Source organism: Nocardioides sp. GCM10027114 (assembly GCF_042659625.1).
GTDB lineage: Bacteria > Actinomycetota > Actinomycetes > Propionibacteriales > Nocardioidaceae > Nocardioides.
Window position 1 is genome coordinate 107,594 of the sequence record NZ_JBHSSS010000023.1, and the last position, 41,430, is coordinate 149,023.

At 73.4% G+C, this 41,430-nt stretch carries 41 protein-coding genes and 1 tRNA gene; 20 read left to right on the top strand and 22 right to left on the bottom strand.

Annotated elements, in window-relative coordinates; translation table 11 throughout:
* The coding region (locus tag ACFP2E_RS11780; protein ID WP_378539339.1) for an HNH endonuclease at positions 1–382 on the top strand (382 nt) is incomplete at its 5' end.
* Between the two features lie 6 nt (positions 383–388).
* On the opposite strand, the gene ACFP2E_RS11785 is transcribed toward ACFP2E_RS11780, so the two are convergent.
* The 4 genes from ACFP2E_RS11785 to ACFP2E_RS11800 are packed head-to-tail and all read right to left on the bottom strand — an operon-like array spanning position 389 to position 3,127.
* Positions 389–1,327, bottom strand: a complete 939-nt coding sequence (locus ACFP2E_RS11785) for an oxidoreductase (protein WP_378522830.1) — start codon at positions 1,325–1,327, stop codon at positions 389–391.
* Positions 1,324–2,139, bottom strand: coding sequence for a maleylpyruvate isomerase family mycothiol-dependent enzyme (locus ACFP2E_RS11790; RefSeq protein WP_378522829.1), 816 nt, complete (start codon positions 2,137–2,139; stop codon positions 1,324–1,326). Before ACFP2E_RS11790 ends, ACFP2E_RS11785 begins: the two co-directional genes overlap by 4 nt.
* 42 nt (positions 2,140–2,181) lie before the next feature.
* The gene (locus ACFP2E_RS11795; RefSeq protein ID WP_378522828.1) at positions 2,182–2,499 is read right to left on the bottom strand and encodes a hypothetical protein; all 318 of its coding nucleotides are present in this window, start codon (positions 2,497–2,499) and stop codon (positions 2,182–2,184) included.
* Positions 2,500–2,524: 25 nt separating this feature from the next.
* A complete protein-coding gene (locus ACFP2E_RS11800) occupies positions 2,525–3,127 on the bottom strand; it encodes a LysE/ArgO family amino acid transporter (protein WP_378522827.1) in 603 nt (200 codons plus the stop codon).
* Positions 3,128–3,197: 70 nt separating this feature from the next.
* Between ACFP2E_RS11800 and ACFP2E_RS11805 the strand changes: the two genes are divergently transcribed.
* Positions 3,198–4,076: a LysR family transcriptional regulator ArgP gene (locus tag ACFP2E_RS11805; protein WP_378522826.1), complete on the top strand. Its 879-nt coding sequence runs from the start codon at positions 3,198–3,200 to the stop codon at positions 4,074–4,076.
* 26 nt (positions 4,077–4,102) lie between these two features.
* On the opposite strand, the gene ACFP2E_RS11810 is transcribed toward ACFP2E_RS11805, so the two are convergent.
* Both ACFP2E_RS11810 and ACFP2E_RS11815 read right to left on the bottom strand, forming a co-directional pair.
* On the bottom strand, positions 4,103–4,297 hold the full coding sequence (locus ACFP2E_RS11810; RefSeq protein WP_378522825.1) for a DUF6458 family protein: 195 nt from the start codon (positions 4,295–4,297) through the stop codon (positions 4,103–4,105).
* Positions 4,298–4,472: 175 nt separating this feature from the next.
* Positions 4,473–6,347: an acyl-CoA dehydrogenase gene (locus ACFP2E_RS11815; RefSeq protein WP_378522824.1), complete on the bottom strand. Its 1,875-nt coding sequence runs from the start codon at positions 6,345–6,347 to the stop codon at positions 4,473–4,475.
* 270 nt (positions 6,348–6,617) lie between these two features.
* On the opposite strand from ACFP2E_RS11815, the gene ACFP2E_RS11820 reads away from it, so the two are divergent.
* Positions 6,618–7,514, top strand: a complete 897-nt coding sequence (locus ACFP2E_RS11820; RefSeq protein WP_378522823.1) for a sulfite exporter TauE/SafE family protein — start codon at positions 6,618–6,620, stop codon at positions 7,512–7,514.
* 111 nt (positions 7,515–7,625) lie between these two features.
* On the top strand, positions 7,626–8,084 hold the full coding sequence (locus ACFP2E_RS11825) for an RrF2 family transcriptional regulator (protein WP_378522822.1): 459 nt from the start codon (positions 7,626–7,628) through the stop codon (positions 8,082–8,084).
* Between the two features lie 30 nt (positions 8,085–8,114).
* Here the strand turns inward: ACFP2E_RS11825 and ACFP2E_RS11830 are convergent, their stop codons facing one another.
* From ACFP2E_RS11830 to ACFP2E_RS11840, 3 genes are read right to left on the bottom strand one after another with little or no spacing between them, the layout of a single operon-like run.
* Positions 8,115–8,747 carry a DUF2461 domain-containing protein gene (locus ACFP2E_RS11830; protein ID WP_378522821.1) on the bottom strand — a complete coding sequence of 211 codons (633 nt, stop codon included), beginning with the start codon at positions 8,745–8,747 and terminating at the stop codon, positions 8,115–8,117.
* 24 nt (positions 8,748–8,771) lie between these two features.
* Positions 8,772–9,827 (bottom strand): hypothetical protein, encoded by a 1,056-nt coding sequence (locus tag ACFP2E_RS11835; RefSeq protein WP_378522820.1) that lies wholly within the window; start codon positions 9,825–9,827, stop codon positions 8,772–8,774.
* Positions 9,828–11,015, bottom strand: a complete 1,188-nt coding sequence (locus ACFP2E_RS11840; protein WP_378522819.1) for a hypothetical protein — start codon at positions 11,013–11,015, stop codon at positions 9,828–9,830.
* A 112-nt stretch (positions 11,016–11,127) separates the two neighbouring features.
* On the opposite strand from ACFP2E_RS11840, the gene ACFP2E_RS11845 reads away from it, so the two are divergent.
* Complete coding sequence (locus tag ACFP2E_RS11845; RefSeq protein ID WP_378522818.1) at positions 11,128–11,436, top strand: hypothetical protein; 309 nt, start codon at positions 11,128–11,130, stop codon at positions 11,434–11,436.
* Between the two features lie 151 nt (positions 11,437–11,587).
* Here the strand turns inward: ACFP2E_RS11845 and ACFP2E_RS11850 are convergent.
* A tRNA-Gly gene (locus tag ACFP2E_RS11850) sits at positions 11,588–11,663 on the bottom strand.
* A 77-nt stretch (positions 11,664–11,740) separates the two neighbouring features.
* On the opposite strand from ACFP2E_RS11850, the gene dcd reads away from it, so the two are divergent.
* From dcd to ACFP2E_RS11880, 6 genes are all read left to right on the top strand, one after another.
* Complete coding sequence (dcd, locus tag ACFP2E_RS11855) at positions 11,741–12,310, top strand: dCTP deaminase (protein ID WP_378522932.1); 570 nt, start codon at positions 11,741–11,743, stop codon at positions 12,308–12,310.
* Between the two features lie 118 nt (positions 12,311–12,428).
* Positions 12,429–13,493, top strand: a complete 1,065-nt coding sequence (locus ACFP2E_RS11860; protein ID WP_378522817.1) for an iron-siderophore ABC transporter substrate-binding protein — start codon at positions 12,429–12,431, stop codon at positions 13,491–13,493.
* Positions 13,493–14,470, top strand: coding sequence for a FecCD family ABC transporter permease (locus ACFP2E_RS11865; protein WP_378522816.1), 978 nt, complete (start codon positions 13,493–13,495; stop codon positions 14,468–14,470). The genes ACFP2E_RS11860 and ACFP2E_RS11865 overlap by 1 nt, the downstream gene beginning before the upstream one ends.
* Entirely contained in the window at positions 14,467–15,504 is a 1,038-nt protein-coding gene (locus ACFP2E_RS11870; protein ID WP_378522815.1) for a FecCD family ABC transporter permease, read from the top strand. Before ACFP2E_RS11865 ends, ACFP2E_RS11870 begins: the two co-directional genes overlap by 4 nt.
* 11 nt (positions 15,505–15,515) lie before the next feature.
* A complete protein-coding gene (locus ACFP2E_RS11875) occupies positions 15,516–16,361 on the top strand; it encodes an ABC transporter ATP-binding protein (protein WP_378522814.1) in 846 nt (281 codons plus the stop codon).
* The gene (locus ACFP2E_RS11880) at positions 16,358–17,338 is read left to right on the top strand and encodes a siderophore-interacting protein (protein WP_378522813.1); all 981 of its coding nucleotides are present in this window, start codon (positions 16,358–16,360) and stop codon (positions 17,336–17,338) included. Before ACFP2E_RS11875 ends, ACFP2E_RS11880 begins: the two co-directional genes overlap by 4 nt.
* Before the next feature lie 15 nt (positions 17,339–17,353).
* Here the strand turns inward: ACFP2E_RS11880 and ACFP2E_RS11885 are convergent, their stop codons facing one another.
* The 3 genes from ACFP2E_RS11885 to ACFP2E_RS11895 form a co-directional block, all read right to left on the bottom strand.
* The gene (locus ACFP2E_RS11885; RefSeq protein ID WP_378522812.1) at positions 17,354–17,506 is read right to left on the bottom strand and encodes a hypothetical protein; all 153 of its coding nucleotides are present in this window, start codon (positions 17,504–17,506) and stop codon (positions 17,354–17,356) included.
* A gap of 41 nt (positions 17,507–17,547) precedes the next feature.
* The gene (locus ACFP2E_RS11890) at positions 17,548–18,381 is read right to left on the bottom strand and encodes a DUF4097 domain-containing protein (protein ID WP_378522811.1); all 834 of its coding nucleotides are present in this window, start codon (positions 18,379–18,381) and stop codon (positions 17,548–17,550) included.
* A 115-nt stretch (positions 18,382–18,496) separates the two neighbouring features.
* A complete protein-coding gene (locus ACFP2E_RS11895) occupies positions 18,497–19,045 on the bottom strand; it encodes a pilus assembly protein HicB (protein ID WP_378522810.1) in 549 nt (182 codons plus the stop codon).
* 183 nt (positions 19,046–19,228) lie between these two features.
* On the opposite strand from ACFP2E_RS11895, the gene ACFP2E_RS11900 reads away from it, so the two are divergent.
* Both ACFP2E_RS11900 and ACFP2E_RS11905 read left to right on the top strand, forming a co-directional pair.
* Positions 19,229–20,947 carry a sodium:solute symporter family protein gene (locus tag ACFP2E_RS11900; RefSeq protein WP_378522809.1) on the top strand — a complete coding sequence of 573 codons (1,719 nt, stop codon included), beginning with the start codon at positions 19,229–19,231 and terminating at the stop codon, positions 20,945–20,947.
* A gap of 10 nt (positions 20,948–20,957) precedes the next feature.
* The gene (locus ACFP2E_RS11905; RefSeq protein WP_378522808.1) at positions 20,958–21,227 is read left to right on the top strand and encodes a hypothetical protein; all 270 of its coding nucleotides are present in this window, start codon (positions 20,958–20,960) and stop codon (positions 21,225–21,227) included.
* A 16-nt stretch (positions 21,228–21,243) separates the two neighbouring features.
* Here the strand turns inward: ACFP2E_RS11905 and ACFP2E_RS11910 are convergent, their stop codons facing one another.
* From ACFP2E_RS11910 to ACFP2E_RS11925, 4 genes are all read right to left on the bottom strand, one after another.
* Positions 21,244–22,491, bottom strand: coding sequence for a PASTA domain-containing protein (locus ACFP2E_RS11910; RefSeq protein ID WP_378522807.1), 1,248 nt, complete (start codon positions 22,489–22,491; stop codon positions 21,244–21,246).
* A gap of 106 nt (positions 22,492–22,597) precedes the next feature.
* Positions 22,598–25,963 (bottom strand): heterodisulfide reductase-related iron-sulfur binding cluster, encoded by a 3,366-nt coding sequence (locus ACFP2E_RS11915; protein WP_378522806.1) that lies wholly within the window; start codon positions 25,961–25,963, stop codon positions 22,598–22,600.
* A gap of 137 nt (positions 25,964–26,100) precedes the next feature.
* Positions 26,101–26,400 (bottom strand): hypothetical protein, encoded by a 300-nt coding sequence (locus ACFP2E_RS11920; RefSeq protein WP_378522805.1) that lies wholly within the window; start codon positions 26,398–26,400, stop codon positions 26,101–26,103.
* Positions 26,397–26,723 carry a WXG100 family type VII secretion target gene (locus ACFP2E_RS11925; protein ID WP_378522804.1) on the bottom strand — a complete coding sequence of 109 codons (327 nt, stop codon included), beginning with the start codon at positions 26,721–26,723 and terminating at the stop codon, positions 26,397–26,399. The genes ACFP2E_RS11920 and ACFP2E_RS11925 overlap by 4 nt, the downstream gene beginning before the upstream one ends.
* Positions 26,724–26,842: 119 nt before the next feature.
* Between ACFP2E_RS11925 and ACFP2E_RS11930 the strand changes: the two genes are divergently transcribed.
* Genes ACFP2E_RS11930 through ACFP2E_RS11945 form a run of 4 tightly spaced genes read left to right on the top strand, consistent with a single transcriptional unit; the run spans position 26,843 to position 30,041 of the window.
* Positions 26,843–27,172, top strand: coding sequence for a WXG100 family type VII secretion target (locus ACFP2E_RS11930; RefSeq protein ID WP_378522803.1), 330 nt, complete (start codon positions 26,843–26,845; stop codon positions 27,170–27,172).
* Positions 27,173–27,175: 3 nt separating this feature from the next.
* Complete coding sequence (locus ACFP2E_RS11935) at positions 27,176–28,837, top strand: putative T7SS-secreted protein (protein WP_378522802.1); 1,662 nt, start codon at positions 27,176–27,178, stop codon at positions 28,835–28,837.
* Entirely contained in the window at positions 28,819–29,214 is a 396-nt protein-coding gene (locus ACFP2E_RS11940; RefSeq protein ID WP_378539340.1) for a hypothetical protein, read from the top strand. Before ACFP2E_RS11935 ends, ACFP2E_RS11940 begins: the two co-directional genes overlap by 19 nt.
* Positions 29,211–30,041 carry a hypothetical protein gene (locus ACFP2E_RS11945; RefSeq protein WP_378522800.1) on the top strand — a complete coding sequence of 277 codons (831 nt, stop codon included), beginning with the start codon at positions 29,211–29,213 and terminating at the stop codon, positions 30,039–30,041. Before ACFP2E_RS11940 ends, ACFP2E_RS11945 begins: the two co-directional genes overlap by 4 nt.
* Before the next feature lie 12 nt (positions 30,042–30,053).
* On the opposite strand, the gene ACFP2E_RS11950 is transcribed toward ACFP2E_RS11945, so the two are convergent.
* The 4 genes from ACFP2E_RS11950 to ACFP2E_RS11965 form a co-directional block, all read right to left on the bottom strand.
* Positions 30,054–32,663 carry a hypothetical protein gene (locus tag ACFP2E_RS11950; protein ID WP_378522799.1) on the bottom strand — a complete coding sequence of 870 codons (2,610 nt, stop codon included), beginning with the start codon at positions 32,661–32,663 and terminating at the stop codon, positions 30,054–30,056.
* Between the two features lie 72 nt (positions 32,664–32,735).
* Positions 32,736–33,509: an IclR family transcriptional regulator gene (locus tag ACFP2E_RS11955; protein WP_378522798.1), complete on the bottom strand. Its 774-nt coding sequence runs from the start codon at positions 33,507–33,509 to the stop codon at positions 32,736–32,738.
* Positions 33,506–34,402 carry a GNAT family N-acetyltransferase gene (locus tag ACFP2E_RS11960; protein ID WP_378522797.1) on the bottom strand — a complete coding sequence of 299 codons (897 nt, stop codon included), beginning with the start codon at positions 34,400–34,402 and terminating at the stop codon, positions 33,506–33,508. Before ACFP2E_RS11960 ends, ACFP2E_RS11955 begins: the two co-directional genes overlap by 4 nt.
* A gap of 131 nt (positions 34,403–34,533) precedes the next feature.
* Positions 34,534–35,787, bottom strand: coding sequence for a choice-of-anchor P family protein (locus tag ACFP2E_RS11965; protein ID WP_378522796.1), 1,254 nt, complete (start codon positions 35,785–35,787; stop codon positions 34,534–34,536).
* A gap of 190 nt (positions 35,788–35,977) precedes the next feature.
* Between ACFP2E_RS11965 and hutH the strand changes: the two genes are divergently transcribed.
* From hutH to ACFP2E_RS11980, 3 genes are read left to right on the top strand one after another with little or no spacing between them, the layout of a single operon-like run.
* Entirely contained in the window at positions 35,978–37,558 is a 1,581-nt protein-coding gene (gene hutH / locus ACFP2E_RS11970) for a histidine ammonia-lyase (protein WP_378522795.1), read from the top strand.
* A complete protein-coding gene (gene hutU / locus ACFP2E_RS11975) occupies positions 37,555–39,264 on the top strand; it encodes a urocanate hydratase (RefSeq protein WP_378522794.1) in 1,710 nt (569 codons plus the stop codon). Before hutH ends, hutU begins: the two co-directional genes overlap by 4 nt.
* Before the next feature lie 23 nt (positions 39,265–39,287).
* Entirely contained in the window at positions 39,288–40,547 is a 1,260-nt protein-coding gene (locus ACFP2E_RS11980) for an MFS transporter (protein ID WP_378522793.1), read from the top strand.
* Between the two features lie 30 nt (positions 40,548–40,577).
* Here ACFP2E_RS11980 and ACFP2E_RS11985 read toward each other — a convergent pair whose 3' ends face one another.
* A complete protein-coding gene (locus tag ACFP2E_RS11985; protein WP_378522792.1) occupies positions 40,578–41,183 on the bottom strand; it encodes a LuxR C-terminal-related transcriptional regulator in 606 nt (201 codons plus the stop codon).
* Positions 41,184–41,430: the final 247 nt, after the last annotated feature.

Sequence of the window (41,430 nt, forward strand, 5' to 3'; positions counted from 1 at the left end):
GGACTCACGCCAACGTCGCGTCCCCGCGGGGCTTGCGCAGCTGGTGAGGCTCCGCGACGGCGGCACCTGCCGCACCCCCTGGTGCGACGCCCCCATCCGGCACACCGACCACACCACCCCGGTCCACGCCGACGGCCCCACGACCGAGACCAACCTCACCGGCCGATGCGAGGCCTGCAACCACGCCAAGGAAGCCCCCGGCTGGCGCGCCCGACCACGATCAAGACCAGGCCAGCGGCACCGGATCGAGGTCACCACCCCCACCGGCCACCAGCACCAGTCACATGCGCCACCGCTGCCCGGTCGCGACACGCTCCGCCACTCGACCACCGATGGATGCCGGGTCGATGTGGGCTGGGCCGACCTGACCCTCGCCGCCTGACGGCGATCAGGGGAAGCGCACCCCGGTCGTCTCCTCGCTGAGCTCCCACAGCCTCCGCTGCGCCTGCTCGTCGCGGGCGAGCCGCGTGCAGCCGACCACCTGCGGCAGGCCGCGCTGCTCGTGGAAGCCGCTCGGCCCGCAGTACGTCGACCCGGGCAGGTCGGCGGTCGCCGCCATGAGCGTGGGGAGGGCGCCGGAGTGGGCGGACTGGGCGACCGCCTTGATCGCGGCGTCGAGGATGCTCGCCCGCGCACCCGCCAGGCCGCCGTACCGCCCGTTGGCCGCCAGGTGCGTGCCGGCGAGCCCGGGGTGGGCGGCCAGCGCCTTCACCGGCTTCCCGGCGACCCGGCAGCGCCGGTCCAGCTCGAAGGTGAACAGGAGGTTGGCCAGCTTGGTCTGCGAGTAGACCTGCCACCGCCAGTAGCGGCCCTCCTGCACGTGGGGATCGCCGAGCGGCGCCGTCCGGGCCATCCGGTGCATCTGCGACGAGACGGTGACGACGCGCGCGGCGTTGCTCGCCACCAGCTGCGGCATCAGGAGCACCGTCAGCAGGAACGGTCCGAAGTGGTTGGTCGCCATCTGCAGCTCGAGGTCGTCCGGTGTGCGTGAGTACGGCGGCGCCATCACGCCCGCGTTGTTGACCAGCACGTCGACAGGGCCGAAAGAACCGGCCTCCGCGGCCGCCCGCCGCACCGAGTCGAGGTCGGAGAGGTCGACCAGCAGCCGCTCCAGCTCGGCCGCCGGCACTTGGGCGCGGATCGCGGACTCGGCCTCGGCCACCGTCTCCTCGCGCCGTCCGGCCAGGACGACCCGGCCGCCGCGGCGCGCCATCTCGAGCGCCGTGTGGAAGCCGATGCCGCCGCGGGTGCAGCCGGTGACGAGGATCGTCCGCCCGGCCTGGTCGGGCATGTCGGTGAGGGACCAGACGTCCGTCGCGACGTTCACGGCGTCACCGCCAGCAGCTCGAGCAGCCTCCGCCCGAGCTCCTCGTCGCCCCCGACCTTGACCGCGCCGGGCCCGGGGGCGCGGCGGCCCCCGGCCAGCAGCACGAAGGTCTCGCGGTCGGTCGCGAGGTGGACCGTGGGGTCGGCCGGCACCTCGTCGAGCCGGACGCCGCGACGGGCCTCGGAGACGGCGAACGCCACCGGCTCGCTGCCCTCGACCTCCAGCACCACGGTCGTGCCCGGCTCGGCGGCGGCCCGCTTGGCGAGAACCATGCCGAGGCTCTCGGCGAGGTACTCGGCGGTGTGCTTCGCGGCGCGGCTCTCGAGGTTCCCGGTCCGTCCGGTCGCGCGGCGGACGTCCTGCTCGTGCATCCACACGTCGAGCGGACGGTTGCGCAGCAATGTGCTCCAGTCCCAGCCGATGCCGCCGAAGACCGTCTCGGGCTTCGCGGTGCCGTCGGTGGGCGGGTCAGCGAGCAGCGCGGTGTGGCGCGCGGTCGTGGCCGCGCGGATCTCGTTGATCAGCGCGTCGGGGGAGCGGTCGCGGCGGGCGACGACGCCCTGCTCGGTGTAGAGGCCCATCAGGCCCCGGACGTGGGCGGGCTCGCCGATCTCGACCGTCTCCTCGGGCGAGCCGGCGAGCACCGACTCGAGATGGGCGATGTGGGCGGCCACGGCGTGGACGTCCCACCCGGGCAGGTCGGTGGGCGCCTTCCAGTCCTCGGGGGACAGCTCCTCGAGCAGTCCGGTGAAGCGGTCGACCGCCTCCCACCAGACGTCGACGTAGCCGGACAGGCGTTCCCGATCGGTCATGGGCGGCAGCCTACGGTTCGGCAACAGCAGCGACGTCGCGGGTCATCTGCCGACCAGCACCCCCACGGTGTACGTCGCGGCGGCCGCGACCAACCACCACGCCCGCCCGGTGGCTTCCTCGACGAGGTCGATCACCGCGGCGCCTGCCAGCAAGGGCATCGCGGTCATGAACGTGCCCAGGAAGAGCGGGTTGAGGATGGCGGCGTTGATCTCCTGCATCGACGTCACGTGGACCCGGTCCGGCACCCGACGCAGGCCCGGGACGGCCGAGACCGACCAGCAGAGGAACAGGCCGGCCATCAGTCCGGTGGCGACGACGCCGGCGAAGGCCAGGACGTCGCCGAGGGTGGCGAGGTCCACGCCTCCACGCTGGCCGAGCGCGGCCTCAGCCCTGCGCGAGCGAGACCGCGATACCCAGCATGGTGAGCCCGATGAGCACGTCGAGCACACGCCACGCCCGCTCGGTCGCCAGCAGTCCGTGGGCACGGTGCGCCCCGAACCCCAGCACTCCGAACCACAGCGCGCTCGCCACCATCGCGCCCGCCCCGAACCACCAGCGGCCGTCCGCCCCGTGGGTGTTGGCGATCGAGCCGAGCAGGATCACCGTGTCCAGGTAGACGTGGGGGTTGAGCCAGGTGAGCGCGAGCGCCTTCACCGCCACGGAGGTACGCCGTCCCGCGGTGCCGCCGTTCGTGCGCAGCGACCCGCCCCGACGCGCGCGCAGCAGCGACGAGACGCCGTACCAGGTCAGGAAGGCGACGCCGAGCCAGCGGATCAGGACCAGCGCCCAACCCGCCTGCTCGACCAGCACGCCGATCCCGGCGACCCCGGCGGCGATCAGCACGACGTCCGAGACCGTGCAGATCACGACGACGGTGCCGACGTGGTCCCGGGCGAGGCCCTGCCGCAGGACGTAGGCGTTCTGGGCGCCGATCGCGACGATCAGCGCGAGACCGGCCAGCATGCCGGTGGCGAGAAGGGTGAGCACGGGACGACGCTAGGTGGCGGACCGCGGTTCAGACCAGCGAATGTTTCTGCAGATGCCTTAGCGTTGCTTCATGACCTACGCGCCCGGCCAGCTGGCGGCGCTGCTCGCAATCGCCGAGCACGGCACCTTCGAGGCGGCGGCCCGGCACCTCCACGTGACGCCGTCCGCGATCAGCCAGCGGGTCCGTGCGCTCGAGTCCGCGAGTGGCCAGGTGCTGGTGCGGCGCGGCACCCCGTGCACGCCGACGGCCGCCGGCCGGGTCCTGCTGCGACTGGCCCGGCAGGTGCGCCTTCTCGAGGACGAGATCCGCGCCGAGCTCGCCGAGGAGCGCGAGGCGCGCGTCGACCTGCCGGTGGCCGTCAACGCCGACTCGCTGGCGACCTGGTTCCGCGACGTGGTCGCCGACGTCGCCGGGTGGGACGGGACGGTCCTGCGGCTGCACGTCGAGGACCAGGCGTGGTCCGCCGACCTGCTGCGGAACGGCGACGTCCTCGGCGCCGTCACGTCCGACCCGACCGCGGTGCAGGGCTGCACGGTCACGCGGCTGGGTTCGCTGCGCTACTGGCCGGCGGCCACGCCGGAGCTGGTCGAGCGCTGGCGCCGCGGCCGGTGGCCGGACCTGACACGGATGCCTGTCGTGGTGTTCAACGACAAGGACACGCTGCAGGACCAGCTGGCGCAGGCGCGCGGCCAGCGGATCGGCGGCCCGCGCCACCGCGTCCCGACGTCGGCCGACTTCGTCGAGGCGGTCCGGCTGGGCCTCGGGTGGGCGGCCGTCCCGGAGCCGCAGCTCGCCCCCGAGCTGGAGGTCGGCCGGCTGGTGCGCCTCGGGGCACGCTGGCACGCCGACGTCGACCTCCACTGGCAGTGCTGGCGGCTCGACTCGCCGGCACTGGCGCGGCTCACGCAGTCGGTACGCCGCGCCGCCGCGGCACGGCTGCGGGCCTGAGGCCAGGCGCCCGAGGTCAGGCGAGGTCAGGCGGTCGGCGTCCCCGAGCGTCGGCCGGCGGTCATCGCGACGACGAGGCCCAGGATGCCCACGACCAGGCAGATCCAGCCGACGGTGCTCACGTCGACGACGTCCTGCACGGCGGCGGGGAACTCCTCGATCGCGCCCAGCAGCAGGATGAGGCCGATGACCAGCAGGATGACGCTGATGCCGATGCCCATGACGACTCCTCGGGGGTCGGGGACCGGTGGGCCGGGGGAGCCCGTGGTCCGCTGACCGGAGCCTCCCCGTCCGGGCCGGTGGTGAAACCAGGACCGCGGTTCGCGCCGGAATGCGAACGGCCCGCCGGACCCGGAGGTCCGACGGGCCGCGCGTGGCGGACCGGTCAGCTGACCGTCAGAAGGCGGCCTCGTCGAGGTCCATCAGCGAAAGGTCGGTGGCCTCGGCGATCTTCCGCTCGGCGCGGAGCTTCGGCAGGTTGTACTGCGCGAAGAACTGCGCCGCGGCGACCTTGCCCTCGTAGAAGGCCTTGTCCTTGCCCGGGTCGTTGTCGAGCTTGTCGAGCGCGACCTCGGCCTGGCGCAGCAGGAGCCAGGCGCAGACCAGGTCGCCCAGCGCCATCAGGAGGCGGGTGGTGTTGAGACCCACCTTGTAGATGTTGCGCGCGTCGCCGCCCTCGGCGGAGCCGTCGGACGACATCAGGTCGTTGATCATGTGGCCGACCATCGCGTTGGCGTCCTCGAGCGCCCGGCCGAGCAGCTCGCGCTCGTTCTTGAGGCGGCCGTTGCCGGCCTCGGAGGCGACGAAGCCCTCGATCTCCTTGGCGAGGTGGCCCAGCGCCCGGCCCTGGTCCTTGACGATCTTCCGGAAGAAGAAGTCCTGGCCCTGGATCGCGGTGGTGCCCTCGTAGAGGGTGTCGATCTTGGCGTCGCGGACGTACTGCTCGAGCGGGTACTCCTGCAGGAAGCCGGAGCCGCCGAAGGTCTGCAGCGACTCGGTGCCGAGGAGCACCCACGACCGCTCCGAGCCGTAGCCCTTGACGATCGGCAGCAGCAGGTCGTTGACGGCGTGGGCCAGCTCGTCGTGCTCACCGTTGTGCTCGGCGACCTGAATGCGGTCCTGCCAGGTGGCGGTGTAGAGCACCAGCGCGCGCATCGCCTCGGCGAAGGACTTCTGCACCATCAGCGAACGACGCACGTCGGGGTGGTGCGTGATCGTCACCCGCGGCGCGGTCTTGTCGGCGGCCTGGGTCAGGTCGGCACCCTGCACGCGGCTCTTGGCGAACTCCAGCGCGTTGAGGTAGCCGGTGGACAGCGTCGCGATGGCCTTGGTGCCGACCATCATGCGGGCGTTCTCAATGACCTGGAACATCTGCGCGATGCCGTTGTGGACCTCGCCGAGCAGCCAGCCCTTCGCGGGCTCGCCGCCGCCGACACCCGGGTCGCCGAAGGTGACCTCGCAGGTGTTGGACACCTTGAGGCCCATCTTGTGCTCGACGTTGGTGACGTAGGCGCCGTTGCGCTCACCGGTGAGCTCGCCGGTCTCGTGGTCGAAGTGGATCTTCGGCACGATGAACAGCGAGAGGCCCTTGGTGCCGGGGCCGCCGGCGCCCTCGACGCCGACCGGGCGGGCCAGCACGAGGTGGATGATGTTCTCGCTCATGTCGTGCTCGGCCGAGGTGATGAAGCGCTTGACGCCCTCGATGTTCCAGGAGCCGTCCTCGTTGGGCGTGGCCTTCGAGCGGCCGGCGCCGACGTCGGAGCCCGCGTCGGGCTCGGTCAGCACCATCGTCGCGCCCCACTGCCGCTCGCACATGATCTGGGCGATGCGCTTGTCGCGGTCGTTGCCGTTGCGCTCGACGACGCCGGCGAACGCCGGGCCGGCGGCGTACATCCACACGGGGGCGTTGGAGCCGAGCACCATCTCGCCCATCGACCAGACGAGGCTGGAGGGGGCCGGGGTGCCGCCGAGGGACTCGGGGATCTGCAGTCGCCAGTACTCGGCGTCCATCCAGGCCTGGTAGCTCTTTGCGAACGACTCGGCGATGGGTGCCGTGTGGGTCTTCGGGTCGAAGACCGGCGGGTTGCGGTCGCTCTCCTCGTAGGAGGCGGCGAGGTCCTCGCGGGCGAGTCGGTCGACCTCGGCGAGGATCGAGCGCGCGGTCTCGGCGTCCACGTCCGCGAAGGGACCCTGGCCGAGGACCTCGTCCCGGCCGAGCACCTCGAAGAGGTTGAACTCGATGTCGCGCAGGTTGCTCTTGTAGTGGCTCACTGCTCCACCTTTTCGTCTCGGGGCCCGGCGCGCTACTCGCCGGTAACTTTGATTCTAGGAGCGGGCCCCGGGCCACGCAAGGAGTCGCCGGTCGCTTCACCCCGTCGGGGGAGGGTGATGCGTGCGACACGCCGGACGGCTGCGCTGGATTGACAGTCCGTTGGTCGTCAATGTCTACTTAGATAGTCAAGTTAGTGACTTGATCGACTTTAGTTTTCTGATCGACCTCTCGGCGGCGCGGCCGCCGGGCGACCGAAAGGGCTTCCCCCCATGCGCAAGCTCCTCGTGCTCGGCTTCGTGGGCCTGCTGGCCCAGCTCATCGACGGCTCCCTGGGCATGGCCTACGGCGTGACCTCGTCGACGCTGCTGCTGGCCGCCGGCATCGCTCCTGCTGCGGCGTCCGCCGCCGTCCACTTCTCCGAGATCGGGACCTCGCTGGCCTCCGGCATCTCCCACCACAAGCTCGGCAACGTGGACTGGAAGACCGTCTCGATCCTGGCCGGGCCGGGCTTCGTCGGCGCCTTCGTCGGGGCCACCTTCCTCGCCTCGCTCGACGGTGACGCCGCCAAGCCGTGGGTCGCCGGCATCCTGCTGGCCCTGGGCGTGTACGTCGTGTGGCGCTTCCTGGTGCTCGGTGGCCGTCGCCCCACGTTCCGCAGCCGCCCCGGCGCGAAGATGCTCGTCCCCATGGGGCTCGCCGGCGGCACCCTCGACGCCATCGGTGGCGGCGGCTGGGGTCCGGTCGGCACCACCACGCTGCTCTCGTCCGGCCGGCTCGAGCCCCGCAAGGTCGTCGGCTCCATCGACACCTCCGAGTTCGTGGTCGCCGTCGGCGGCTCGCTCGGCTTCCTGCTCGCCCTCGGCTCGCAGGGCATCCTCTGGTCCTACGCCGCCGTCCTGCTCGCCGGTGGCGTCATCGCAGCCCCGATCGCGGCCTGGCTGGTCAAGAAGCTCGCCGCGCGCGTCCTGGGTGTGGCGGCCGGCGGCCTGATCATCCTGGTCAACTCCAAGACCATCGCCGAGGCGTTCGGCCTGCCGGGCTCCGGCGTCGCGACCCTGGCGGCGTTCGTCGCGGTCCTCTGGATCGCGGGCATCACCTGGGCGGTCAAGCAGGAGCGCAAGTCCCGCGAGATCGAGCAGCTCGAGAAGCAGCTCGCGGCCGTCTGACCCGGGCGGGCCTCGAGCGCACGACGCGGCCGGCGGGCCCCACCCCCGCCGGCCGCGTCATCCTCTGCCTAGGTCCAGTGTGTCGATAGACCTGTCTGACACACTGGACCTATGCGTGTCTCCGCCAAGTCCGACTACGCCCTGCGGGCGCTGATCGAGATGGCGAGCTCCGACGGCGCCGCCGCGGTGAGTGCCGAGGAGCTCGGCCGGCGCCAGGAGATCCCCCACGGCTTCCTCCAGGCGATCCTCGCCGACCTGCGCCGGGCGGGAATCGTCCTCTCCCAGCGCGGCCAGTCCGGCGGGTGGCGGATGGCCCGGCCGGCCGAGGACGTCCGGGTCGCCGACGTCATCCGCGCCGTCGACGGCCCGCTGGTCTCGGTCTACGGCCTGCGGCCCGAGGCGGTCAGCTACAACGAGTCCGCCGAGGTCCTCCAGCACGTCTGGATCGCGGCGCGACGGTCGCTGCGCGACGTCTTCGAGCAGGTCTCGATCGCTCAGCTCGCGTCGCGCGACCTGCCCGACGCCGTGACGTCGCGGACCGCCGACGAGGACGCCTGGCAGCCGCACTGAGCCGGCGTCGGTGGCCGGCGCCGCTGGCGGCTACTCGTCGGCGTGCGCGGCGACCCACTCGACGAGCGGGCGCAGCGCACGCCAGTCCTCGCGCACCCGGTCGAGCACCTCCGCCCGGTCCAGGCCATCGAAGCCATAGGGCCGGCCCACGAACAGCTGCTTGCGGCGCAGCAGTGCGATCCGCGGGTGGTCGGCCGGGTAGCCCCGCGGCGCGGTCTTGAGCTCGTCGCCGCCGATCTCCCAGCCGTCACCGTCGTACGACGCGAGGAGGCGCTCGAGCTCCGGGCCGGTCGTGTCGTCGGCCATCGCCTCGCGGATGGAGGCGAGCCGCGGGCCACTCGCCTCGTAGAAGCCGGCGCCGACGCGCATCCCGCGCGCCGAGATCTCGACGTACCAGCCGGTGGCGGGACCGGCGGCGACGAAGGCACCCTGGTGGGTCTTGTACGGCGTCTTGTCCTTGGCGAACCGCACGTCGCGGTAGGGACGGAACACCTTGGCCGGGCCGAACTCCGGCTCGAGGGCGGCGCACAGCGCGGTCATCGGCGCCTTCACGCTGTCGGCGTAGACCTGCTTGTGCTTCTCCCAGAACGACTTGGTGTTGTCGACCTCGAGGTCGTCGTAGAAGTCGAGCGCCGCGGTCGGGAAGCCGGTGAAGTCGTCCACTCTCCCCACCCTAGGGCGCCCCTGTCAGGGCAGGAGAGCGGTCACCTGGCGGTCGCCCGAGGCGGCCAGCACCGTCAGCGTCAGCGCGTCGCCGCCGCACCGCGGCTCGGCCAGGAAGGCCGGGCCGCCGCCGGGAGACTCGTAGACCACGCCGGCCTCATCGTCGCCGGGCGCCCACCGCAGCAGTGCCGCCGGCTGCCCGTCGCGCTGCGGGTCGCGCACGAAGTACGCCGCCTCCCCGCACCGCACGAGCGTGCCCGACGTGCCGGGACCCAGGTCGACGACAGCGCCGTCGCCTGTCCGGGCCCGGAGGACCGCCTGCTCGACACGCGTCGGTCTCGGGGTCTCCGACCAGACGACGGCTCCCGGCAGGGCCACGGCGTCCCAGCCGAGGCAGGGCTCGACGCCCCCGATCGGGTCGACGTCGTCGCCGTCGAGCCGGACCGGGGTGCGGCAGGAGGGGCGCTGGTCGTCGAAGGTCAGCATGGTGGTGCCGTCGGGGGTGACCGACACCCCGTTGAAGCCGGTGCGGGGCGGGGCGCACCAGCGGCGCTGCGACGTACGGCTCGCGAGGTCGACCGTGGCCACGCACCAGCCGCCGTCGGGGGACACGGTGGCGTGCGACGCCGTGCCGTCCCCGAGCGCCCACGACCCGCCCGTCGTCGTGGGCACGTCCGAGTCGCCGTCGAGGGTGAACTGCTCGCCGGAGTCGAGATCGACCACCGTCGCGACCATCGGCCGCTCCTCCAGGCGGTCCTGGACGGTGACGAGGGCCCAGCCGTCGTCGAGCAGCGCGTCGGCGACGCGGAACCGGTCGGGCGCGGTGACGGTGACCGGGTCGGCACCGTCGAGCGTGGCCCGCGTGCCGGACGGGTCGACGGTGAGCGTCCAGCCACCGCCGGTGGTGACCGTCGCGTCGACAGGGCCCCGCACCCGGCTCCACTGCAGGGACGTCGCGTCGCCGTCGGGCTGTCCCGAGCCCGCCGTGCCGACGGGGCCCGGCGACCCGGTGCAGCCGGCCGCTGCCAGGACGGCCACGACGGGCAGGGCGAGGCGGCCCTGCAGTCCGCGCCCCCGCACTCAGACTCCGATGTTCTGCTGCGGGTGGGCGAGGTTCGCGCGGTAGCTGCGGTAGGCGCTGCGCCACTGGACCCGGGCGATGTACGGCTCCGAGGGGTCGAAGCGCTGCTGGTTCCACGGCTCGAAGTAGCCGACGTGCGCCGGCTTGTCGCCCCGCTTGTCGTAGCCGCGGCCCACCTGGAAGTGGCCGGAGGCGTCGTCGTCGAGGTAGGGGAAGAACCGCTTGTGCAGCATCGGGTGGAGCACCAGCGGCGCCCGGTAGTCGGCGATGTGGCGCATGTTCAGCAGCAGCCACTGCCGGTAGGTCCAGTCGGATATGTCGAGGACGACGTAGTCGCCGGCGTAGGCGTCGCGGTCGTAGCCGGTGGCGGCGTTGATGACGCGGACCATGTCCCACACGGAGGAGCCGTTGGTGGTGGTGCCGAGCTTGCGCGACCAGTGGCGCTGCGGCTTGGGCCGGTCCTGCCAGCCCCACGCGATCATCTGCATCGTCGCCGGGCCGCACCAGTAGGAGCGCACCTGCTCCCGCACCCGCTTGGGGCGCAGCACCGTCGAGCGGCGGGGGTAGTCGCGGAACCGCTTCGTCCGTGCGGCCCGCGCGGTCGAGGCTGTCGAAGCATCCGCGCCGACCGCCTGCCGCAGCTCCGCGACCTTGCCGACGGCGCGGGCGGCGGCGAGCAGCTCGCGCCGCTCGCGGTCCGCGCGCTCGGCCGGGTCGAGGCCGGCGGTACGCCGCAGTGCGGCGAGGGTGGTCAGCTCGCCGGTGCTCTCCTGGGCCGCCGGCCTGGCGGCCTCGACCCGGGCGGTCGCGGCGACCCGGTCCTGCGCGACCGTCTCGGTGGCGGTGGTGAAGCCGGTGTGCAGGCAGTAGCGCTCGGGCCCGAGGTCGGCACAGCGCACCAGCCGCTCGGCCAGCGCGTCCACGGTCGGCCGGGCGGGCAGCCGGCCCGCCGCCAGGCCGTCGCCGACGACGGCCTCGATCTCGGCGCGCATCTCGGGGGTGACGGTGCCCGGTGCCGCGGGCGCGGCGCGGTCGCCGGACGGGACGATCGCGGGCTCGGGGCCGCCGCGGGGGAGCAGTGGCGCGGCCGCGAGCGTGACGGCCAGGGCGCCGACGGCGATCAGGCGGGCCCGGGAGCGTGACCTGCCCCGGGGCAGGTCAGAGGGTGGGCTCTGGGGCTGAGGCATGGTCAGCACCTCGCAGGTGGGGAAGACTCAGGCTCCCCACTGTGCGCAGCAGTCCCAGCAGACGTCAAGAGTCACTGGAGTCACAGGCCTCGGGGCACGCCATGATTCGCTCGTGGATCTGGATCTCGGGACGTGGCAGCAGGCTGCCCGGAAGGTGCGTCGGGCCGCGGCCCTGGCGCGTGTGCTCTGGCTGGCCGGCATGCTGGCTCCGCCGGTCCTGGCGCTGGTGGCGTTCCCCGGCTGGCTGCTGGAGTCGCTGGTCGTCAGCATCGTGTCGCTGGTGCTCGTGCGCCGGGTCGCCGGCCGCACGGTGGCCTCGTGGCACGAGCGGATCACCGCGGACGGCCCGGACCTCTCCCGGTTCCAGGTCGCCCTGCTGCTGCACGACGGCATGGTCCAGGGCGACGGCTGCGTCGGATGACGACGCACGCAGACGACCGGTTCCGGCTGGTCGCGGAGGGGCGGGAGCCCGGCGTGCGGGCCCGCTCGTCCTCGCCGTGGCTGTGGGCCATGGGCGGCAGCGGGGTCTGAGCCCTGCGTGGAAGAGGCGTCAAGCGGCTCCGAGGACAAACTGGAGCGGATGACGAGACTCGAACTCGCGACATCGACCTTGGGAAGGTCGCGCTCTACCAACTGAGCTACATCCGCAGGCCGCGGCTCCTGCGAGCCGCGGCGGTGGTGATGCTACCCCAGACTTCGGCGGGGGTAGGTTACGACCCGTGCTGATGAGTGACCGCGACATCCTGGCCGAGATCGAGAGCGGCAGGATCGCCCTCGACCCCTTCGACCCGGCGATGATGCAGCCGTCCTCGATCGACGTGCGGCTCGACCGGTTCTTCCGAGTCTTCGAGAACCACCGCTACCCCCACATCGACCCGGCGGTCGACCAATCCGACCTCACCCGCATGGTCGAGCCGGAGGGCGACGAGGCGTTCATCCTGCACCCGGGCGAGTTCGTGCTCGGCTCGACGTACGAGGTGGTCTCGCTGCCCGACGACGTCGCGGCCCGCGTCGAGGGCAAGTCGTCGCTGGGCCGGCTCGGCCTGCTGACCCACGCCACGGCCGGCTTCGTCGACCCGGGCTTCTCGGGCCACGTGACGCTCGAGCTGGCCAACGTCGCGACCCTGCCGATCAAGCTCTACCCCGGCATGAAGATCGGCCAGTTCTGCTTCTTCCGGCTGTCGTCGGCCTCCGACCACCCCTACGGCTCGGAGAAGTACGGCTCGCGCTACCAGGGCCAGCGAGGCCCGACGCCGTCGCGTTCCTACCAGAACTTCCACCGCACCTCGATCTGAGGCTCTTAGCGCACCGTTGACCTGGCTGGGTTCCGGCTGTCGGGACCCCGCGCTCGCCCGCGTTCCAACTGAGGTTAGGCTCGCCTTACTTAGGTAGACCTTCCTTCAGGAGAACGCCATGCGCCCCGTCCGCACCCCCCGTTCCGCCCTCGGCCCGGTGATCGGCGCCCTCGCCCTCGGCGCCGGACTGCTGTCGGCCTGCAGCACCGGCCCGTCCTCGACGGGGGAGACCCCCGGCGGCGCGAGCACGTCGCAGGCCGAGGCCGGCGCCTTCCCGGTGACGATCGAGCACGCCTTCGGTGAGACCACGGTCGAGGAGGAGCCGACGCGCGTCGCGACCCTCGGCTGGTCCGACCAGGACGCGGTCCTCTCGCTCGGCGTCGTGCCGGTCGGCGCGACGAAGCTGACCTGGGGCGGCAACGGGGGCGGGTCCTCGGACTGGTTCGACGCCGGGGTCGCCGAGGTCGCCGACGGGACGGGCGCCGAGGCGCCGGTCCGGTACGACGACGCGGACGGCGCTCCGGTCGAGGAGATCGCCGAGCTCGCCCCCGACCTGATCCTCGCCACCAACTCGGGCATCACGGAGAAGGAGTACGAGCGGCTCAGCAGGATCGCACCGGTCGTGGCCTACCCGGACGCCCCGTGGGTGACCCCGTGGCAGACCTCCCTCGACATGGTCGGCCAGGCGCTCGGCCGCAACGACCTCGCCGACGAGGTCGAGGCGGAGACCGAGGGGGCGATCGAGGCCGCCCGCGAGGAGTACCCGCAGCTCGAGGGCGCGTCGTTCGTCTTCGCCTACCTGACCACGACCGACCTCTCCTCGGTCGGCGTCTACGCACCGGCGGACCCGCGGGTCTCGGTCATGAACGACTTCGGCCTCGTCAACGCGCCGATGGTCGAGGAGGTCGTCGAGGACGGCCAGTTCTACGGCACCCTCTCCGCCGAGCGCGCCGACGGCCTCGAGTCCGACGTCCTGCTGACCTACGCCGAGGGCGAGGACGACCTGGCGACGTACGCCGACGACCCGCTGCTGGGCCGGATCCCCGCCATCGCGGAGGGCCACGCGTACGCCGAGCCCGACAAGCACGTCGGCCTGGCGGTCACCAACCCGACCCCGCTGTCGGTGCCCTACATCGTCGAGCACTTCCTGCCGGAGGTCGCGCGCGCGGTCGACGGCGCCTGATGTCCGGCCGGGTCGCAGGAGGGCTGGCAGCAGTGGTGGCGGGGGTGCTCGGCGTCTCCGTGCTCTCGGTCCTCGTCGGGTCGCGGCCGATCGCGCCGACCGCGCTTCTCGACGCCACCGACCCCGACCACGCGGTCGCGCTCACCCGGTGGGCGCGGACCTGCCTGGGACTCGCTGTCGGCGCCGCGCTCGGCCTCGCCGGCGCCTGCATGCAGGGCCTGACCCGCAACCCGCTCGCCGACCCGGGGATCCTCGGCGTCAACGCCGGCGCCGCCTTCGCGATGGTGCTGGCGATCTCCGCGCTCGGTGTCTCCGACCTGGCGTCGTACGTCTGGTTCGCGCTCGCCGGTGCCGCGGCGGCCATGGTCCTCGTGCACGGCGTGGCAGCCCTCGGTCGCGGTGGTGCCACCCCGGTGAAGCTCGCCGTCGCCGGCGCCGCGGTCACCGCGGCACTGACCTCGTGGACCTCGGGCGTGCTGCTGACCGACCGGGCCACGATGGAGACCTTCCGCTTCTGGCAGGTCGGCACGGTCGGCGGCCGGGGCTTCGACGTGCTGCTCACCGGGCTGCCCTTCCTCGCCGCTGGGGCCGCCTTGGCGCTGGCCGGGACCCGGCTGCTGGACACCCTGGCCCTCGGCGACGACCTGGCGCGCGGGCTCGGCCGGCGCGTGGCCCGGGACCGGCTCGTGGTCGGCCTGGCCTGCGTGCTGCTGGCCGGGGGAGCGACCGCCCTCGCCGGCCCGGTCGGCTTCGTCGGCCTGGTCGTGCCGCACGCGGTGCGCGCCCTCGTGGGGAGCGCGCACGCGCGGGTGCTGCCGCTCTCGCTCGGCGTCGGCGCGGTGCTGGTCGTGCTCGCCGACACCGTGGGCCGGGTGGTGCTGCCGCCCACCGAGGTGCAGGTCGGGATCATGACGGCCGTCGTCGGCGGCCCGGTCTTCATGCTGCTCGTCCGCCGCGGCCGGCTGGCGGCGCTGTGAGCGCGCCGACCGTGGCGATCGCCGTCCGCGAGGCCCGCCGCGGACCCGCGCGCCGCCGGCGGCTTGTCGTCGGCGGCCTCGCCGCCGCGCTGCTCGGCGTGGTGGCGGTGCGGGTGCTGCTGGGGGACTACACGTTCACCGTGCCGGACGCGGTCCGGATCGTCCTCGGCGCCGAGATCCCGGGCGCCAGCTTCATCCTGATGGAGAGCAAGCTCCCGCGCGCCGTGCTCGGCGTCCTGGTCGGATCGGCATTCGGGGTGGCCGGCGCGATCTTCCAGACCACGCTGCGCAACCCGCTGGCGAGCCCCGACGTCATCGGGGTCAGCCTCGGCGCGAGCGCCGCCGCCGTCCTCGCCATCGTGGTGCTCGGGCAGACCGGCACCGCGGTCTCGGTGGCCGCGATCCTCGGCGCCGTCGGCATCGCCGGCCTGGTCCGGGCGGTGGCCGGCCCCGCCGCCGGCGGCGGCTACCGGCTGGTGCTGGTGGGCGTCGCCGTGGCCGCCGCGCTCGGCTCCGTGGTGCAGTACCTCTTCACGCGGGCCGACGAGTGGGACGCCCACCTGGTCCTGCGCTGGCTGACCGGCAGCGTCGGCGCCGCGGACTGGCCGACGATCCGGCTGCTGGCGATCTTCTGGGTCGCGCTGCTGCCGCTGCTGGTGTGGACGGCCCGCTCGCTGCGGGTCACCGAGTTCGGCGACGACGTCGCCACCGGGCTCGGCGTGTCGAGGCGTCGCAGCGACGCGCTGCTGCTGCTCGCCGTGGTCCTCACGGCCGTCGCGGTGGCCGCGGCCGGCCCGGTGTCGTTCGTCGCGTTCCTCGCGGGCCCGACCGCCCGGGCGCTCAACCGGGGCCGGACGACGCTCGCCGGGGCAGGCCTGGCCGGCGCGATCCTCGTCGTGGCCGCCGACCACGTCGCCGCCTACCTCGTGCCCGACGTCAACCTCCCCGTGGGCGTGGTGACCGGCGCCTTCGGGGCGCCGTTCCTGCTGTGGCTGCTCGTCCGCGGCCAGGCCGGCCCGACAGCCCGGAGATGAAGGAGACCCGCATGACCACGCTCGACGTCCCGCCCGCCCGGACGGTTGCCCCCGCCCGTCTCGTCGCGGACCGGGTCAGCCTCGGCTACGGCGACCGGGCCGTGGTCCAGGACCTGGCCGTCCGCGTTCCCCACGGCCGGGTCACCGTCGTCGTCGGTCCGAACGCGTGCGGCAAGTCGACCCTGCTGCGGGGGATGGCGCGGCTGCTGCGGCCCACCGGCGGCAGCGTGCTGCTCGACGGCGAGGCGGTGCACCGGCTCCCGACGAGGACCGTCGCGCGGACCCTCGGCCTGCTGCCGCAGACGCCGGTCGCCCCCGAGGGGGTGACCGTGGTCGACCTGGTCGGGCGTGGCCGGCACCCGCACCAGGGGACGTTCCGCCGCTGGTCGACCACGGACGAGCGCGCGGTCGCGGAGGCGCTGGAGCTGACCGGAACCGCGGCCCTGGCCGAACGGGTCGTGGACGAGCTGTCCGGCGGGCAGCGGCAGCGGGTCTGGATCGCGATGGCGCTGGCGCAGGACACCGATCTGCTCCTCCTCGACGAGCCCACGACGTACCTCGACGTCGCGCACCAGGTCGACATGCTCGACCTGCTCCTGGAGCTCAACCACGGCCGCGGCACCACCGTCGTGATGGTGCTCCACGACCTCAACCTGGCCGCGCGCTACGCCGACCACCTGGTCGCGATGCGGGCCGGTCGCGTGGTCGCGGAGGGCGCGCCCGCAGACGTCGTCACCGAGGAGACGGTGCACGCCGTCTTCGGCCTCGACAACCGGGTGATCACCGACCCGGTGTCCGACACCCCCCTCGTCGTCCCCGTGGGACGGCACCACTCGCCCGGACGGAGCCCCCTATGACCGAGACCGCCACCCGGCCCCTGCCGATGCTGCTCGCCGAGGTCGAGGCGACCGCCGTCGAGCGGCTCTCCCCGAGCTACGTCCGGGTCGAGCTCGGCGGGCCCGCGCTCGCCGACTTCGGCGTGGACGGCCCGCTCTACGACCAGCGGATCAAGCTGCTGCTGCCGAACGACGCCGGCCGGCTGCCGGCGTTCCGGCCCGAGGTCGAGGAGGAGGGGTGGTACGCCGCCTGGCAGGCGCTGCCCGAGGCCGAGCGCGGGCACCTGCGCACCTACAGCGTCCGCGCCGTGCGGGGGACGGGTACCGGCACCCGGCTCGTCGTCGACTTCGTGCTCCACCTCCAGCCGGGTGCCACAGGGCCCGGCTCCACCTGGGCGTCGCGGGCGCAGGTCGGCGACCGCCTGGTCGTCGTGGCTCCCCGGCGCGGCGTTCCCTTCGGCGGCATCGAGTTCGCGCCCGGCGACGCGCGGGTGCTGCTGGCCGCCGCCGACGAGACGGCCGTCCCGGCGGTCTGCCGCATCCTCGAGGACCTCCCCGCCGACGCCTGCGGCAGCGCCTTCCTCGAGGTGCCGCTCGGGGCCGACATCCAGGAGGTACGCGGCCCCGCCGGGGTGGAGGTCGTCTGGCTGGCCCGCGGCGGCCGGCCTCTCGGCGAGCCGCTCACCGCCGCGGTCCGCGCCCACCTCGGTTCGGGGCCGGCCGCCGGGCCCGGTGCGCCCCAGGTCGTGGTCGAGGAGGTGGACCCGGACCTGTGGGAGACACCGACGTACTCCTCGTCGGGCGCGGACCTCACCGGCTCCGCCCGGCCCGGCGGCCCCGGCGCCGGCAGTCCGCTCGACGGCCTCTACGCCTGGATCGCCGGTGAGGCGGGCGTGGTCACGGCGCTGCGGCGCCACCTCGTCAAGGACCTGGGCATGGACCGGCGTCAGGTCGCGTTCATGGGCTACTGGCGCCGGGGCGTGGCGATGCGGTACTGACCGGGAGGGACAGGGTCAGAGGTCGATCCGGTCGGCGGCCCGGCGCAGCTGCTCGGCCAGCCGGTGCCGGGCCGGGACGTGCGGCAGGCGCGGCGCCGCGGCGCGGGTGACCCGCTCCTGGATCTGGTGGCGTGCCTGCGCCTCGAGGGCGTCGTGGTTGTCGTGCATGGTCGGCTCCTGTCCGGGATGCGAGGTGCGTGGGGGAAGGCTCAGACCTGCTGGAGGACGACGTCTCCGCTGACGGTCTTGGCACGCAGCTCGAGGTGGTCGGCGCCCTCGGCGGGCTCCCCGGCGGGCTGGAGTGCGGAGCGGATGGCGCCGGACACGGTCGAGATGTCGGTCCAGACGGGCAGGCCGGCGGGGACTCCGACGTGGACGTCGCCCGAGGCGCCCTTGGCGGTCAGCCGGCCGCGGCTCGCCCGGCCGACGACGAGGTCGCCGCTCCCGGTGGCCATCGACAGGTCCGTTCGCGCCTCGACGACGCGCAGGTCGCCGGATCCGGTCTTCACCACGGCCGGGCCGTTGGTCGTCCCGAGCTCGACGTCCCCGGAGCCCGTGGAGACCGCGATCGCCGAGCCGGCCTCGCGCACGGCGATGTCGCCCGACCCGCTCTTGATGCGCAGCTCGGCCTGGGCGGCGCCGACGGAGACGGCGCCGGACCCCGACACGATGCTGGCGGGGCCGGACAGTGCCTCCAGCCGCACGTCGCCCGAGCCGGTCCGCACCTCGGCCGTGGCGACCGTGCCGTCGGCGGTGACCTCCGCGGAGGCGGTGCGGATCGCCAGGTCGCTCTGGTGGGGGAGCGTGACGGTGACGTCCAGCGACGTGTCGTGGCCCGGGAACCCGGCGCGCTGGCGCGGCCCGATGACGCTGACGGTCTCGCCCTCCTGCGCGACGGCGACCTGCTCGGCGTCGTGGCCGCTCACCCGGACCTCCACCTGCATGGTGTCGGCCGTGGTCACGTGGACGTGGCCCTTGTCGATCTCGACGTGGAGGGTCGCCGGGCCCTGGGTCGGGAAGGTCTCGGTGCGGTGCGTGGACATGGGTTCTCCTGGGTGTGTTCGTCCACCGGGCCGGCCCGTGCCGGTCCGTGTGGTGGGCGGTGCCGCCCCGTGTGCTGCTGTGTGCTGCTCGCCGACGTGGTCGCGCGGTGGGAGGTCAGACCCAGCCGGTCATGCGGCGGCCCCGCTGGCCGCCCCGACCGAAGGGATCGGCTGCGCCGGGGAACGGGATGCTCGAGACGTCGATGTCGACGTTGACCGCGCCGGCGTCCGTGTCGCGCGTGGCGGCCCGGACCACGTTGACCAGCCACGTGTTCAGCGAGTGGCCCGACCGGGCGGCCATCTCCTCCGCCCGGCCCTTCACCGACTCGGGGATGCGCAGCGTGACTCGGGCCATCCCGCCCTCCTCGGCCTCCTCGGGCGACTGGGGTGCGGGCGGTGGGGGTGGCGCCTGTGCAGCCGTGGTCGGGGTCTGCACCATGAAGTCGAGCTCCCGCCCGACCAGCCTGACGTCCACGCCGCCGGCCGGCATCTCGGCGGTGATCTCGGCAGCCGCCTGGGAGATCGCCTCCATGAGTGTCAGGCGGGCGGCGGCGTCGAGCGCCAGGCTGAGCCGCTCGGCCGCCTCGCGCACCTCCGGCCCGCCGGCCTCGGCGGCGGCGAGGAGGTCGCGGCGCAGCCCCTCGACGTAGGGCGTGATGTCCATGTGCACCACAATGACGCCAGTATGACGTCACGTCAAGGGCATGGTGATGTCACATTCCTGTCGTGAGGTGGGCCACCGAAGGGTTGGGTGGCCGAGGGGTCGGGGTACTCCCCGCACACCGCTGCGTCTACGGTCTCGGGGCGCGATTCCGCGTTCCGACGCCTCGGCAGAAAGAGAGCACGAATGCCGCCCCAGCTGACGAGCCAGGCAGCAACACTGATCGACGCCGACGCGGTCGACTACCTGATCCTCGCGTCGTACTTCGCGTTCGTGCTGGGCATCGGGTTCATGGCCCGCCGGCACGTCTCGGACTCGGTCGACTTCTTCCTGTCCGGCCGGTCGCTGCCGGCCTGGGTGACCGGGCTGGCGTTCATCTCCGCCAACCTCGGCGCCGTCGAGATCATGGGGATGTCCGCCTCGGGCGCGGAGTTCGGGCTGCCGACCGTGCACTACTTCTGGGTGGGCGCGATCCCGGCGATGCTCTTCCTCGGCGTCGTGATGATGCCGTTCTACTACGGCTCCAAGGTGCGCTCGGTGCCCGAGTTCATGCTGCGCCGCTTCGGCCCCGGGGCCCACCTGGTCAACTCGATCTCGTTCGCGGTGGCCCAGCTCCTCATCGCCGGCGTCAACCTCTTCCTGCTCGGCACCATCGTGACCGCCCTGCTCGGCTGGCCCATGTGGGTCGCGCTGCTCGTCGCCGCCGCCGTCGTGCTGTCCTACATCACCCTCGGCGGGCTGTCGGCCGCGATCTACAACGAGGTCCTGCAGTTCTTCGTCATCGTGGCCGCGCTGCTGCCGCTGACCGTGCTCGGCCTCATCGAGGTCGGCGGCTGGGACGGCCTCACCGCCAAGATCACCGCCGCGGCCTCCGAGGGCGCCGGCCCGGCCGCCGAGCGGCAGCTCGAGTCCTGGCCCGGCCAGGCGCTGTCGGGCTTCGACTCGCCGATCCTCTCCGTCATCGGCATCGTCTTCGGCCTCGGCTTCGTGCTCTCCTTCGGCTACTGGACCACCAACTTCGTCGAGGTCCAGCGCGCGATGGCCTCGGACTCGATCTCCGCCGCGCGACGTACCCCGATCATCGGCGCCTTCCCCAAGATGTTCATCCCGTTCATCACGATCGTGCCGGGCATGATCGCGGCGGTGCTGGTGACCGAGATGATCCAGCTCAAGGCCGGCGACTCCCCGGAGGGCGGCGCCACCGGGCAGGTGCAGTACAACGACGCGCTGCTCTACCTGATGCGAGACCTGCTGCCCAACGGCCTGCTCGGCCTCGCGATCACCGGCCTCCTTGCGGCGTTCATGGCCGGCATGGCCGCCAACGTCTCGGCCTTCAACACCGTCTTCAGCTACGACCTGTGGCAGGACTACGTCGTCAAGGGTCGCGACGACAGCTACTACCTGCGGGTGGGCCGGATCGCCACCGTCGGCGCGACCCTGGTCGCGGTCGGCACGGCGTACATCGCCCAGAACTTCTCCAACGTCATGGAGTACCTCCAGACCCTGTTCGGCTTCTTCAACGCGCCGCTGTTCGCGACCTTCATCCTCGGCATGTTCTGGAAGCGGATGACGCCGGCCGCCGGCTGGATGGGCCTGGTGGCAGGCACCCTGTCGGCGGTCGCGGTGTGGGCCACCAACGAGTGGGGCCCGCTCGACCTGCCCGGCCAGGGCGCGGCGTTCCTGGCGGCGGCCACGGCGTTCGTCGTCGACATCGCGGTCAGCGTCGTCGTCACGCTCGTCACCCGGCCGAAGCCGGCCGAGCAGCTCGTCGGGCTGGTCTACTCGGTGACGCCCGTCGAGCAGCGCACCGACCCGCTCGAGGCGTCGTACCCGTGGTACCGCCGCACCGTCCCGCTGGCCGGGCTCGCGCTCGGCGGCGTCGTCGTCCTGAACGCGTTCTTCTGAGGAGACCGTCATGAGTGAGCACAAGACCGCGGGGGCGTTCGACGTCCGCAACATCATCGGCGCGCTGATGGGGCTCTACGGCGTGATCCTCACGCTGATGGGGCTGTTCGGCGACAACGGCGACGTCCGCACCGCCGACATCAACTCCAACCTGTGGGCCGGCCTCGCACTGCTGGTCGTCGGCGCGATCTTCATCGCGTGGTGGCGGCTGCGGCCGATCGCCGTGCCCGAGGAGCCGGCCGAGCGGGAGGCCGAGCCGGCCGCGCAGTCGGGCCAGTAGGGCCGGCCCGGGCTGGTCAGTCGCCGGCGGTATAGAGCGCGACCGTGTCGATGGCCTCGCCGGTCTGGTAGAGGTCTACCGTCAGCGGGCACGGCGGCCGCCGGCCACCGAGGGCGAGCGTGACCGCGAGCGCCTCGCGGCCCGCCAGCGCGGCGGGGACCGGGATGCCGCAGCGAGCGGTGGGCACCTCGCGCACGGCGAGCATCGAGGGCGTGCGGTAGAGGCCCGTGCCCGGCACCCGCGCCACCCGGCGCAGCGCCTCGTCGAGCTCCGTCAGCACGGAGGGGTCGCCCCAGCGGCCGGGGTCCCCGGCCTCGTCGGCCGTCAGCGTGACCGGCCCGGAGCCGTCGACCCGCACGTCCACCTCGCCGGCGAAGGGCGGAGGCGGCTCGCGACCCGCAGCGAAGCCGAGGAACTCCCAGGCGTCGAACCGGTCGGCGTACCGCGTCATGCAGGTGTAGTCGGCCGGTGACGCCGTGAGCAGGGTGACCGTGTCGCCCTCGGCCACCTCCGCACCGGTCGGCGGGTCGGTGCCGACGACCGTGCCGAGCGGGTCGCACGAGGGGGAGCGGCGCTCATCGACCTCGAGCCCCCGGTCGCGGAGGACCAGGCCGGCGCCGCCCACGTCGTACCCGTAGAGCGACGGGACCTGGTCGTCGGCGAGGACCGCCCCGTCGGGGACGTCGCCACCCACCGCGAGTGCCGCCATCCCGGCAACGGCCAGCGCCGCGGCCGCGAGGACGAGGACGCGGCGCCGTCCGGAGGTGGCGGGCTCCGCCAGCGGTGGCAGCCACGGGACCGTGACCGCGGCGCACGCGGCGAGCACCAGCTCACGGGCCTCGTCGTCGTCCCGGGCGGCGAGCGCCTCGAGCGCCGCCTGCTCGTGGGTCCGCACCTCCTCGAGGGGGAGGGCGAGGCCGTCGGCGACCACGGCCGGTGGCAGGTGGCCGAGGTGGGCGAGGACCGCCACCCGGCGCGGGTCCGGCGGCAGCAGCGCGAGCGCCCGTCGCGCCTCGGCCTCCCGGCCACGGCCCTCCGGGGCCCCTGCCTGATGGGGGATCGGAAGCATGGCCAGCGCGACGAGCACCACCGGGTCCGGGTCGGCCGAGCGCCGGATCCGGCGCGTCTGCGCCACGAGCACCCGGTCCGCGGCGGCGACCGCCTCCGCCTCGCGCAGCCCCAGCAGGACGGCCGCGCGCACCAGGGTGGGCCGTCGTGCCGCGACGTAGTCGTCGAAGTCCCTGCTCCCGGGGTCCCCGCCCACGGTACGGCGGGGGGTGGAGCGGCGCGGGTCGGCTGCCGGCCGGCAACGGGAACGGGGAGCACCCGACGCTGTGCGCCGGATGCTCCCCGCTGCGGAGCTCTCCCTGTCAGAGGTCGAAGAGCGACTCCGACTCCGAGATCTTCACGTCGGTCTTCGGCTGGTGGGCCGGACCGCTGGCCGGGGCTGGTGCGGGCTTCTCGGCCTCCGGGGTCGCCGCCTCGTCGGGCTCCGATGCCGGCTCCGCCTCGGGCTCAGGCTCGGCCGCGCCCTCGCGGTCCCGCTCGTCCCGCGCCGCCTCGGTGGCCGCCTGGGAGACGGCGGCGCCGTCGGGGGCGGCCTGGGTCTCGACGGGCTCGACCTCCGTGGGCTCGGGCTGAGCCTTCGGTGCTGCCGGCTCGGGGGCGGCGATGTCGAACAGCGAGCCGCTGGGGATCTCCTGGGCCGGCGCTGCGGGCTCGGGCTTGCTCTCGGCCTTCGGGGTCTCGACGGGCTCGACCGGCGTGGGCTCTGCCTTGGGCTCCGCCTTGGGCTCTGCCTTGGCCTCCGGCTCCGGGGCGGCGATGTCGAACAGCGAGCCGCTCGGGATCTCCTGGGCGGGCTCGGCCGCCGCGTCGGCCTTGGTCTCGACGGGCTCGACCTCCGTGGCTGCGGGGGTCTCGACGGGCTCGACCTCCGTGGGCTCGGGCTGGGCCTTGGTCTGCGGCTCCGGGGTGGCGATGTCGAACAGCGAGCCGGACGGGATCTCCTGGGCGGGCTCGGCCTTGGTCTCGACGGGCTCGACCGGCGTGGGCTCGGGCTTGCTCTCGGCCTTCGGGGCCTCGGGCTTGCTCTCGGCCTTCGGGGCCTCGGGCTCGGGGGCCGCGAGGTCGAAGAGCGAGCCGCCCGCAGCGGGCTCGGCCGGCGTGGGGGCCGACTCCGCCTTCGGAGCGGGCTCGTCGCCGCCGAGGTCGAACAGCGAGCCGCCGGACGCGGGCGCCTGCGTGGTCTCGACTGCCTCGGCCGGCGTGGGCTCTGCCTTGGCCGGCTCGGCCTCGGTGGTGCCGCCGAGGTCGAAGAGCGAGGAGCCGCCCGACGCCTTGGCCGCGGGCCCGACGTCCTCGGTCGCGGTGACGGTGTCCTCGGTCTGGGTGACGTCGCCGGCCTCGGGCTCGGCCTTCGTCTCCACCTCGGTGGCGGTCGCGGTGGCGGTCGCCGTACCGCCCGCGGCAGCCGCAGCAGCAGGCGCGGCGGCAGGGGCCGCGGCCGGCGCGGCCTTGGTGGCCGACTCGCCCTTCACCGACGCCAGCAGCATCTGCGCGACGTCGAGGACCTCGACCTCCTCGCGGGCCTCGCCCTTGGCCTGCTGGGCGGTGAGGCCGTCGGAGAGCATCACGCGGCAGAACGGGCAGCCGACGGCGATCTGGTCGGCGCCGGTCTCGACCGCCTCCTTGGTGCGGTTGAGGTTGATCCGCTCGCCGGTGTTCTCCTCCATCCACATCCGGGCGCCGCCGGCGCCGCAGCAGAAGGAGCGCTCGGAGTTGCGCGGCATCTCGGCGTACTCGGCGCCGGGCAGGATCTGCAGCAGCTCGCGCGGCGGCGAGTAGACCTGGTTGTGGCGGCCGAGGTAGCACGGGTCGTGGTAGGTGATCGAGCGCTTCGTGGCGCCCGCGCCGTTCGCCACCGGGGTCAGCTTGCCCTCGCGGACGAGCCGGTTGAGCAGCTGGGTGTGGTGGACGACCTCGAGCTCGATGCCGAAGTCCTTGTACTCGTTCTTGAGCGTGTTGAAGCAGTGGGCGCAGGTCGAGACGACCTTCTTGACCTTGTACTCCTTGAAGGTCTCGACGTTCTGCTGCGCGAGGCCCTGGAACACGAACTCGTTGCCGGCCCGGCGGGCGGGGTCACCGGTGCAGGTCTCGCCGTTGCCGAGGACGCCGAAGCTGACGCCGGCCATGTCGAGCAGCTCCGCGACCGCGCGGGTGGTCTTCTTGGCGCGGTCCTCGTAGGCGCCGGCGCAGCCGACCCAGAACAGCCAGTCGACCTCGTCGAGCGACTCGATGCCTCCGTGCTCAGGGTCGGCGCCGACGACCTTGACCTCGAAGTCGAGGCCCTTGGCCCAGTCGAGGCGCGCCGAGGGCGACATGTTCCACGGGTTGCCCTTGTTCTCCATGCCCTTGAAGAGCTGGTTGAGCTCGGCGGGGAAGTTGGACTCCACGAGGATCTGGTAGCGCCGCATGTCGACGATGTGGTCGACGTGCTCGATGTCGACGGGGCACTGCTGGACGCAGGCGCCGCACGAGGTGCAGGACCACAGCACCTCGGGGTCGATGACGCCGGCGCCGCTCTCGGGCATGTAGAACCAGTCGTCGCCGGTGTCGCCCACCAGCGGCCGCTCGGCCTCGCGGGTCAGCGTGTCGCTGCCCTCGAGCAGGGCGGCGCGGTCGCCCTCGGCGGCCTGGAGGTACGGCGCCTTGGCGTAGGCGTGGTCGCGCAGCGCGGTGATGAGCAGCTTCGGCGACAGCGGCTTCTCGGTGTTCCACGCCGGGCACTGCGACTGGCAGCGGCCGCACTCGGTGCAGGTGGTGAAGTCGAGGATGCCCTTCCAGCTGAACTCCTCGATGGCGCCGACGCCGAGCGTGGCGTCCTCGTCGAGGTCGTCGATGTCGTCCAGCGTGATCGCCTTGCCACCGGAGGTGAGCGGCTTCAGGGCACCGAGCGCCTGGCCGCCGCCGGACTCGCGCTTGAGGAAGATGTTGAAGAACGCCGAGAAGCGGTGCCACGCCACACCCATGGTGAGGTTGAGCGAGATCGTGATCATCCAGACGAACGAGATGACGATCTTGAGCATCGCCACGAGGTAGATCAGGTTGGCGATCGTGCCCGTCGACAGCCCGCCGAACAGCTCGCCGATCCAGGCGGTCATCGGGAAGTGGAAGACCGAGCCGTGGTCGTCGCCCTCCGCCGACAGCAGGGCGTACTCGAGGCCGCGCAGGGTGACGATGCACAGGCCGACGCCGAGGATGACCAGCTCGACGAAGTAGCCCTGCCACATGGTCGAGCCGAAGAACCGGCCGCGGGGGCCGCGCACCCGCTCCGAGGGGCGGTTCGCGCGGTAGGCGATGAAGCCGATGATCGCCGCGATCATCACCCAGGTGAAGAACTCGGTGACCCACTCGTAGAGGAAGAAGTCGCCGATCACCGGCAGGATGAAGTGGGCGTCGAAGAGCTGGCCGAACGCCGTCAGCAGGGTGAAGAACAGCAGCCCGAAGCCGATGAAGATGAACCAGTGGGCGGCGCCGACGACGGTCCACTGCAGCATGCGGGTGTGGCCGAGCGTCTCCTTGACCAGGGTGACCGCGCGGGCGCCGGGGTTGTCGGTGCGCGAGGCGGGCTGCCCGACCCGGACCACGCCGAGGATCTGGCTGATCGCCCTCACGAAGAGGGCGACCCCGACCACGGAGATCGCGAGCGAGACGACGATGGCGAGGGTCTGCATGGGGGGCGGCTCCCTGTCGGATGCGGTGCACTCAGGCGGCGAGCCGAGCCTAGGCGGATCTGTCGCTCCCAGGCAGGGCTGCACCGCGTGACAAGGATCCTACCCGCAGGTAACTTGCCGGGGCCGTCCGGTGGCACTCAGCCGACGATGGCGACGTTCTCCACCTCGGCGGCGCGAGCCTCCTCGCGGTGGGCGGCCACGGCCGCGCGCACCCCGTCCAGCGCCTCGGTCAGCCGGAGGACGCCCTCACGGATGCGGCGCTCGTGCTCGCGCTGCGCCTGGCGGGACGGTGTCTCCTCGGTCCAGGCGGCCGTCTGGGCGTTGACCTGGTCGAGGGTCGCGGAGACGCGGTCGGAGATCTCGGCCGTGGCCGATGCCAGCGCCTCCTCGATGGCCGTCAGGGCTCCCTGGTGGACGACGAGGCCGCGCGCGCTCACGAGACGCCTCCGCCGAGGCGCGAGGTCAGGCGGGCGTACGACGCCACCTGCCGCCCCTCGTTGGTCGCGTGCTCCGTTGCCGTCGTCGCCAGTGCCTGCGAGTAGCCCTCGAGGATCGGTCCGAGGGTGGCGGCCGCGTCGAACCAGGCGTCCAGTGCCTCGCCGAGACCTGTGGCTGCTTGGCCCCGGAAGCCGGTCGCCGCGACGGCGACGCCGTCGCTGAGCTCGGTGAGCACCCGGTTGAGCGGCTCGACCGCGGCCCGCACCGTGGCGGCGGCGTCGGCGAGCTCGCCGAGCTCGAGGCCGATGGAACCCTCGGACACGTGTCCCCCTCTCGTCGGCCTCCTCCTTCCCCGCCGGTGGGCCTCGGAAACGGGTTTGTCCGGCGGCGCCGCGGGGGAGAAGGACCGAGCCGGCTGCCGGATCGAAGGGGGACGCCGCCGTGCCGTCGTACGACTACGAGGTCGATCTGCAGAGCCTCGCCGCCGCCGCGTCCGGCCTCAACGACAGCGTGCAGCTCATGCGTGACCACGACGTCGAGGACCTCGTGCCGGGCGAGGCGGACCTGGGCAGCGCGGTCGTGTGGGCCGCGGTCGAGGAGTTCAGGAACCGCTGGGAGGAGGGGCTGAACAACCTCGTGCACGACGTCGAGGAGATGGCCGGGCGGCTGGGCCGGATCGCGATGAACTACCACGAGGCGGACCAGCGGGGCTACGAGTCGCTGCATGCGGTGGCGGGCCGGCTGGCCGACCTGCGCGTCATGGGGCCCTGACCGGTGCCCGACTTCACCATTCGCGGCAACCCCGCCGCGATCCGCAGCCGGGCAGCGAACACGCACGCCAAGGGCCGGCTCTTCTTCGAGACCGGCGCGGCGCTCGCGGCGATCTCGGTCGAGGGCTGGACCGGGCGGGCGGCCGACCACTTCCGGGAGGCCCACGACCTCGAGCCGGACCGCTGGACCGAGGCGGGCAACGGATTCGTCCGGGCCGGCACCGCGCTCGAGGTGTACGCCTCCGCCGTCGAGAACGCGCAGCGGGTCGCGGCGTGGGCGGAGGCCGAGTACGCCCGCGGCGAGCAGGTCACCCGCGACGCGCGGGCGGCGTACGACGTCGACGTCGCGGCTGCGCGGCAGCGGGTCGCCAACGCCGCGTCGCTCGGCCAGGTGATGACGCTGACCATCCTGCCGTTCGACGACCCGGGCGCTGCCGTGCGCGCGAACGCCGTCGCCGAGCTCGAGGCCGCCCGGTCCTCGCTCGAGACCGCGGCGCAGGCCTGCGCCGACGAGGTGCGCCGCGGCTGCGCCGCTGCCCCCGAGGAGCCGAACTGGCTCGAGTCCGGCCTGCGCTTCGTCGGCGGTGTTCTCGAGGGCGCCGGCGAGGCGCTGTGGGACCTGGCCACGCTGACGCCCTTCAGTGCCGTCAACATGGTGCGCGACCTGAGCTCGCTCGCCGCTGGCGACCTGACCGTCGAGGAGCTCCAGGCGAAGTACCGACTCTCGCTCGAGACCGCCCAGGGGATGGTGCAGGCGCTCCGGGACGACCCGGTCGCCTTCGGCAAGGAGCTCGGCAAGGGGCTGCTCGACTGGGACACCTGGGCCGACGACCCCGCACGCGCGATCGGCCACCTGGTCCCCGACGCGATCGCCGCGGCCGCCACCGCGGGCGCCGGCACGGTCGCGACCCGGGGCGCCGGCTCGATCGACGACCTCGCCGACGGCCTTCGGGCGGTCGACCGGGTGGCCGACGCGGGGGACCTGCGGCACCTCGACGACCTCGACGACCTCGACGGGCTCGACGGCACCCGGAGGCTCGACAACCTGCCCGACGACCTACGAGAGCTCGTCAACACGCCCGTCGACCAGCTCGACCCGGATCAGGTGGCGCGACTCGTCGCGGCCCGTGACGCGATCACGGTCGGCCCGGGGACGCCCATGCAGCGGGTCATCACTCCGGCCCAGGTCGAGGACTACCTCTCGGGATCGTCGGAGGATCCTTGGTTCCGGCCGAACGAGACGTTCGGATTCGCAGCACGCGCCGAGGACGTCGCGCACCTGCGCACGCCTCAGGAGCTCTTCGACGGGCTCGGCCTCGACTACGAGGGGACGCCGTACCGTGCCGACGGCGACCTATCCGGGCCGAACCAGGGCGGCACAGCGGTCACTGACATGCACGTGCTGAGATACGAGGCGACTCCCGGTGACGAGTTCATCGTCCCGCGCCACAGCTCCTTGGGAGGTGACGGCTCTCTCGACGCTCCTGCGGTGGATCCGGACAACCCCTTCACCGGGAACGGCTACACCAGTGGGGGCATCCCCGAGTTCCGCAACGACACACCGAGCAGGCTCGTGGAAGGATCTCAGATCTGGCGCATCGAGGCATCCGGGCGTCAGCAATTGGTGGCGGTCCTGAAGGACAACACGTGGGCGGCAGTGCCGTGAGGAGCAGCGACGTGCGGGAATCGGGGTTCTGGACCGTTCACAGCGGTCGCCGGCGGATGGTGGTGAGCCGCTTTGATGGTTCTACGGTCACCCTTCGCGACGAGGGCCGGGGGGCCGGTGAGTACGAGGTGCCCATAGAGGAAGTTGGAGCCATCGAGAAGGTCGTGACCACCGCCCGCTGGCGCGGCGGCTTGGTCACCATCGCCCGGGTGTTGGAGTCCGGACGTGTCGGGTTCTACTGCCACGACAGCGAGCTCGCACGCCGTGAGTCTCTGCGCGGGGACCAGTACTCGTCCTGGACAGGGACGGCACGCGCCGAAGAGCTGGAAGACGTGGAAGAGACAGTGACGGTCCTGCGTGAGGAGGGGGCCTCGTGACGGTTCTGGAGAAGCTGCTGGTGCCGGCGGCTGCGCAACGCATCGTCGACGGCGGCTTCGACGTGGTGGGAGGCCCGGTCGCACGGGCCGGGGACCTGCGCGGGCTCACCCCGGCGCAACGGGTCGCGGCGTACGGGCTCGAGGGGGCGCCTTTCCCGTTCGGCCCGGATCCCGACCACGTCGACGTGCTGCGCTTCGAGAGTGCGCCGCTGATGCTGCTGACGACCCCTGTCGACGGCGGTGAGCGACCCTGGCCGACCTACCCGTTGGGGTTCCTGCGGAACGCCGCTCCGGTCTGGGAGCTCGATCTCACGCGCCTGCCCGCCGGCGCGCAGTACGTGCGGGTCGGACGGGACGGCACCGAACGGGTCTTCTCCGAGTACGCCGGGGCGGCGCTCGGCTGGCGTGGCGGCAAGGGCTACCTCCCGCCGCTGTGGCTGGTCGGCCCGCGCGCCCGCTGGAACGGGCTCGACCTGCCCGCGTCGTACTCGGCGGACCTGACCGAGGCGGACCTGGTCTGGGTCGGCGACGAGGGGGTGCCCGACGGGTTCGAGCAGACCCGTCCGCGCATCCACGCACACCGCGTGGCCGTCGAGGACTGCGAGATGTTCGAGGTCGTGGTCGAGGCACGTTGGCGCGACGCGCCGGTGCGGGTCCTTCAGATGGCGGGCGACGAGGCGCTGCTGCTGCTGCTGCGCGACCCGGACCTCGACACGATCAACCGGCTCGGCGCCCAGGCAATCGAGCCGAGCCTCTTCCAGGCACTCGCCCCGCGCCACGAGGTCGAAGTCTTGGAGGGGATCGAGCGGACGGCGGCGCGGGGCTGACGGCTCTCCGCGTCAGACGGTCCGCACGCCGGTGACCCGGCCCCGCCGGTCGATGGCCACCTCGACGGTGGTCTCGGCGCCGCCGGAGGTCGCGCAGTAGGTGTAGGTCCCGCCGAGCCGGGTGAAGGGCTGGCCGATGGCGGTCAACAGCTGCCGGGTGGTCATGCCGGTCCGGACCCGGTCGCGCAGCTCCGCGGCGTCGAGCCGGAGGTCCGGGTTGCGGCACGGGTCGGGTGCGATGCCGTGGGCGCGCTCCCAGGTCTGGAGGTACGCCTCGGCGCCCCGGGCCATGTCCTCGACGATCGCGTCGCCGGCCACGGCGGGGTCGCCGTCGGCGGTGCTGTCGGCGAGGATCCGCAGGTCCTCGATCCAGTCCGGGTAGAGGCCGTACTGCGCGACGCCGTCGACGTTGATGTCGTAGACCCGCTCGCCGGCGCGCTGCCGGTGCACGGTGACGCCGCCGAGCCCCTCGAACGGATAGTTCACGGGGTTCGGCACGTCGGCGCCGCGCGGGTCTCCCTGTGCGCCCAGGCCGTTCATGTCGGCGCCGTACCCGAAGCCGAAGTAGAAGCGGTCGTCGGCCCAGCCGAGGTGCTTGCGCCACTTCTCGACGAAGCCGGCCGAGTCGCCGGCGTACGGCGCGACGTAGCCGCCGAGCTCGTAGATCCGCGGGTAGGCGTCCTCGGTGGCCCACGAGTGGCTGGACAGCACGCCGGAGTAGCCCATCGCCTCGAGCTGGTCGAGCGCCGCGTCGCGCGCCTTGACGCTCATGTGGTCGGGGTCGAAGAGCATGTGCCGCTGCGCGAGGCCGTCGATGACGTGCTGCCCCAGCGTGGTGAGGCCGCGCTGGTTGCAGTGGTCGGGCCGGCCGTAGACCGGCACGTCGGGCAGGTTGCCGGCCGCGAACAGTTGGGCGATCGCGCCGAAGAGCGCGTCCTGCTGGTCGGCGGAGATCTCCGGGGCGGCGTGCTGGTTGCGGTCGTGGGCGTCGGGGTGCTCCGGCTCGCAGTGCTCCATGTCCCAGTAGGAGCCGGTCTCGAGGAAGTTGGCGCTGTTGACGGCGACGCCGGTCTCGCCGGTGTCGCCGGCCACGCCGGACAGTGCGTTGTCGAACTTGTTGACCAGCTCCATCTGCCGCACGCCGAGGTCGTGCACCTCGTCGAGCTGCCGGTCGATGTCCTCGGTCGTGCAGGCCGGCACGTCGCCGCCGGGCAGGTTCTTGAAGGTGCAGCCGAAGGGGACGCTGGTCTCGATCCCCATGACGATCGCCATCTTGCCGGCGTTGATGACCCGGCGGGCCTCCCACGGGTTGCGCACGATGCGGTACCAGCCGCGGCCGGGGCCACCCCACTGCGCGTCGATGTAGTCCTGGAGCTCGTACATCCGCTGCGCCTGCAGCCGGATCGAGTCCATGTCGTCGCAGGAGTTGCGCTTGAGCGGGTAGAGCTCGCACAGCTTGTTGTTCTCGACGAGCAGGTTGACGAAGAGCCGCTGTCCGCCGCGCCACGACCGCTCCATCCAGCGGTAGTAGGTGCCCTCGTGGGTCAGCGAGTTGGGTGCGGGCCAGTCCTTGAAGGTCGGCCAGCCGACGGGGTCGTGGGTCGGCTCGCCGGACAGCACGGCCTCGAGCGCGGCGCCCTTGCCGTCGGTGAGGGTGTGGTCGTCGCAGTCGACCAGGGCGTACGGCGCGCCGTACTCGTGCCACGGCCGGCCGCAGTGGACCTCGCCCCCGAGGAACTCGAACGCCATGCCGTGGGTGTGGGCGTCGACGAAGCCGCGGACCTCCTGCGTCGGAGAGACGCCGGCGAACGGCGCGCCGGTGATGTCGACCTGCGACTCCGGGTAGTCCGTGCAGCCGTCGGTCCCGACGAAGCGGACCGGGTCCGGTCGCGGGCCGACCCGCAGCCCGCCGTCGGCGGCGCGAGCGAGGAAGCCGTCGTCGACCCGCAGCGCGAAGCCGCCGCGGAGCCGGCGCACGGTCCACTCCGTCGACCCGCCCGGCTCGGCGGCCAGGGAGACCGATGAGTCGCTGCCGGCGAGGAGATCGGTGGCCGTGCCGTGCAGCAGGTAGGTGCCGAGCGTCGTGGGCTTGAGGAAGAAGGGCTCGGCCGCGGACTGCCGGGCAGTGGAGCGAAGCCCGTCGTCGCCGCGGGCGACCCACGCGCCGTCGACCGCGACGGCGTAGCAGCCGTTGGCCATGGCGTAGCGGTTCCCCGGACGGGCGGGGGCGCGGTAGCCGGCGCTGGTCGTCGTCAGCTCCGGGTCGGGCGTGGCCCGGCCGGCCGCCACCGCGGCGGTGCTGGCGGCCCGCTCCTCGGGAGTGGTGGGGTCCTGCGCCGCGGGGGAGTCCTCGCCCGAGCGGGACAGGGCGTTCTTGGTCGCCGGGTCCCCGTGGTCATGCCCGTGCCCGTCGTGGTCGTGGCCGTCGGGGCCGTCGGGAGCGAGGTCCCCGCCGGGGACGGCGCCCAGGTCGCGGGAGGCCTCGAAGGAGCCGCGGGCCGAGCCGGTCCGGTCCCCGGAGGCGGGGAGCTGGAGCGCGGTGGCGACGACGGCGGTGGCGATCGCGCCGACGGCGGCTGCTCGAAGGGCGGCGGGGCGGACGGCGGCGGGGCGGTGGGGCACGACGGACCTCCGAGTGGTCCTGCGACGGGTGGTGGAGCCGGACGTGGGCTCAACGACGCGTCCCCGTCGAGGTCACTCGCCCGGCGGTGCCTGCATCCGGCCCCCGCCGATCCGCGCGGTGAGTGCCGCCGCGGCCCGGAGCACGGCCTCGGCCAGCGGCTCCGGCTCCCCGTCGCCGACGGGGTAGGTGACGGCGAGGCCCGCGACCGGGTGGCCGTTGTGGTCCAGCACCGGCGCCGCCACGCTCGCGAAGCCCGGCGTCACCTCGCCCTCCTCGGTCGCCCAGCCGCGGGCGCGGGTCTCCGAGAGCACCGCGCGCAGCTCGGTCAGCGAGCGCGGCCCGAGTCCGTGGCGGTCGACGAAGGCGGTCCGGTCGGGGTAGAGCGCCCGGACCTGCGCGGCCGGCAGCGCCGCCAGCACCGCCCGGCCGCTGGCGGTCAGGTGCGCCGGCAGCCGCACGCCGACGTCGGTGACCAGCGGCGGCCGGCCGGGAGCCCGCTCCTCGACCACGTAGAGCACGTCGCGCCCGTGCAGCACCGCCAGGTGGGCGCTCTGCCGGGTCCGGTCGACGAGCGAGGCGAGCAGTCGTCGCGAGATCCGCTGCAGCGGCTCCTGCCGCGAGTAGCCGCTGCCCACCTCGAAGGCCGCGACGCCGAGGCCGTAGCGGTGCTCCTCGGCGAGGTGCACCACGAAGCCCTCCTCGACCATCGTGCCGAGCAGGTGGTACGCCGTGCTGCGCGGCAGGTCGCAGGCCCGCATGATCCGGTCCAGCGGCACGGGGTCGGGCTGGCTGGCGAGGAAGCGCAGCACCCGCAGCGTGCGGGTGGCCGCCGGCACCCGGCTCATGCCGGTCCCCGACCCGTGGCGCGGAGGTCGCGCTCGGCCAGCGCCGGCTCGGCGACGAGCCGGTAGCCGAGTCGACGGTTCACCGCGACCATCGGGAGGTTCTCCTGGTCGTTGCCGGTGAACGCCGTCTCGATCCCCGCGGCTGCCGCGGCGCGGAGGGCGTGCTGCTTGAGCACCAGCGAGAGGCCGCGGCCCCGGTACGACGGCAGGGTGCCGGTCATGTCCGACCAGGCGCGGGTCCCGGCAGCCCCGAGCAGGGTGTAGGCGACGGGCTCGCCGTCGACGACCGCGACCCGGCCCAGGTCGGGGCGGGCGCGTGGGTCGTCCCAGCCGGCCCGCCACTCGTCGTACGGCTGGGGTCGGGTGAGGCCGGAGGGGTCGTCGGCGGCGACCTGCTGGTGCAGCGCCCAGATCGCGCGCGGCCCGACGTCCGCGACCGGACGCACCTCGACCCCTTCGGGGGTCGGGCCGGGTGCGGCGACGGTGCGAGGGTCGAGCGCGACCTTCTGGAGCCGTCGGGTGAGTCGGTAGCCCCGCCGCTGCGCGAAGGCCCCGCTGTCGTCGTCGTCCTCCACGACGGTGGTCGCCCGCGCTGTGCCCAGCCCGGCGAACCGGGACTCGAGGCGGCGCAGCAGCTCCCCCCCGACGCCCCGACGGCGGGTCGCCGGGTCGGTCCACACGTCGACGTCGGCCTGCTCGCCGTGCGGTCGCAGGGCGGCGACGCCCATCACCCGCCCGCCGACCTCGGCGACCAGCCGGGTGGTGCCCTCAGGGTCGTGGGCCATCTCGTGGCGCTCGGAGGCCGCGTCCACGACCAGGGTCGGCGACGCGGCCGCGACCACGGCGGCCCAGGCAGCGGCGTCGTCGAGCGTGGCGGGGCGGACCTGGATCACTGCGGCAGCGTAGACCGGGTGCGCGCCGACCCGGGGTCCGGGACGAACGCCGACGCCCCGCCCCCGACCGAGGTCGGGAGCGGGGCGTCGCGGGTGTCAGCCGGGTGGCGCCGGCCGGCGTCCCGGACCGGTCAGCCGGCCGGGCGGATCGCCAGGTCGGCGGAGCCGATGTTGAGGACCGCCTTCTGGGCGCCCAGCTGGTCGAGCAGGGTGATGCGCAGGGCGATGACCTCGGCGCCGTACTTCGTCTCGCGGACGATGGCGCGCTCCAGCTTGGCCACACCCGGGATCTCGAGGACGTTCTCCTCGGCCGGGAACTCGCGCTCCTCGCCGTTGACGACGACCGAGCCGACCTCGGTGGTGATGTCGCGGGTCAGCTTGCGGCCCTGGCGGCTCACCTTCACCTTCCCCAGGACGTCGCGGATGATGACCTCGGCGTCGTTGAGCTCGATGATGCCGACCTTGCCCAGCTCGAAGCCGGTGGCCCGACGGGCGAACTGGGTGCCCTTCTCGCGGCTGGTCAGGTTGCGCAGCGTGACGCGGTCGCCGAGGTTGACGTAGGCGAGGCTCTTGACGCGCTCCTGGCCGTCGGTGCCGGCGCAGGGCATCAGCACGAGCGGGTTGCGGCCCATCTGCAGGTTGCCGTCGAGGGCCTTGGAGTTGGCGGCGTAGGCGGTGCCGCTCAGCAGGCCGGACTCGACGCCGCGCTCGATGGTGGCGCGGGTGTGCGCGACCCGGACGGTGGTGCCGCTGGCAAGCTCGATCTTGACGCCGTCGGCGAAGGCCTTGGCGCCGTCGGCGCTCTTCGGGGTGGTGCCGGCGCCGACGGTGATCGTCGCGACGCCCGGGATCTCCAGCGGCTGGCCGGGCGTCGGGACCTCGAGCTGCTGCGGGTCGCCGGCGGCCGGGATGAGCGCCACGCTGCCGATGGTGGTCGTCACCGTCGAGTCGAAGCCGTCGGCGCCGTGGAAGGCCTTGGCCTTGGACGTGATGGCCTTGAGCTCGATCTTGCCGGGCTCGGCGCCGAGCACGAGCCGCTCGACGCTGGCCGTGGCGACGTTCGAGGTCACGCCCTTGCGCTGGGTGGTCCGCAGCTTGCTGACGACCTGCTCGGCGGAGCCGGTGTCGGGGAGCGTCGCGGCGGTGACGTTGTTGCCCTTGCGGATGCCGGCGTCGTTGGTGCAGCCCATGCCGACGAAGGCGGAGGTGTCGGAGTCGGCGGGCACCTCGCCGCCGGAGAGCTTGGTGCCGTAGGCGGAGCCCTTGAAGGCGAAGCTCGTCGGCTTGCGGTCCTTGGACTTGGCGGCGGCGGTGGTGGTCGTGGCCGGCACGGTGAGCGTGGCGGCGAGAGCGGCGACCATCAGGCCGCTGGCGAGCTTCTTCAAGTGTCCCCCCCGGGGCGATTGGGCTGGGCACCGAGCGACCACCCCCTAGGCGGCCGGTGCCCTGCTGTGTGCTACTGGCTGGTTACCCCGGAGGAACTTACCCAAACCTGGGGAAGTTACGTCTCATATCCGAGACGTAGGTCACACGAGCTCCGGTGTGTGGTCCAGTCCCCCGGGGTTGGATGGCGTCATGCAGCACTCAGCCTCCCCCGCCGGAACGAGCGCGACGGCCACCGTCCCGGTCGGTCCCGGACCCGTCTCGTTCGCCGACGTCGTCGCCGTGGCCCGTCACGGCGCGGCCGTCGAGCTCACCCCCGCCGCCGAGTCGGCCATCGCCCGGTCACGGGCCGTCGTCGACGAGCTCGCCGCCGCCGCAACGCCGGCGTACGGCATCTCGACCGGCTTCGGCGCCCTCGCCACCCGGCACATCCCCACCGACCTGCGCGCCCAGCTGCAGCGCTCGCTGGTGCGCTCGCACGCCGCCGGGTCCGGACCGGAGGTGGAGCGCGAGGTGGTCCGCGCCCTCATGCTGCTCCGCCTCTCGACCCTCGCGACCGGCCACACCGGTGTCCGCCCCGAGACGGCACGGCTCCTCACCGGGCTGCTCAGCCACGGCATCACGCCGGTGGTCCACGAGTACGGCTCGCTCGGCTGCTCGGGCGACCTGGCCCCGCTGTCGCACTGCGCCCTGGCGCTCATGGGCGAGGGCGAGGTCCGCGACGCCGACGGCGTACGACGGCCGGCTGCCGAGGCGCTGGCGGCGGCGGGCCTGGCCCCGGTCGAGCTGGCGGCGAAGGAGGGCCTCGCGCTCATCAACGGCACCGACGGCATGCTCGGCATGCTGGTGCTCGCCATCGAGGACCTGCGGCTGCTGCTCCGGACCGCCGACGTCGCGGCCGCCATGTCCGTCGAGGCCCAGCTCGGCACCGACCGGGTCTTCGCCCCCGAGCTGCAGGCGATCCGGCCCCACCCCGGGCAGGCGTTGTCGGCCGCCAACCTGGTCCGGCTCCTGGCCGACTCCGGCGTGGTCGCCTCCCACCGCGGCCCCGACTGCAACCGGGTGCAGGACGCCTACTCGCTGCGCTGCTCGCCGCAGGTGCACGGCGCCGCCCGCGACACCGTCGAGCACGCCGCGACCGTCGCGGGCCGCGAGCTCGCCTCCGCTGTGGACAACCCGGTCGTGCTGCCGGACGAGCGCCGGGTGGAGTCGAACGGCAACTTCCACGGCGCCCCGGTCGCCTACGTGCTCGACTTCCTCGCCATCGTCGCCGCCGACGTCGCCTCGATCAGCGAGCGGCGTACCGACCGCTTCCTCGACAAGGCCCGCAACCACGGCCTCCCGCCGTTCCTCGCCGACGACCCCGGCGTGGACAGCGGCCACATGATCGCCCAGTACACCCAGGCGGCGATCGTCTCGGAGCTCAAGCGGCTGGCGGTGCCCGCGTCCGTCGACTCGATCCCGTCCTCGGCGATGCAGGAGGACCACGTCTCGATGGGCTGGTCGGCCGCCCGCAAGCTGCGCCGCTCCGTCGACGGCCTCGCCCGCGTGGTCGCCGTCGAGGTGCTCACCGCCGCCCGGGCGCTCGACCTGCGGGCCCCGCTGGACCCGTCCCCGGCCACCGCCGCCGTGGTCCGGCTGCTCCGCGAGGCCGGCGTCGCCGGCCCCGGCCCCGACCGCCACCTCGCGCCCGAGATCGAGTCCGCCGTCCGGCTGGTCGGCTCGGGCGCCGTCCTCCACGCCGTCCAGTCCGTGATCGGAGACCTCGCATGACCCAGCCGAACCAGTCCTCGGGCCAGTCCTCGAACCCCCGCCTGCCCATCCACGCGCCGCACGGGAGCGAGCTGTCGGCGAAGTCCTGGCAGACCGAGGCGCCGCTGCGGATGCTCATGAACAACCTCGACCCGGAGAACGCCGAGCGGCCGGAGGACCTGGTCGTCTACGGCGGCACCGGCAAGGCGGCGCGCAGCTGGGAGGCGTACGACGCCCTCGTGCGGACGCTGCGCGACCTCGAGCCGGACGAGACGCTGCTCGTCCAGTCCGGCAAGCCGGTCGGCGTGATGCGCACCCATGAGTGGGCGCCGCGCGTCCTCATCGCCAACTCCAACCTCGTCGGCGACTGGGCCAACTGGGAGGAGTTCCGGCGGCTCGAGGACCTCGGGCTGACGATGTACGGCCAGATGACCGCCGGGTCGTGGATCTACATCGGCACCCAGGGGATCCTCCAGGGCACCTTCGAGACGTTCGCCGCCGTGGCCGAGAAGATCTCGACCGGCTCGGTCACCGGGGCGGGCGGCAGCCTCGCCGGGACCATCACCCTCACCGCAGGCCTCGGCGGGATGGGCGGGGCCCAGCCGCTGGCCGTGACCATGAACGACGGCGTCGCGATCTGCATCGAGTGCGACCCGTCGCGCATCCAGCGGCGCCTCGACCACCGCTACCTCGACGTGCAGGCCGACTCGCTCGACCACGCGCTCGAGCTCGCGGTCCAGGCCCGCGACGCCCGCCGGCCGCTGTCGATCGGCGTCCTCGGCAACGCCGCCGAGATGGTCCCGGCGCTGCTGGAGATGGACGCGCCGATCGACATCGTCACCGACCAGACCTCGGCCCACGACCCGCTGTTCTACCTGCCGGTCGGGGTGCCCTTCGAGGAGTGGCAGGCGCAGCGCGAGGCCGACCCGGTCGGCTTCACCAAGCGTGCCCAGGAGTCGATGGCCGCCCACGTGCGCGCCATGGTCGGCTTCCTCGACCGCGGCGCCGAGGTCTTCGACTACGGCAACTCGATCCGGGACGAGGCGCGCAAGGGCGGCTTCGACCGCGCCTTCGACTTCCCCGGCTTCGTGCCGGCGTACATCCGGCCGCTGTTCTGCGAGGGCAAGGGGCCGTTCCGCTGGGCCGCGCTGTCGGGCGACCCGGCTGACATCGCCGCCACCGACCGCGCCATCCTCGAGCTCTTCCCCGACGACGAGCGGCTGCGGAAGTGGATCACCATGGCCGGCGAGCGGGTGCACTTCCAGGGCCTGCCCGCCCGCATCTGCTGGCTCGGGTACGGCGAGCGGCACCGCGCCGGGCTGAGGTTCAACGAGATGGTGGCCTCCGGTGAGCTCAAGGCCCCGATCGTGATCGGACGCGACCACCTCGACTGCGGCTCGGTGGCCTCCCCCTACCGGGAGACCGAGGGCATGCTCGACGGCTCGGACGCCATCGCCGACTGGGCGCTGCTCAACGCCCTCGTCAACACCGCGTCGGGTGCGACCTGGGTCTCGATCCACCACGGCGGCGGCGTCGGGATGGGCCGCTCGATCCACGCCGGCCAGGTCTGCGTCGCCGACGGCACCGAGCTGGCCGCGCAGAAGATCGAGCGGGTGCTCACCAACGACCCGGGCATGGGCGTGGTTCGCCACGTCGACGCGGGCTACGACCGCGCGGTCGAGGTGGCCGCGGAGCGCGGCGTACGCATCCCGATGCAGGAGGGCTGAGCAGAACCCGACAGAATCCCCCGGTGACTCAGGGGGCCGTGGGACAGAGCGAGATCCGACCGCCGGCGAAGGTGCCGGAGCGACTGACCCGGCGGGGCGTCCCGGTCGACCCGACGCTGCGGGTGCTGGCGCTCGGCACCTTCGTCAACCGCGCCGGCACCGGCGCGGCCGTCACGACCTTCGCGCTCTTCTTCACCCAGGAGGTCGGGCTCGCCGCCGCCGAGGTCGGGCTGGTGCTGTCGGTGGCCGCGCTGGTCGCGATGGCCGGGCAGGTGCCGCTGGGCCACCTCGGCGACACCCGGGGGCCGCGCGAGACGATGCGCGCCCTCACCCTGGCCGCCGGCGTGGTGCTGCTCGGGCTGCTGGTGGCCCGGTCGTTCTGGGCGGTGCTGGCCGTGATGTCGCTGGCCACCCTGCTGATGGTGGGCAACGGAGCCGTCCGCAACGGCTACATCGCACGGATCGCCACCGGCGGCCGCGGCGTCCAGTTCAAGGCGTACCTGCGGGCGGTCACCAACGTCGCCATGAGCCTGGGCGCCGCGCTCGGCGGCCTCGCGCTGCTCATCGACGCGACCTGGGCCTACCTCGCCGTCTTCGCCGTCGACGGCGTTGCCACCATCGCCACCGGGTTCATCTGCTCGCGGCTCCCGCACCTGCCGCCGTCGCCGGCGCGGGCAGCGGGGGAGCCCCGTCTGGCCGTGCTGCGGGACCGCCCCTTCGTGGCGGTCACGGTCCTCAACGGCCTGGTCGCGATGCACTTCGTCGTCATGGAGCTCGGCATCCCGCTGTGGATCGCCGCGCACACCGAGGCGCCGAAGTCGATGGTCGCGGTGCTGCTGGTGCTCAACACCGTGGCCGTCGCGGCCTTCCAGGTCAGGCTGACCCGCGGTGTCGACGACGTCCCCGCCTCGGCACGGGCGATGGTCGTGGGCTGCGCCTGGATCGCCGCGGGCTTCGTGATCGTCTCGTTCAGCGCCGGCACCACCGCCGCCGTCGCCGTGGTGATGCTGCTGCTCGGCGCGACCGTCCACGTCGTCGGGGAGATGATCTCCAGCGGCGGCCAGTGGGGGATCTCGATGGGCCTCGCGCCCGACGCCCGGCAGGGCCAGTACCAGGGCTTCGCCGGGCTCGGCTTCTCGCTCTCCAACGTGGTGGCGCCGACCCTGATCGCGCTGCTGTGCATCGAGTGGGGCCGGCCCGGCTGGTGGGTGATGGCGGCGCTGGTCCTCGGTGCCGGGCTGCTCCAGGTGCCCGTCTGCCGCTGGGCGCTGCGCACCCGCTGACACGCCGGCAGGCCCTCGCGACGGGCGCGGTCAGGCGTACGTCGGTAGGCGGCGCCGCGCCTCCCCGGGCCGGGCGCCGATCGCGGTCACCGCGCCCATCCGGTTGCTGACGCCGAGCTTGCGGTAGCAGTGCTCGAGGTGCTTGCGCACGGTGCTCGTCGTCACCGAGAGCCGGGCCGCGATGTCGGCGTTGCTGAGGCCCGTCGCCACGAGCGCCAGCACCCGCCACTCCGCCTCGGTCAGGCCATCGGCGTCGCCGGGCGCGCACCGGGGCCGGACCAACCGGTGCAGCGCGGGCGCGACCAGTCGCAGCAGCGTGGCGTCCCGCTCCTGGAAGCGACGGTGGGAGCGGTCGAGCCACACGTCGACGGCGTGCCCGTCGTCGGCCCGGAACGCGAGGTGGAGCGAGTCCGCCGGCGCCGTCTCGCGACGGGCGGGTCGACCCGGCAGGCTGACGAACGCGAGGAGGGCGCCGTCGAGGTCGTGGCGCTCGACGCGCAGCGCGTCACAGGCGACGAGGCGGGCCAGCACCACGAGGACGGAGCGGTCGGGCAGCGGCCGGCCGGGCAGGGGCTCGGCGCGCACCAGCAAGGAGACCGCTGCCTGCTCCCGGGGTGTGAGGACGAGATCAGGCACGGGTCCTCCCTCCTCCGGCCGCGCACCACGCTAGCCACGCGCGAGGGCGGCGTACATGGTCAGGACGGGGTGGGCGGGGTGGGTTGGTCACCTCGGACCAGTGGGGTGGGGGAGCGCGTACCCCATCGGTGCTCGCGTCCGTGTCCGGAAATGACTCGACGGCCGCCGCGCGGGTGCGCGGCGGCCGTCGAGATCGGGTCCGTCGTCTGGTCGTTACCAGACCCGGCGGCTCGAGCCGCCGATCGGG

Bases quoted from the DNA above. Each gene is read 5' to 3' on its own strand.
- ACFP2E_RS11790 (WP_378522829.1), bottom strand. From the start codon at position 2,139: ATGACCGATCGGGAACGCCTGTCCGGCTACGTCGACGTCTGGTGGGAG.
- ACFP2E_RS11805 (WP_378522826.1), top strand. From the start codon at position 3,198: ATGACCTACGCGCCCGGCCAGCTGGCGGCGCTGCTCGCAATCGCCGAG.
- ACFP2E_RS11810 (WP_378522825.1), bottom strand. From the start codon at position 4,297: ATGGGCATCGGCATCAGCGTCATCCTGCTGGTCATCGGCCTCATCCTG.
- ACFP2E_RS11820 (WP_378522823.1), top strand. From the start codon at position 6,618: ATGCGCAAGCTCCTCGTGCTCGGCTTCGTGGGCCTGCTGGCCCAGCTC.
- ACFP2E_RS11825 (WP_378522822.1), top strand. From the start codon at position 7,626: ATGCGTGTCTCCGCCAAGTCCGACTACGCCCTGCGGGCGCTGATCGAG.
- ACFP2E_RS11840 (WP_378522819.1), bottom strand. From the start codon at position 11,015: ATGCCTCAGCCCCAGAGCCCACCCTCTGACCTGCCCCGGGGCAGGTCA.
- dcd (WP_378522932.1), top strand. From the start codon at position 11,741: ATGAGTGACCGCGACATCCTGGCCGAGATCGAGAGCGGCAGGATCGCC.
- ACFP2E_RS11860 (WP_378522817.1), top strand. From the start codon at position 12,429: ATGCGCCCCGTCCGCACCCCCCGTTCCGCCCTCGGCCCGGTGATCGGC.
- ACFP2E_RS11865 (WP_378522816.1), top strand. From the start codon at position 13,493: ATGTCCGGCCGGGTCGCAGGAGGGCTGGCAGCAGTGGTGGCGGGGGTG.
- ACFP2E_RS11875 (WP_378522814.1), top strand. From the start codon at position 15,516: ATGACCACGCTCGACGTCCCGCCCGCCCGGACGGTTGCCCCCGCCCGT.
- ACFP2E_RS11880 (WP_378522813.1), top strand. From the start codon at position 16,358: ATGACCGAGACCGCCACCCGGCCCCTGCCGATGCTGCTCGCCGAGGTC.
- ACFP2E_RS11885 (WP_378522812.1), bottom strand. From the start codon at position 17,506: ATGCACGACAACCACGACGCCCTCGAGGCGCAGGCACGCCACCAGATC.
- ACFP2E_RS11890 (WP_378522811.1), bottom strand. From the start codon at position 18,381: ATGTCCACGCACCGCACCGAGACCTTCCCGACCCAGGGCCCGGCGACC.
- ACFP2E_RS11895 (WP_378522810.1), bottom strand. From the start codon at position 19,045: ATGGACATCACGCCCTACGTCGAGGGGCTGCGCCGCGACCTCCTCGCC.
- ACFP2E_RS11900 (WP_378522809.1), top strand. From the start codon at position 19,229: ATGCCGCCCCAGCTGACGAGCCAGGCAGCAACACTGATCGACGCCGAC.
- ACFP2E_RS11905 (WP_378522808.1), top strand. From the start codon at position 20,958: ATGAGTGAGCACAAGACCGCGGGGGCGTTCGACGTCCGCAACATCATC.
- ACFP2E_RS11915 (WP_378522806.1), bottom strand. From the start codon at position 25,963: ATGCAGACCCTCGCCATCGTCGTCTCGCTCGCGATCTCCGTGGTCGGG.
- ACFP2E_RS11955 (WP_378522798.1), bottom strand. From the start codon at position 33,509: ATGAGCCGGGTGCCGGCGGCCACCCGCACGCTGCGGGTGCTGCGCTTC.
- hutH (WP_378522795.1), top strand. From the start codon at position 35,978: ATGCAGCACTCAGCCTCCCCCGCCGGAACGAGCGCGACGGCCACCGTC.
- hutU (WP_378522794.1), top strand. From the start codon at position 37,555: ATGACCCAGCCGAACCAGTCCTCGGGCCAGTCCTCGAACCCCCGCCTG.